55 protein-coding genes (1 of these 55 only partly in view) are annotated in these 57,450 nt (G+C 62.9%); 42 read left to right on the top strand and 13 right to left on the bottom strand.

What is annotated here, in order from left to right; all coding sequences use genetic code 11:
* The first annotated feature begins 664 nt into the window (after nt 1–664).
* The 27 genes from D9V32_RS05445 (at nt 665) to D9V32_RS05580 (ending at nt 24,732) form a co-directional block, all read left to right on the top strand.
* The gene (locus D9V32_RS05445; protein ID WP_121647897.1) at nt 665–985 is read left to right on the top strand and encodes a hypothetical protein; all 321 of its coding nucleotides are present in this window, start codon (nt 665–667) and stop codon (nt 983–985) included.
* Nucleotides 961–1,680 (top strand): hypothetical protein, encoded by a 720-nt coding sequence (locus D9V32_RS05450; protein WP_147440397.1) that lies wholly within the window; start codon nt 961–963, stop codon nt 1,678–1,680. Before D9V32_RS05445 ends, D9V32_RS05450 begins: the two co-directional genes overlap by 25 nt.
* 2 nt (nt 1,681–1,682) lie before the next feature.
* A complete protein-coding gene (locus D9V32_RS05455; protein WP_121647899.1) occupies nt 1,683–2,852 on the top strand; it encodes an RtcB family protein in 1,170 nt (389 codons plus the stop codon).
* Nucleotides 2,852–3,085, top strand: coding sequence for a helix-turn-helix domain-containing protein (locus tag D9V32_RS05460; protein WP_121647900.1), 234 nt, complete (start codon nt 2,852–2,854; stop codon nt 3,083–3,085). The genes D9V32_RS05455 and D9V32_RS05460 overlap by 1 nt, the downstream gene beginning before the upstream one ends.
* 627 nt (nt 3,086–3,712) lie before the next feature.
* Entirely contained in the window at nt 3,713–3,955 is a 243-nt protein-coding gene (locus tag D9V32_RS05465; RefSeq protein WP_121647901.1) for an Acb2/Tad1 domain-containing protein, read from the top strand.
* A 175-nt stretch (nt 3,956–4,130) separates the two neighbouring features.
* Complete coding sequence (locus D9V32_RS05470) at nt 4,131–4,499, top strand: hypothetical protein (RefSeq protein WP_183086193.1); 369 nt, start codon at nt 4,131–4,133, stop codon at nt 4,497–4,499.
* Nucleotides 4,486–4,686 (top strand): hypothetical protein, encoded by a 201-nt coding sequence (locus tag D9V32_RS05475; protein ID WP_121647903.1) that lies wholly within the window; start codon nt 4,486–4,488, stop codon nt 4,684–4,686. Before D9V32_RS05470 ends, D9V32_RS05475 begins: the two co-directional genes overlap by 14 nt.
* 1,250 nt (nt 4,687–5,936) lie before the next feature.
* The gene (locus D9V32_RS05485) at nt 5,937–7,583 is read left to right on the top strand and encodes a hypothetical protein (protein WP_147440399.1); all 1,647 of its coding nucleotides are present in this window, start codon (nt 5,937–5,939) and stop codon (nt 7,581–7,583) included.
* Between the two features lie 12 nt (nt 7,584–7,595).
* Complete coding sequence (locus D9V32_RS05490) at nt 7,596–9,101, top strand: phage portal protein (RefSeq protein WP_121647906.1); 1,506 nt, start codon at nt 7,596–7,598, stop codon at nt 9,099–9,101.
* Between the two features lie 19 nt (nt 9,102–9,120).
* On the top strand, nt 9,121–10,323 hold the full coding sequence (locus D9V32_RS05495) for a hypothetical protein (RefSeq protein ID WP_121647907.1): 1,203 nt from the start codon (nt 9,121–9,123) through the stop codon (nt 10,321–10,323).
* A 67-nt stretch (nt 10,324–10,390) separates the two neighbouring features.
* Complete coding sequence (locus tag D9V32_RS05500; RefSeq protein ID WP_121647908.1) at nt 10,391–11,056, top strand: hypothetical protein; 666 nt, start codon at nt 10,391–10,393, stop codon at nt 11,054–11,056.
* An 11-nt stretch (nt 11,057–11,067) separates the two neighbouring features.
* On the top strand, nt 11,068–11,991 hold the full coding sequence (locus D9V32_RS05505; RefSeq protein ID WP_121647909.1) for a coat protein: 924 nt from the start codon (nt 11,068–11,070) through the stop codon (nt 11,989–11,991).
* Nucleotides 11,992–12,001: 10 nt separating this feature from the next.
* Complete coding sequence (locus D9V32_RS05510; protein WP_121647910.1) at nt 12,002–12,562, top strand: hypothetical protein; 561 nt, start codon at nt 12,002–12,004, stop codon at nt 12,560–12,562.
* Between the two features lie 17 nt (nt 12,563–12,579).
* Nucleotides 12,580–12,951, top strand: a complete 372-nt coding sequence (locus D9V32_RS05515; protein WP_281272129.1) for a DUF6093 family protein — start codon at nt 12,580–12,582, stop codon at nt 12,949–12,951.
* Nucleotides 12,948–13,373, top strand: a complete 426-nt coding sequence (locus D9V32_RS05520; protein WP_147440401.1) for a hypothetical protein — start codon at nt 12,948–12,950, stop codon at nt 13,371–13,373. Before D9V32_RS05515 ends, D9V32_RS05520 begins: the two co-directional genes overlap by 4 nt.
* A complete protein-coding gene (locus tag D9V32_RS05525) occupies nt 13,370–13,798 on the top strand; it encodes a hypothetical protein (RefSeq protein WP_147440402.1) in 429 nt (142 codons plus the stop codon). Before D9V32_RS05520 ends, D9V32_RS05525 begins: the two co-directional genes overlap by 4 nt.
* Before the next feature lie 72 nt (nt 13,799–13,870).
* Entirely contained in the window at nt 13,871–14,383 is a 513-nt protein-coding gene (locus D9V32_RS05530) for a phage tail tube protein (protein ID WP_121647914.1), read from the top strand.
* Nucleotides 14,384–14,462: 79 nt separating this feature from the next.
* Complete coding sequence (locus tag D9V32_RS05535) at nt 14,463–15,008, top strand: hypothetical protein (RefSeq protein WP_121647915.1); 546 nt, start codon at nt 14,463–14,465, stop codon at nt 15,006–15,008.
* Between the two features lie 74 nt (nt 15,009–15,082).
* A complete protein-coding gene (locus D9V32_RS05540; protein ID WP_121647916.1) occupies nt 15,083–15,439 on the top strand; it encodes a hypothetical protein in 357 nt (118 codons plus the stop codon).
* Nucleotides 15,440–15,465: 26 nt separating this feature from the next.
* Entirely contained in the window at nt 15,466–19,821 is a 4,356-nt protein-coding gene (locus tag D9V32_RS05545) for a phage tail tape measure protein (RefSeq protein WP_121647917.1), read from the top strand.
* A 2-nt stretch (nt 19,822–19,823) separates the two neighbouring features.
* Nucleotides 19,824–20,651, top strand: a complete 828-nt coding sequence (locus tag D9V32_RS05550; RefSeq protein WP_147440403.1) for a hypothetical protein — start codon at nt 19,824–19,826, stop codon at nt 20,649–20,651.
* Between the two features lie 9 nt (nt 20,652–20,660).
* A complete protein-coding gene (locus tag D9V32_RS05555) occupies nt 20,661–21,764 on the top strand; it encodes a hypothetical protein (protein ID WP_147440404.1) in 1,104 nt (367 codons plus the stop codon).
* The gene (locus D9V32_RS05560) at nt 21,761–22,636 is read left to right on the top strand and encodes a hypothetical protein (RefSeq protein WP_147440405.1); all 876 of its coding nucleotides are present in this window, start codon (nt 21,761–21,763) and stop codon (nt 22,634–22,636) included. The genes D9V32_RS05555 and D9V32_RS05560 overlap by 4 nt, the downstream gene beginning before the upstream one ends.
* Before the next feature lie 16 nt (nt 22,637–22,652).
* On the top strand, nt 22,653–23,237 hold the full coding sequence (locus D9V32_RS05565; RefSeq protein WP_121647921.1) for a hypothetical protein: 585 nt from the start codon (nt 22,653–22,655) through the stop codon (nt 23,235–23,237).
* 65 nt (nt 23,238–23,302) lie between these two features.
* Nucleotides 23,303–24,097, top strand: a complete 795-nt coding sequence (locus tag D9V32_RS05570) for a peptidoglycan DD-metalloendopeptidase family protein (RefSeq protein WP_121647922.1) — start codon at nt 23,303–23,305, stop codon at nt 24,095–24,097.
* Nucleotides 24,094–24,435 carry a hypothetical protein gene (locus D9V32_RS05575; RefSeq protein ID WP_121647923.1) on the top strand — a complete coding sequence of 114 codons (342 nt, stop codon included), beginning with the start codon at nt 24,094–24,096 and terminating at the stop codon, nt 24,433–24,435. Before D9V32_RS05570 ends, D9V32_RS05575 begins: the two co-directional genes overlap by 4 nt.
* 12 nt (nt 24,436–24,447) lie before the next feature.
* Complete coding sequence (locus tag D9V32_RS05580) at nt 24,448–24,732, top strand: hypothetical protein (RefSeq protein ID WP_121647924.1); 285 nt, start codon at nt 24,448–24,450, stop codon at nt 24,730–24,732.
* A gap of 54 nt (nt 24,733–24,786) precedes the next feature.
* On the opposite strand, the gene D9V32_RS05585 is transcribed toward D9V32_RS05580, so the two are convergent.
* From D9V32_RS05585 to D9V32_RS05605, 5 genes are all read right to left on the bottom strand, one after another.
* Entirely contained in the window at nt 24,787–25,161 is a 375-nt protein-coding gene (locus tag D9V32_RS05585) for a helix-turn-helix domain-containing protein (RefSeq protein WP_121647925.1), read from the bottom strand.
* Nucleotides 25,158–25,562 (bottom strand): hypothetical protein, encoded by a 405-nt coding sequence (locus tag D9V32_RS05590; RefSeq protein ID WP_121647926.1) that lies wholly within the window; start codon nt 25,560–25,562, stop codon nt 25,158–25,160. Before D9V32_RS05590 ends, D9V32_RS05585 begins: the two co-directional genes overlap by 4 nt.
* Before the next feature lie 13 nt (nt 25,563–25,575).
* On the bottom strand, nt 25,576–25,953 hold the full coding sequence (locus D9V32_RS05595) for a hypothetical protein (RefSeq protein WP_121647927.1): 378 nt from the start codon (nt 25,951–25,953) through the stop codon (nt 25,576–25,578).
* A 154-nt stretch (nt 25,954–26,107) separates the two neighbouring features.
* Complete coding sequence (locus D9V32_RS05600; protein WP_121647928.1) at nt 26,108–26,344, bottom strand: hypothetical protein; 237 nt, start codon at nt 26,342–26,344, stop codon at nt 26,108–26,110.
* 315 nt (nt 26,345–26,659) lie between these two features.
* Nucleotides 26,660–27,193, bottom strand: coding sequence for a tyrosine-type recombinase/integrase (locus D9V32_RS05605; RefSeq protein ID WP_183086194.1), 534 nt, complete (start codon nt 27,191–27,193; stop codon nt 26,660–26,662).
* Nucleotides 27,194–27,296: 103 nt separating this feature from the next.
* Between D9V32_RS05605 and D9V32_RS05610 the strand changes: the two genes are divergently transcribed.
* The 4 genes from D9V32_RS05610 to D9V32_RS16640 all read left to right on the top strand — a co-directional run bounded on the left by D9V32_RS05610 (nt 27,297) and on the right by D9V32_RS16640 (nt 30,836).
* Nucleotides 27,297–27,710 carry a hypothetical protein gene (locus D9V32_RS05610; RefSeq protein WP_147440406.1) on the top strand — a complete coding sequence of 138 codons (414 nt, stop codon included), beginning with the start codon at nt 27,297–27,299 and terminating at the stop codon, nt 27,708–27,710.
* Between the two features lie 645 nt (nt 27,711–28,355).
* Nucleotides 28,356–28,859, top strand: a complete 504-nt coding sequence (locus tag D9V32_RS05615; RefSeq protein WP_220700660.1) for an ImmA/IrrE family metallo-endopeptidase — start codon at nt 28,356–28,358, stop codon at nt 28,857–28,859.
* Between the two features lie 10 nt (nt 28,860–28,869).
* Nucleotides 28,870–29,853 (top strand): hypothetical protein, encoded by a 984-nt coding sequence (locus tag D9V32_RS05620; RefSeq protein ID WP_121647932.1) that lies wholly within the window; start codon nt 28,870–28,872, stop codon nt 29,851–29,853.
* Nucleotides 29,854–30,437: 584 nt separating this feature from the next.
* The gene (locus D9V32_RS16640) at nt 30,438–30,836 is read left to right on the top strand and encodes a DUF2510 domain-containing protein (protein ID WP_121647933.1); all 399 of its coding nucleotides are present in this window, start codon (nt 30,438–30,440) and stop codon (nt 30,834–30,836) included.
* Between the two features lie 732 nt (nt 30,837–31,568).
* Here D9V32_RS16640 and D9V32_RS16020 read toward each other — a convergent pair.
* Nucleotides 31,569–32,114 carry an HNH endonuclease signature motif containing protein gene (locus D9V32_RS16020; protein WP_147440407.1) on the bottom strand — a complete coding sequence of 182 codons (546 nt, stop codon included), beginning with the start codon at nt 32,112–32,114 and terminating at the stop codon, nt 31,569–31,571.
* 1,262 nt (nt 32,115–33,376) lie between these two features.
* Between D9V32_RS16020 and D9V32_RS05630 the strand changes: the two genes are divergently transcribed.
* Together D9V32_RS05630 and D9V32_RS05635 are read left to right on the top strand one after the other, a co-directional pair.
* A complete protein-coding gene (locus D9V32_RS05630; protein ID WP_121647934.1) occupies nt 33,377–34,066 on the top strand; it encodes an Abi family protein in 690 nt (229 codons plus the stop codon).
* Nucleotides 34,067–34,117: 51 nt separating this feature from the next.
* The gene (locus D9V32_RS05635) at nt 34,118–34,876 is read left to right on the top strand and encodes an ankyrin repeat domain-containing protein (RefSeq protein ID WP_245982083.1); all 759 of its coding nucleotides are present in this window, start codon (nt 34,118–34,120) and stop codon (nt 34,874–34,876) included.
* A gap of 83 nt (nt 34,877–34,959) precedes the next feature.
* Here the strand turns inward: D9V32_RS05635 and D9V32_RS05640 are convergent, their stop codons facing one another.
* Complete coding sequence (locus D9V32_RS05640; protein ID WP_121647935.1) at nt 34,960–35,358, bottom strand: DUF5684 domain-containing protein; 399 nt, start codon at nt 35,356–35,358, stop codon at nt 34,960–34,962.
* Nucleotides 35,359–35,455: 97 nt separating this feature from the next.
* Here D9V32_RS05640 and D9V32_RS05645 point away from each other — a divergent pair, with 97 nt between their 5' ends.
* Both D9V32_RS05645 and D9V32_RS05650 read left to right on the top strand, forming a co-directional pair.
* Complete coding sequence (locus D9V32_RS05645) at nt 35,456–35,893, top strand: GNAT family N-acetyltransferase (protein ID WP_121647936.1); 438 nt, start codon at nt 35,456–35,458, stop codon at nt 35,891–35,893.
* Nucleotides 35,894–35,984: 91 nt separating this feature from the next.
* Nucleotides 35,985–36,848: an alpha/beta fold hydrolase gene (locus tag D9V32_RS05650; RefSeq protein WP_183086195.1), complete on the top strand. Its 864-nt coding sequence runs from the start codon at nt 35,985–35,987 to the stop codon at nt 36,846–36,848.
* 240 nt (nt 36,849–37,088) lie between these two features.
* Here D9V32_RS05650 and D9V32_RS05655 read toward each other — a convergent pair whose 3' ends face one another.
* Nucleotides 37,089–38,777 carry a bifunctional 3'-5' exonuclease/DNA polymerase gene (locus tag D9V32_RS05655; protein WP_121647938.1) on the bottom strand — a complete coding sequence of 563 codons (1,689 nt, stop codon included), beginning with the start codon at nt 38,775–38,777 and terminating at the stop codon, nt 37,089–37,091.
* 45 nt (nt 38,778–38,822) lie between these two features.
* Nucleotides 38,823–41,036 (bottom strand): hypothetical protein, encoded by a 2,214-nt coding sequence (locus D9V32_RS05660; protein ID WP_121647939.1) that lies wholly within the window; start codon nt 41,034–41,036, stop codon nt 38,823–38,825.
* 181 nt (nt 41,037–41,217) lie between these two features.
* Here D9V32_RS05660 and D9V32_RS05665 point away from each other — a divergent pair, with 181 nt between their 5' ends.
* From D9V32_RS05665 to relB, 5 genes are all read left to right on the top strand, one after another.
* Nucleotides 41,218–41,787 (top strand): LemA family protein, encoded by a 570-nt coding sequence (locus D9V32_RS05665; RefSeq protein WP_245982086.1) that lies wholly within the window; start codon nt 41,218–41,220, stop codon nt 41,785–41,787.
* Between the two features lie 15 nt (nt 41,788–41,802).
* The gene (locus D9V32_RS05670; RefSeq protein ID WP_121647941.1) at nt 41,803–42,702 is read left to right on the top strand and encodes a M48 family metalloprotease; all 900 of its coding nucleotides are present in this window, start codon (nt 41,803–41,805) and stop codon (nt 42,700–42,702) included.
* 181 nt (nt 42,703–42,883) lie between these two features.
* Nucleotides 42,884–49,741, top strand: coding sequence for a PA14 domain-containing protein (locus tag D9V32_RS05675; protein WP_147440408.1), 6,858 nt, complete (start codon nt 42,884–42,886; stop codon nt 49,739–49,741).
* Nucleotides 49,742–51,123: 1,382 nt separating this feature from the next.
* Nucleotides 51,124–51,933, top strand: coding sequence for a hypothetical protein (locus D9V32_RS05680; protein ID WP_147440409.1), 810 nt, complete (start codon nt 51,124–51,126; stop codon nt 51,931–51,933).
* A gap of 248 nt (nt 51,934–52,181) precedes the next feature.
* Nucleotides 52,182–52,415: a type II toxin-antitoxin system RelB family antitoxin gene (gene relB / locus D9V32_RS16645; protein WP_121647944.1), complete on the top strand. Its 234-nt coding sequence runs from the start codon at nt 52,182–52,184 to the stop codon at nt 52,413–52,415.
* A gap of 57 nt (nt 52,416–52,472) precedes the next feature.
* On the opposite strand, the gene D9V32_RS05690 is transcribed toward relB, so the two are convergent.
* Together D9V32_RS05690 and D9V32_RS05695 are read right to left on the bottom strand one after the other, a co-directional pair.
* Nucleotides 52,473–53,075 carry a hypothetical protein gene (locus D9V32_RS05690; protein WP_121647945.1) on the bottom strand — a complete coding sequence of 201 codons (603 nt, stop codon included), beginning with the start codon at nt 53,073–53,075 and terminating at the stop codon, nt 52,473–52,475.
* The gene (locus D9V32_RS05695; protein WP_121647946.1) at nt 53,038–53,709 is read right to left on the bottom strand and encodes a hypothetical protein; all 672 of its coding nucleotides are present in this window, start codon (nt 53,707–53,709) and stop codon (nt 53,038–53,040) included. Before D9V32_RS05695 ends, D9V32_RS05690 begins: the two co-directional genes overlap by 38 nt.
* A 203-nt stretch (nt 53,710–53,912) precedes the next feature.
* On the opposite strand from D9V32_RS05695, the gene D9V32_RS05700 reads away from it, so the two are divergent.
* Together D9V32_RS05700 and ilvA are read left to right on the top strand one after the other, a co-directional pair.
* On the top strand, nt 53,913–55,253 hold the full coding sequence (locus D9V32_RS05700) for an AI-2E family transporter (protein WP_121647947.1): 1,341 nt from the start codon (nt 53,913–53,915) through the stop codon (nt 55,251–55,253).
* A 52-nt stretch (nt 55,254–55,305) separates the two neighbouring features.
* Nucleotides 55,306–56,553, top strand: coding sequence for a threonine ammonia-lyase (ilvA, locus tag D9V32_RS05705; RefSeq protein WP_121647948.1), 1,248 nt, complete (start codon nt 55,306–55,308; stop codon nt 56,551–56,553).
* Nucleotides 56,554–56,619: 66 nt separating this feature from the next.
* Here the strand turns inward: ilvA and greA are convergent, their stop codons facing one another.
* Entirely contained in the window at nt 56,620–57,111 is a 492-nt protein-coding gene (gene greA / locus D9V32_RS05710) for a transcription elongation factor GreA (protein WP_121647949.1), read from the bottom strand.
* A gap of 134 nt (nt 57,112–57,245) precedes the next feature.
* A protein-coding gene (locus D9V32_RS05715) for a DUF4307 domain-containing protein (RefSeq protein WP_121647950.1) crosses the window boundary here: on the bottom strand, nt 57,246–57,450 show its 3' end. It continues 236 nt past the right edge of the window; only the last 205 of its 441 coding nucleotides appear in the window; its start codon lies off the right edge, out of view — the gene reads right to left on this strand; it ends in the stop codon at nt 57,246–57,248.

Below are 57,450 nucleotides of genomic sequence, written 5' to 3' on the forward strand. Positions count from 1 at the left end.
GAGGCATATGCCGCCCGAGTCAAAGACGAGCACATCGTCGTGAGGCGTCCGCGCGTGGCCTCTGTCGAATGGTCCCCTGTGTCTCCCGTGCAGGACGGGGAGCGTGTGCAGCGTGTGGCGGATGAGGGTCGTGTGCGGTCCACTCGTGATGTGATCCGCGCCGCCGGCAAGGATCCCGACTGCCAATGTGACGGTCCTCCGCACCGGTATGACCCGGCCTGGTGTGGGGCGAGCCCGAAGCGCCGCGGGGGAAAGGCATGAGCACCGAGAAGCGCCTGCGCAACGTATCGCCGCGGCCCCGGCCGAATCCGCATGGCGAGGTCCGCGAGAGGCAGGGCGCTCTATCTGACGTGCTCGGCGTCATTCTCAATCCGGGTTCTGACCCGGGCCAGGGGAAGGCATGGGTCAGGTTTACCGATAGACCGCGGCGGCGTCGTCGTGGCTAGTTGTTTGTTCGTTGTGCGTGCCTGTGTGGGTGCGCGAGCTAGGAGGTTGTGTTGTGAGTAGTCGTCCGCGTACGCGTGAGTTTTTCCCGAGGATGAAGGTTCGGGGTCGGGGTCGCCTGTTTCGGTTGCGTGCTGAGGTTGCGCGCAGGGGTTCTGGGCCGTCGTCGGCGGAGGCGTTTGGTTCTGTTGGGCGCGCTGCTGTCGTGGTTGGTGTTGACATGGCGGCGTTTGCTGACGCGATCTCCGCGGCGCTCATTGGGGTGGTGGCCGCGGCCATCCCCTCGCGCTTCGACTTCGGCGAGCGCGTGGAGGGTAGACCGGCTGCTGATGGGAGGTGGCGCTACATGACGGCGAATGCGTATTCTGTTGATTCTGTTGATGCGGTGGTTTACGCCTATGCGCCGCTGAGTGAGGCCGATGGTTTCTGGCTGGCCCCCGCCCCTGAGCCCGAACCTGCGCCCGCCCCTGAGCCCGAACCTGCGCCCGCCCCTGAGGTTGAGCCGGCGCGCTCGCCGTGGTGGAAGTTTTGGGCGCGATGAATGGCCGGCTGTGTGCTCGTGGGTGTGATCGGGAGGCGGTCTTCGGGTTGCTGATCTGTGAGCGTTGCTCTGGTCGGATTCGTCGCGCGCTCGACGAGGCGGCGGAGGTGGTGGAGCATCTGAGGTCGCTGAATTCGCCGGTGCAGGCTGTGCGGTATGGCCGTGAGGTTGTGTCGGGGTCTGGGCCGGGGTTTGGTCAGGCACCGATGGATCTGGGGCCGATTGATGCGGCGGACACGATTGTGTCGTGTCTCGTGCATTGGGCGCAGCACTTCGGCGATACCGAGAGCTATGGGCGGTACCGTGACGGTTTGGAATCGGGCACGACCTTGGATGAGGCGTGGGACGTGGCGAAGACCGCGGCGGACTATCTGGCCGATCAGTTTTCGGTCATCGCGGCCACGGTGGAAGTACTCGATTTTATGGACGCCCTGTTTACCCCGCCCGAAGGCACCTGGACCATCGGCAAAGCGATATCCGCCTACCCCACCAGTGAGATGCCATATCGACATGCCAATCCCTGTCCCGCGTGTAAGCGCAGGACTATTCAGGTCGCCCCACCCGGGAACTTCGGCCAAGACGCCAAATATCAGTGCCTCTGGGAAACCTGCGGCTGGACGCCACCGCTCACAAAGCTTGAGCAGTGGCGTTTGTACTTTGACGGACCCGTATTCGTACCTAAGGAGAAAAAATAACCATGGAACAGATCAGTAAGCGACTCATGAACTGGGCATCGATCCTCGAGCCAGGCACCCGCGCGCAGGCCGAGACGGCATCGAGTATGCCGTTCATCTTCCCGCACATCGCCCTGATGCCAGATGCGCACCTGGGGAAGGGCGCGACCGTGGGGAGCGTTATCCCGACCGTGGGGGCGATCATCCCGGCCGCGGTGGGGGTGGACATCGGCTGCGGCATGATCGCGGTACGGACCCAGTTCACGGAGAAGGACCTCGACCCACGGTCGCGGAGCCTGCTGCGGTGGGCGATTGAGTATGAGATCCCGCTCTCTGCCGGCAAGTACAACGCCACCGAGACTGCGTCTGCGAAAGACCGCAACAATGCGCTGCAGTTCGCTGCGCAGATCGGCGGGTTTGACCCTGCGGAGTATGCCAGCAACTGGCGTCTGCAGCTCGGCACCCTCGGCTCGGGAAACCACTTCATTGAGGTGTCCCTGGACGAAGAGGATCGAGTGTGGCTGTTCCTGCACTCCGGGTCCCGCGGTGTCGGCAACAAGATCGCCCAGCATCACATCAAGGTCGCCCAGGATTATGCACGCCGCAACTTCATCACGCTGCCTGATCCGGACCTCGCCTATCTCGTAGAGGGAACGCCGGAGTTTGACCAGTACCTCCTCGAACTGCGGTGGGCGCAGGACTTCGCCCTTGCCAACCGTGAGGAGATGATGGACCGGGTGATTGAGCAGTTCGCCGTCTGGTTCGGTGAATCGGTGATCGAGCACGAACGGATCAACTGCCACCACAACTACACCGAGCGCGAAAACCACTTCGGCCGTGACGTGTGGCTGTCCCGCAAGGGCGCAATCAACGCCGCCGCCGGCGTCCTCGGGCTCGTTCCCGGGTCGATGGGTACCCGCTCCTACGTGGTTGAGGGCCGCGGCAACGCACTGTCGCTGAACTCGTCGCCGCACGGCGCCGGTCGCGAGTACTCCCGAAGCGCCGCCCGCAAAACCTTCACCCACGACCAGCTGCGCGAGGCAATGGAGGGTATCGAGTACCGCGACACCGACGCGTTCGTGGACGAGATCCCCGCCGCGTACAAGGACATCGACGTAGTGATGGAAGACTCGCGCGACCTCGTGACGATCCGTCACACGCTGCGCCAGATCATCAACGTGAAGGGAGACTGATGCAGCCGGCCCCCGAGACTCCCGAACCTCCCGAGGGGCACTGGGTCACCATCGCGGACGGCGCAAAAATGGTGAACCGCTCAAAGCGCATGATCTACCGGTGGATCGAGCAGGACCGCATACAGGCTTACGGAGGCTGCGTGTGGACACCTGACCTGTTCGAGCTGGCAGACCGCATGAGCCGCCGCCGCGGCCGCCCTCGGCAACCCAAGGAACCGCCCGCGGAAAAATAATGGTGCAAAAGGTGCACAAACGTCTGTTACGCTAGACGTGTCGATGAACTGAACCCAGAAAAGGTTCAGTCAGCAGAAAGGCCACTCCCGCGCGGAGTGGCCTTTCTGCGTTTAAGACCAGGTGCCGGGGTTAGCCATTCCCCTCCTATCGGCGGTGGCGCGCGCCGAGAGCACCGACCGCGCCGGGGTAGCTCACCCCGTGTCTCCTCCACATGATCGAGCACGCGCGGCCGCCGGGATGACCACTCCCCGGCGGCCGCGCCCCAAGACCACAATCAAAAAAGTGCTGGTGGCCCCGCAGACGCATACGGGGCAGCAATCGGCTTCTAGCTCAACAGGGGCGGCCCTCACGCGCAGGGGTCCAGAGCGCCGCGTAAGCGAAGATGTGGTTCGAATCCACGAAGTCGACAATGCGAGCTGCCGCACATTTGGGGCCTGAAGGGCTGTCCAACACTGGCGGCATGGTTGATCACCCTCGCAGAAGACCAGGTATCGGGCGGGATGAGCACCCTCGACTAAGTCGGCACGATCCGCTCATGGAGCGTGCAGCCTGGCACCTATTCCGCAGCGCCCCATCTAGCCTCACCTTCACAGGTGGGGGTTTTCTCATTTAAGGAGCACCACGACATGGTCAGCCTCAACGAAGTAGACGCTCGTTTCATCTCATCGTCCACGAAGCCTGCGCCGTCGCTGGAGTCGATCAGTCTGTCAAAGGATCTGACCGAGCGCTTCCACAGCCTTGCCGAGTTCATCGCGGTCTGTGTACCCGATGGTCGTAATCAGTCGCTCGCGCTGACTGACCTTGAGTCGGCACTCATGTGGGCGAACAAGGCTGCGTTCAACGACGCGCCTGCGTCCGGCGGTGAGTGATCTCCATGCACCCCTGCCCTGAGTGCTCTGCCGAGTACCCGTCGCCACTGGCCGCCGCTGAGTGTGGCGAGGTTGACCGTGTACAGGACCGCCGTAACCGCGAATGGATGAAAGGGGCCGGACGATGAGCACACGACGACGTCTGAACCTGGCGGAGGCCCGAATCTCTCAGCTCATGGCCGAGAACAAGACCCTCGGCCGCGCGCTGTCTCGGAAGGCGGACAGGCCCGCACCTGAAACTGAGATCGAGAAACTGATATATGACGTCGAGACGCTTACGGGCGTTGACGCTGATAGCACCGACCTTTGGGAGATCCTGAACGTTCTCGGCCGCGCCGTGATCCACCTGCTGCGCCAAAAGCCCGAGCCCACGCGCCACAGCACCGGCTGCGTGCACAACTGGGATGTCGTCACTGAGGAAACCCAGGCCATGACCAAGGCCAAGCCCTTCCTGTACCAGTACCTGCGGTGCGTGGTCTGTGGCGAGCGCCGCGAGATCCCTGAGCAGACCGAGAACCGAGGAGAACAGCATGACCGAACCTAGCCCCACACCTCGCACTATCCTGCACGAGATCTACCGTGCCGCGGTCAAGCGTGCGGCAGTAGCTCAGGTGGTACACCGGAGCGCTACCGCCACCGCCGCCAGCCGAGCGGATGAGCTTGGCCTGACGGCGGCTGAGCAGGAAGCTGATTACCAAGCCGAGCTTGCCCGCGCCGAGCCCCGTAGCTAGCCACCCGCTGGAACCGGTGCCCCTGCAGCTATGCCCCGGCCCAGGTAGGCACGGGCAAGGCGTAGGGGTAGCGGCTTCCGTTGTCTCACCGCTTGTTCATCGTGAAACGCACTGTCGCGCCACGCAGGTCAGCACGGCACAGCCCCCGGCCGAGAGGAGGGTTGCATGCGAGTATGCGTCATCGCAGGCTGCCCAGCCCTGGTACCCCAGGGCGAAGGGGCCAGGTGCTACGCCCACCGACGCCAAGCCCGCGCTGAGCGATTCGGGAACGCGGTCTACAGCACCGCCGGTCACCGCCGGTTCCGCCGAGCCGTGCTGCACCGTGATCCGATCTGCGTGCTGTGCGGTGTAGCTGAGGCAACGGTCGCTGACCACTTCCCTGACACCCGCATCGTGCTCGTGGAAACCGGCCGCAACCCCAACGATCCCGAGGCCGGCCGCGGCCTGTGTGCGCCCTGCCACAACCGCCACACGGCACAGTCTTCGCCAGGTGGCTGGAACGCCCGAAACTGACGCGCTGTGCGGCGTTTTAAGGCCCTAGGAAATCCGGGGGCCAGCCCACTACGGCAAGCCGGGGCGCTAGAGCGCCACAGGGCCACCTCTGGCCGCTGAAAACACCCCTGGGGGGAGCCCCCCGAGACGCCTGCCGCCTCTAGTCGCCGGTGAGGTGAAAATAACCACAAGCGGGTTCAAAAGTTTTCCGTTTTTTCAGTGAGGGGGCGAAATGGGATCAGGTGGCCCTCGCGCCCGGTCCGGCCCGCCGCCGGATCCGGCCTCCAATCGGTCCGCGGATCGGGAGTGGCTCGCGCTTCCCCGAGGCGGATACCGAGGCCCGGTACCAGAGTTCCCGCTGCGCAATGTCGTCGTCCACACGGAGTACTTCGAAGACGGCAATAAGATCCGGACCCCTGACGATGACGCCTCCGAAAGCTACCGCGAATCAGAGCTGGCCCTCTGGCGCGACCTCTGGGCGAAGCCGCAGGGCTTCGCCTGGCATCAGCTTGGCTTGAAGTATCAGGTCGCGGCCTATGTGCGGGCGTTCATCGAGTCTGTCTCTGCAGGGGCGTCCGCCGGTCTGAAAACCGCGGTGCTTCGGATGGAAACAGAGCTCGGAATCTCAATCGCCGGGATGAGACAAAACGGCTGGAACATCTCAGAGCCTGAACCGGAAGCACCCACGAAACCTGCGCCGCGGTCGAGGGGAGGGACGAAGAAACAGACCAGCTCAGGATCTTGGCTGACGGGAGTAAATGTTGACGCTTCCTAAGACGCCGGTCTACACAGTGCCCCCTCGCACCCGCTCGCTGGGATACCTGCTGATGTGGTGGATGGAAACGCACTGCGTGATCCCCGATGGTGACAACGCCGGCGAACCGTTCGTGCCCACGCTGGACCACCGCGTGTACCTCGCGAACTGGTACGAGGTGAAAGACACGGCGAAGCGCGGAGACAAGAACCAGGCGTTCCGATACCGAACCGGGCTGTGGATGGCCGCGCAGAAGGTGGGCAAATCCCCGGGCGTAGCAGCCGAAACAATCCTCGAATTTGTGGGGCCAGCGCTGTTCGCCGGCCGTGCCGAAGAGGGCGACTACTACTCGTGCGCCGAGCACGGCTGCCCGTGCGGCGGGGTCTACCTGTACGAGTCAGGCGAGCCCATGGGGAAGGCCTGGTCCACTCCTCGGATCCAGCTTGCCGCAGTCGTGGAAGACCAGGTAGAAAACACCTGGGGCGCGCTCATCCCCATGATTGAGAACGGCCCCGTTGCCAACATCATCCCCCGCACCGGTGAAGCGTTCATCCGGCACCCCAACGGCAACCGTGACAGCCGAATTGAAGTGGTCACCTCAAAGGCCGACGGCAAGCTAGGCGCGCGAATCTCGGCAGGCAAATGCGACGAGACCGGCCTGTGGACAGAGTCCAACTCGATGAAGAAATTCATCCGCACTCTCATGCGAGGCGCGGGCGGTATGGGTGGCCGAGTCTCTCAGTCCACGAACCCGTTCGACCCTGCCGAGAACAGCGTCGCGCAGGACACCTACGAGTCCACCCGACCCGACGTGTACAAGCACTACTTCCCGCCGCCGGAAGAGCTCAAATTCACCCGCAAAACAGACCGCCGAAAAATCTTCGTGTGGAACTACGCCTCGGCCCCGTGGGTGGATCTCCGCTCAATCGAGGCCGAGGCTGCATCGCTCATGGAAGCCACCCCGGCCGAAGCTGAACGGTTCTACGGCAACCGGATCGTGGCCGGGTCTGGTCACTGGGTGAAAGAGGGCGACTGGAAGAAGAAGGCCGAGCCCATCTTCGTCAAGCCGCGTACCCGGATCTGCCTCGGCTTTGATGGGTCCGACAACAACGACTGGACCGGGATCAGGGCCGAGACTCTGGATTTGTATCAGTTCACGCCCACGTATCTGGACGGCCGCCCGACTCTCTGGCGACCGACCGACTGGGGCGGCCGGATCCCCCGCGCCGAGGTCATGGCCGCGATGGACCATCTAGCCAGCGAGTTTGAGATCGTGCGTGCATACTGCGACCCCATGTTTTGGGAGTCGGAGATTGACGAGTGGTCACAGAAGTACGGCTCCGACGGAAAGGTGTTCGTGAAGTGGCCCACCAACAGCATCGGCCGCGCATATGCCTCGCTCGAGCGATTCCGCACCGACATCACAAACCCTGACTCGAAGTTCCGTCACGACGGCGACCAGGTGACCCGCTTCCACATTCGTAACGCGATTGTGCGAGCGCGCCCGGGCCAGAAATACATCATCGGCAAGCCTGCCGAACACCAAAAAATCGACCAAGCCATGTCCTCAATGCTCGCCCACGAAGCCGCCAGCGACGCGCTCGCCGCCGGTGCCGCGGCCCCGGCCGAAGAGAACTATGTGTACTTCTAGAGAGGAGTGCTTGTGGATGCAAATGAAGCCCTCCGCCTGGTCAACCGCTGCTATGCCCGCCTGAACGGGCGTCGCGGAGAAATGCGCGTGCGCGAAGAATATTACGAGGGGAAGCAGCCACTCAACTTCGCGACCGCGGAGTGGAAAAAGGCCAACTCGGCACGATACGCAAACTTCGCTGACAACTGGTGCCAGCCCGTCGCTGACGCAGAAGCGGAGCGTATCGCCCACACCGGGATCAAGATCGCCGGCACTAACGGCAAGGCTGCAGCGCAGAAACTGTGGGAAGCCTGGCTGCGCAACGAGATGCAGTCGCAGTCATCCCAGGGATTCCTGACAAGCCTGGTCACGTCGCGATCCTTCGTGACGGTCTGGGGCGATGAGAACGACGAACCGTTGATCTCATGGGAGCACCCTGACTCGGTGGAGATTGAGTACGACTGGGAGCGTCCCGGCCGTCGCACCGCAGCACTAAAAACCTGGGTGGATGAATCCAAGGAGTACGCCACTCTCTACGAGAGCGAGTGCGTGTGGAAGTTTGAGCGCGCGCTGCCGAAGACCACGAACGACAGAGAATCGCAGGCGACGCAGGCCAAGGTCGGTGTCGCTCATGAGGGTGGATGGGTCCCGCGGATCCCCCGAGGTGATGACGTGTGGCCGATCTGGAACCCGATGGGTACCGTGCCGGTCGTAGAAGTCCCCAACCGGCCCATGCTCGGCGGCGATCCGCGCTCTGAAATCAGTGGCGTAATCGCGATGCAGGACACCATCAACCTGCTGTGGGCATACCTGCTCCTCGCCGCTGATTACGCGTCGATGGATGCCCGCGTAGTGCTCGGCCAAGGCCCGCCCATGATGCCAATCCTCGACAAAAACGGCGTCAAGATCGGCGAGAAGCCGGTCGATATTGGAGAGATGCGCGAAAAACGCATGCTGTACCTCACCAATCCCGACGCAAAGATCGATTCGTGGAACGCGGCCGCGCTCGACACCTTCACGGAAACCATCGAAATCGCGGTGGGACACATCGCCGCACAGACTCGCACGCCGCCGACGTACCTCGTCACCAGGACCGGCATGTCAAACGTCAACGGCGAGGGCCTGAAAGCCTCCGAAATCGGCCTGGTCAAAAAGGTCATCGAGTTCACCACGTTTGCCACCCCGGCTATGCGTGAGGTTCACCGCCTCGTCGCCCTGGCTATGGGGGACACCGCGCTCGCGGAGCAGGTGCGCCTCGCGACGATGACGTGGATGAATCCCGAGATTCGGTCCGAGGCGCAGCTTGCAGACTCTCTCACAAAGAAGAAAGCAATCGGGTATCCGCTGCGGTACCTGATGGAGCTTGACGGGCTCGACCCGCTCGAAATTGACCGCGTCATGGAGATGCACGACGACGAGCAGCGAGATGTGCAGCTCGAGGAAGCACGGAAGGGGTTGAGAGATATTGTCGATCCCTACCGAGACGAGCAGCTATTACTCAACGCAGCAGACGATAGCGGCGGCAACAGCGAGGAGTAGCGCCCGTGTGTGGCGGCGTATGGGAGATGATTTCGATCTCTCGTACGCCGCCCTCTCCGGTGAGCTCACCGACGTTGTGCGCGAGGGCATGGCGGCGGTTGTCACCACGACGATTGATTACACGCCCTCGCTGCTCTCGGCGATGAGTCTTGAGGCTCCGCCCGTCGGGAACATCAACCCGGTCGCGTTCCTCGATCAGGCTCCCAACGGGATGAGTGTCGAGCGGTCCCTGAGCGGTGCGACCCGCGTCGCTAAGACCGCAATCGGCCGCGGCGCTTCCACTCGCGTCGCCCTCGGCCAGGCGCAGGTGTGGCTCACCGGCGTCATCCTCACCATGCTGGCCGATACCGGCCGCGGCGTGATGGGCGCCGACATCACCCAGCGTCCCAGTCTCGCCGGATACGTGAGGGTCGTGAACGGGTCCGCCTGCCGTGACTGCATGATCCTCGCCGCCCGCTTCTACCGGTGGAACAGCGGGTTTCTCCGTCACCCGCGCTGCCACTGCCGCCACGTCCCGGCACCGTCCCGCGAGTACGCGGAAGAGGCCGGCCTCATCACCGACCCATACGAAGGGTTCAACAGCCTCAGTACCACCGAGCAAAACCGTGTCTTCGGTGAGACAGAGGCCCAGGCGATCCGCGATGGAGCCGACATCTACCGTGTCGTAAACATCAGCAACCGCGGCCTCGGCACTGCTGCAAGCCACGCCAAATACGGAACCCCGCACCGACTCACCCTCGACCAGATCTACGAGCGCACCGCCGCCCACGGCGCTGCCGCCGGCCGGTCTGCAGAACAGATCCGCGCTGCTGCAATCAGGATCATGGGCGACCAGGGCTACATCACCGGAGCACAAACCGTCGGCGGCAACATCCTCGGCGGCCGTGCCGGATATGGCGCACTCGGCAAGGGCGGCAAAGCCCGCGCCGCTGCCGACTCCGTAACCGCTGCACAACGCACCGGCACCCGCGACCCCCTCAACCGATACACCATGACCGCCGCCGAACGCCGACTCTTCGACGCAAAAACCCGCGTGGACATGGCCCGCGCCGGATACCGGCCCCGCAGCATCGGCCAGAACACAGCCGACAAATACACCCCCCTCTCACCCATCACACCGAGCGCGCTCGCCACCTACGAACGCGCGCTCGCCGCGGAGCTCGCAAAGCTGCCAAACCAGGCAGCCTCCGTCCGCGACCTAGCCCGATTACTGGGCCTCTAGCCTTCCCAGCACCCCGCTGGGGCAGGCCGTGAAAGCGGCCATTTCACCTAACAAGGAGCGATTCCTCATGCCCGAAGACACCAACACTACCGACCACGAAGAGCTGGGCGCGGACACCGCCGCGGGTGCGAACGCATCCGATGCCACGGAGCAGGACGGAGCCCCAGCGACTGGCGCTCCCATCGATGAGCCCGACCTTGGCGACGCCGGCAAGAAGGCGCTGGTGGCCGAACGTGCTGCCCGCCGGGCCGCAGAAAAGGCCGCCAAGACTTCCGCCGAAGCGCTGACCGCTCTGCGGGCAGAGATCGCGCTCAACAGCAAGCCCGAGTCCGAGCAGGCGGAAGCTCGCATCCGCGCCGCGGCAAAGGCCGAGTCTGATGCCACGGCCAACAAGCGAATCCTCCGCTCTGAGCTGCGCGCTGCAGCCAAGGGCAAGCTCGCTGACCCCTCTGATGCAGGCCTGTTCATCAACGTGGACGACTTCGAAGTTGGTGCCGACGGAGAGGTGGACGCGGCCGAGCTTGATGCCGCTATCACCAACCTCATCACCGCAAAGCCGCACCTTGCGGCACCCCCCACCCGTCGATTCGGCGGGTCCGGAGATCAGGGCGCACACCGCGGACATTCCGTTCCGCCGCAGCTCACCCGATCCGACCTCTCAAAGATGACCCACGCAGAGGTGTTGGCCGCTGATCGCAATGGTCAGCTCGACACCCTCAAGGGCACAAAGTAAGGAAATAGCACATGTCAGTTGAAAAGTTTATTCCGGAGCTGTGGTCCGCAAAGCTCCTCGAAAAGTACCTCGGTGCACTGGTGTTCGGCCAGGGTACCGTCGCGAACCGCGACTACGAGGGCGAGATCAAGGACAAGGGCGACACCGTCCACATCAACTCCATCGGTGACCCTGGGGTTCGAAAGTACGAGCGAGGCAAGGAACTCACATTCGACGAACTCGCGACCTCGTCGCAGGAGCTTCTCATCGACCAGGCCGACTACTTCGCGTTCCTGGTGAACGACGTTGACAAGGTGCAGGCCGCCGGCGACTTCGGTGGCGCTGCCCTCGCCCGCGCGGCATACAAGCTCAAGGCAACGGCCGACAGCTTCGCAGCCGGCGTGCTGTCGAAGGGTGCGCGCACCGAAAACCAGCTCGGCCGAGTGAAGATCGTGTCGGGCGGCACCCAGCTGGCCGGCGCAGATCAGATCACCGCCTACGACGTGCTTGTTGAGCTCGGCCTCAAGCTCAGCCTCAGCGACGTGCCGCTCGAGGGCCGCTACGTGGTGGTGGACCCCAACTTCATCGCCGCCACCCAGAAGGACGACCGCTTCGCCAAGGTAGACGCCTCGGGCAGCAGCGAAACCCTGCGCAACGGAATCGTCGCGCGCGCCGCCGGCTTCGACATCCTCGTGTCGAACAACCTCGCCAAGGTGGGCGGCACCGGCGCGGCGAAGGACGACAAGATCATTGTGGCCGGAACTCCGGGAGCATTCACCTTCGCCGACCAGATCCTCAAGACCGAGGCCGGCCGCCGCGAGAAGGGCTTTGACGACTTCGTCAAGGGGCTGAACGTGTACGGCGCTAAGGTCACGATCCCCGAGGGCCTTGCGACCGCCTCGGTGCAGGAGTACGCCCCGGGCACCGGCGCGACCACTGTCGTAGTCGGTTCGTAGGACGGCCCTCGTGGACGCATTCGCAACTCCCGAGGAGCTCGGGAAACGGCTCAAACGCACCTTCACCAAAACGGAGACAGAGTGGGTTCAGACGCTGCTTGAGGATGCGTCCACGTACCTCCGGGAAGACGTAATCGGTTCGCACGTCTTCCCGGAAGTGCAGAGCACCTTCACCGCGTACCCGAACGCAGGGGAGATCGAGGTCCCCTCGCTGCCGCTGCGCTCCGTCGATTCTGTGACCAGGGACGGACAGTCCGTCCCGTTCACGCTCCGAGATAACGTCGTCACTGTTTCTGGTGACGACGCTGTGGAAGTCACCTTCACCCATGGGTACCCGAAGGCTCCCGCGGGGCTGGCCCGGTGGGCGATGGTTCTCGCCTCCCAGGCCATGGTCCCCGTGGAGCTTGAACTGGGCCTGACCGTCGGCGGACTGTCGTCTCTGCAGCTTGATGACTTCAAGGTGGCATTCGCGGCCGGCGGCGAGGGCACCGGAATGAGCCTGAGCGATTCCAACATTCGCAGGATCCGCGAGAGCTACGGCGTCAGCCTGTACGTCGGCGGTACGCGATGATCCGCGGTGTCTTGGCGATGGGCCGCCGCCGGGCTAACTCTCGGATGACCGAGGTGGTTCGCGTCGGTGTCGTAACCGAGGGTCCGCCGGACCCGCTGACGTTTGAACCGACTCGAACGTGGGCGAAGCATTATGAGGGTGCCGGCCGGGTGAAGTTCCCGAACCTCGCGAGCTTTGACCGCACCGCCGGCGGGCAGCAGTTCACTGAGCAAACTCTCATGCTTCACATCCCGGCGACCGACGGCCACGAGATCCAGACGGACGACATCGCGGAAGTCTTCTCGTCCACGGCGGACCCGTCACTGGTTGGCCGCACCTTCCGCATCACCGGCCGTCCACAGGGCGGCCAAACCACGGCACATCGCTACCCAGTAGAGGAGTTGTCATGAGCGCAGATTTCGATTTCATCGAACTCGTAGGACTTGAAAAGGAACTCGGAGAGGTACCTGAAAAAACAATTCCGAACATCCGAAAATCGGTAGAAGTGTCCGCCCGATTGGGCAAGGACACCTGGTCCGCGCTCGCCGCTGGCGCTCACAAGCGCCGCAACCGGAAGGTCGGCAGTAAGGCCAAGGGGCGAGGACTTCACGCCTACCACCGCTCCATTGACTATGACTTGGTGCTCGGCGTTGATGGAACCATCGGTGCCGAGATTGGCCCAAACCTTGGCCGTCCTCAGGGATCCTTCGGATTCGTGGAAGGCGGTGCCGGCATTCGCAGTGCGCCTCGTGATCATGACCGGATGACCGAGCGGATCGTGGAAGAGGACTTCCTGAAAGGGTTGTCCAAAGCAGTCGAGGACTCGTTTTGAGTAGCCAGCTCGAAATGCATCGGGTGGCCACCGAAGAGCGTATGCTCGCCGGCGAAGGTCTTGCGGGCCGGGTCTTTGATGCCGCACGACTTGACGCAAAAGGTGGGCTCGTACGCGATAACTATCTCATCATCAGGATCACACGAGATTCGTTGGGTGATGATCGTCTGGCCGCTCCTCAACTCCCGGATTCCGATGCAGAGTACTACATCGATGTGCGCGCAGTTGCGACGACTCCCGCAGGCGCACGGCTGTTACTGACCAGCGCCGACGCGCAGCTATTGGAAGGGCCCCTCCTCGTTCGCCAGAGGAAATGCACCCGGCCCGTGTGTGACGTGATCAGGCCTATGGACACCGACATGTCAGTAACTCCGCCCCTGTTCTATGTGGATGCAGGCTACTCATTTGGCTCGCGTCGCGCATAGCGCTCTCTCATCCCAGCCTCGCCCACACGGGCGGGGCTTTTTCTATGCCCAAACGGGCAGAAAGGGGCAACCATGCCCGACATCATCGAACTCGCGCCGCCCGCCGTGGACCAGACCGGTAACACGACGCTGTACACCGCCAAGCCGGCCGATGTGAACGACCCGCTCAAGCCCAAGGTAACCGAGGCCAAGAAGTGGGACCGGTGCACCTACAACTTCACCCCGGACGGCTACAACCGTACGGGCTCGCAGGAGATCCTCAAGGACGAACGCCTCTCGCTGCAGCAGGCGCTCGAGTCTCCGGGGAAGAGCGAAATGTCGCTCGAGATCAAGTATGTGGATTCCATCGACCCGAAGTCGCTCAAGGTGCGACTCAAGGAGGGTGACGAGATCTACTTCGTGGAGCGTGAGGGAATCCCGAACGCCACCGAGGAACTCGCCGGTCAGCTCGTCACCCTGGTGCACGGCCGTGTCGGCAAGGAATTCAAGGGCCCGCGCGACGGAACCGGCGTCTTCACCTACACCCGCAAGATCGCGATCCTCTCCCCTGTGGGAGACGCTGTGCCGCTCGTAACGGGCGCATAACCCGTCTCCCCTCATCGTGTGCGGCGCGCACGCTCGCGCGCCGCACACTCTCGTTTCACCGCACAGACAGAAGGAAAAAATGTCCAAGATTGACGACTCCCTCGCGGAGGACTTCGTGCCCGAGTTTGAGGACGTATCTGTGATCCTCAACACTGACCTGGCCAAGGAACGTGACCGCCTGCAGGCTGCGCTCATCGCAGCGAAAAGCGTCACGGATCTCCGTCTCGGCCAGGCTGACCCCGTCGCCGAGGCGCAGGCCGAGCTTGACTCGCTTGCAGACAAGGTCGCAGAGCATCAGCACATCATCCGTGTCCGCGCCCTGGAAGGGTTCGAGTGGACGCTGATCACCGACCGTCACCCCGCACGTAAGGGCGTTGCACTCGACCAGCACTACGGGTACAACCTGACGTCCGCCACGGCCGCGGCTCTCATCCAGGCCGGTTCCATCATTGAGGATGACGCCGAGGTTGAGATCACCCCTGAGCGGTGGGCGCGCATCACTCCGCGTCTTTCTGGGTGGGATGCCCAGAAGCTGGTTGACGTGGTGTTCCGGCTGCACGTTTACGACGCGCAGCAGCGCGAGGACGCGCTGGAAAAACACTTCGGAGCGACAGCGAGCTCCTAGACGAAGTAAAGCTCGCGCTGACCCTCGGAGTCTCGGTAAAGAGGCTCCGAGGGTGGGAGCCGACGGTCACGACTGTGCACGAGTACGACGAGCAGGGGAACCTGCTGCGCACCGTGGCCACGTCCTCCCCCGAGTTTGATTCACAGGAACGCCGTCTCCTCATTGTCGGCAGTCGAGTACTCGCGAAGATCGGCCCGCACGGGCACTTCATGGATGAGGCGACCGACCCGCGTGCGGCTGCGTCGAACTACTTCGGCGGTTACGGCTACGTCCCGAACGAACCGATTTTTGATCACGCGGAGATCGCCGTCAGGGCGGCTGAAAAGGCTTGGCGCGATCAGAACCCCGAGGGCGACCCCACCGGAATGATCTTCACCGTTCGCCGGCAGAACTTCGCGGTGCCTACTGAGGGGTCAATCCTCAGCGGCTAGCCGCACAACTGAACATTGGAGGCCTCATGGCGGATAACAACCGTACCGTCCGCGTGACTCTCGCGGCCACGGTGAACAACTACCTCGCCGGCATGGAGCAGGCCCGACGTGTGACCGAGAAGACGGCCACGGAGGCAGAAAAGGCTGCGGCGAAGTACGAGGCCCAGTCCAAGGCTCTCGATATGGGCGGCAAGGCGGCGATGCTCGCCGGCGGCGCGATGCTCGCTGGTACTGCGCTCTCGGTCAAGGCAGCGATCGATTGGGAGTCCGCCTGGACGGGCGTGCTCAAGACCGTGGACGGCACACCGAAGCAGCTCAAGGGTGTTGAGGACGGTCTCCGTTCGCTCGCCGGCGAACTGCCCGCCGCCCACGACGAGATCGCTAGCGTGGCAGAGGCAGCCGGTCAGCTGGGTGTGCGCACTCAGGATGTCGTGGGTTTCTCTAAGGTCATGCTGGACCTCGGCGAGTCCACAAACATGGTGGCCACCGAGGCCGCTACCGAGCTCGCCCGGTTCATGAACGTGATGGGCACCGCCCCGGACAAGGTTTCTAACCTCGGTGCCGCAGTGGTGGGCCTCGGCAACAACTACGCCACCACTGAGTCTGAGATCGTATCCATGGCCCAGCGTCTCTCCGGCGCCGGCCGTCAGATCGGCCTCACCGAGGGTGAAGTACTCGGCCTCGCAACCTCCCTCTCGTCCGTTGGTATCGAGGCAGAGGCCGGCGGTTCGGCCGTGTCCAAGGTCATGATCAACATCGCATCCGCAGTAGACTCCGGCGGCAAAAAGCTGGATCAGTTCTCCTCGGTCGCCGGCCAGTCCGCCCAGGACTTCGCAGCAAAGTGGAAGACCGCCCCCGGCGAAGCGCTCGCCGATTTCGTCAAGGGCCTCGCCAATGCTGAGGACCAGGGTAAGACCACCCTCGGCATGCTCTCGGATCTCGGCATCACCGAGGTTCGCATGCGAGATGCGCTGCTGCGCTCGGCCGCCGCTGCGGAGAACTTCTCCGGCGCAATGGCCATGGGAAACAGCGAGTTCGAAGCCAACACCGCCCTCCTGGACGAAGCTTCCAAGCGCTACGCAACCGTCGAATCACGTATCAAGATCATGGGAAACCGGGTCAACGATGCCGCGATCAGCTTCGGGCAGGGACTCACCCCCGCAATCGCCGGCGCTACCGACTTCGTAGGCTCATTCGCAGACGGCCTCGGCGCACTCCCCGGACCGCTGCAAGCAACCATCGCAATCGCGGGCGCGCTCGCCGGCGGGGTCGCCCTCATCGGCGGCGCGACTATGGTTGCGCTGCCAAAGGTCGCGGCATTCAACGCTCAGCTCGGTGCGATGGGCGTAAAGGGGCAAGTGAGCGCGCGCGGCTTGGCGATTGCCGGCGGGGCCATTGGTGGCGCGTTCACCCTGGCCGCAACCGCGATCACGATCTTCGGTGCCGCGCAGGCGGATGCCCGAGCCCGTGCCGACTCTTTCGGTAAGACTCTCGACAGTGTGACCGGGCAGCTCACAGAGCAGACGCGGCAGCTCGCAATCGAGAATCTAAACGCAAAAGACTCTTTCCTCTGGCTGGAATCCGACTCCGCATTCGATGCGGCGAAGAAGCTCGGGCTGTCCCTCGAGACCGTCACCCAAGCCGCAATGGGCAGCAAGGGCGCGATGAGCGATCTGCATAATGCCCTCAATGTCGGCGCGGTGGGATCGGAATCGTACCGCGCGGCCCTAGAGGCCAGCGGCCTGAGTGGCTCGGAGTTTGCCATTGCGACGGCAACTGTACGAACGAAAGTCGATGAAAGCTCCGCCGCGGTTAGCCGTGCGAGGGAGCAGCAGGACCTCGCAACCGAAGCTACAGGCGCGGGGTCGGATGCCGCAGATAGTCATGCCGAGTCGCTCAAAAAGGTGCAGGCCGAGGCCGAAGCGACAGCGGCGGACATCGACAAGCTCGCAAAGGCTATCAAGGGCTTTGGTGCCACTGAGCTTGACGCTCGCGCGGCCACCCGCGATCTGCACGATGCCTACGCGACCCTGACGGAGACGCTCAAGAAGAACGGGAAGACGCTCGACATCACCACGGCCGCCGGCCGCGCGAATGAGTCGGCGATTGATGCTGTAGCGAAGCGCACTCTGGATCTGGCGTCGGCGACGCTGCAGCAGACCGGGGACCAGGCTAAGGCCACGGCCACACTGGAAGCCGGACGCGAGAAGCTGATTCAGATGCTCGGCGCTTTCGGTATCACGGGCGACGCGGCCAAAGCCTATGCGGACAAACTGGGACTGATCCCATCGAACATTCAGACCACGGCCACCGTAGTGGGGGTGTCTGAGGCAGAGGCACGTCTGCAGGAGCTTTCACGCACTCGGATCGCTCGGATTCAGGCGATCTACGACAAGGGCAGCACCCCGACCTTTGGGCACGTTCCTCTCGCTGATGGTGCAGTTGTTCATCAGTACAAGGACGGGGGCGTGCGCGAGAATCACGTCGCTCAGATTGCCCCGGCTGGTGCGTGGAGGGTCTGGGCGGAGGACGAAACCGGCGGGGAAGCCTACATCCCGCTGGCTGAGTCCAAGCGCGGCCGTTCCCTTGAGATTTGGAAGGAAACCGGCCGACTTCTGGGTGTGCGCGGACCTCAGTTCTTCGCGAGCGGGGGGATGATCGGCCCAGGTATGAAGTCCACCTCGGGAGGCTATTCGGTAGTCGTGCAGGCTACGAAGACCGCGGCCGCCGAGCGTGAGCGCGAGATTCGTAAGGCTGAAACGGAGCGCGCCACCGCCGAGCGCAAGGCCCGGCAGGCTCGGGAGAAGTCCGAGCGAGAAGCTGCAGATCGGCGCCGCAAGGCTGAGAAAGAATCGGCCGATCAGCGTCGCCGGGCCGAGCGTACCGCGAATGAAGCGTACGCTCGAGCGCCGAAAAGAACGCGAAAGCAGCGTGCGTCAGCCGCGAATGCTCGGGACCGTGCGATGCGTAACGCGCGCGAGGCCGAGGCCCGTGCGAATGGCAAGGCGCGCGACACCGAGGCTCGAGCCGCCTCCAAGGCGCGCACCACCGAGTCCGCCGCAGTCAAGAAGGCCGGCCAGGAACGCGCCAAGGATGCCCAGGCCGCGCTCAAACGTGAGCGCGAGACGGTCGCGGCCGCCCGGAAGAAGGAGCAGGAGGCAAACCAGAAGTTCCTCGCCGATCAGGCTAAGGGACGCGACGACTGGTACCGCCAGGGCCGCCGGGGTACCCGCGCTACCGGACTCGGTTTGGTGGATCAGCTGCTCGATATCAGCGAGCGGATGGGCGGCGACACCAAGAAGCGTTTGGTCAACGCTGCGAACTCGAGCGAGAAACAGTTCATCAAGCTCGAAAAGGCCAGCTCGCGCGCAGCACAGCTGCTCGAGAAGGCTAAGGACAAGCTCGACGGGCTCAAGGAATCGGCCGCCAATCTGGCGCGTTCGGTGTCTGAAAAGTTCCGGGGTGCGTTCCAGATCGGTGACTCGCTCAAGTCTGAAACCGTGTCCGAGACCCGCCGGGTCAAGGCCGGCAAGGAGTACTACGACGAGACGCGGCAGGTCACGAAGACTGGCGCGTCCCTGTCAGGTATTAAGAGCGATCTGAGTACAAAGGCCAAGGACATCACCCGGGTGGCCGGCAAGCTCAAAAAGCTCGCTGGCAAGGGCTTCAAACCTGAATTCCTGGCGGATATCGCCGGGCTCGGGGTTGAAGGTGAGCCGGTCATCGACGCGCTGCTTACCGCGACCAAATCGGACGTGTCCAAGATCAACCGCGATTATGTCGCGATTGGTAAGGGCGCGGACGCGGCCGGCAAGACCGTGGCTGACGCGAATTTCAAGGCGCTGATCACTCAGGCCGAGAAGCAGGTGAAGGCCGCGGACGCCAACGCGAAGTCCATCGAGAAGCAGATGAAGTACGAGACGGACCGGATCATAAAGGCCATTGACGGGGCGCTGAAAGTCGGGTCCGGTAGCCGGGCACCCATCAAGGCGTACGCGAACGGCGGCGTGCGTGAAAACCACGCTGCGCAGATCGCGAGCGCGGGCGAGTACCGGGTCTGGGCGGAGGACGAAACCGGCGGTGAAGGCTACATCCCGCTGGCGCAGTCCAAGCGTGGCCGGTCGCTGCAGGTCTGGCAGGACATTGGGCGCCGGTTTGGCATGACGAGCTTTGCCGCCGGTGGCGTCTCTCAGCCTCGGTATGCACAGCCTATGGCGTCGTCGAGCGCACCAGTGTATGTCGCACCGGAGGTGTCCCTGCACGGCGCGAAGATCGCGCTCGAAATCGACGGTCGCGAGATCGTCGGCGTCATCAAGAAACAGATCGTCGCTCATGACACGCAGTCCGCCAGCCAGGTGGACCTCGGATACCAGAGGAGATAGCTATGCCGTACAAGCCGACGATTACGGCGTACACGGATGCTGCACCGTGCCCGCATGTGGAGGTCTTTTTCCCGTCCTTCGCCCCGGGCACGGTCACCGTGACCGTGCGCCGCACCGCGGGGAAAGACACCCATGATCTACGCGGTGCGGTGCGTGCACGGGTCGCGGGCGCACTCACCAAGATCGACTTCGAGGTGCCCTTCGGGGTGGCCACACAGTACCGGGCGCAGATGTTCAACGCCGCCGGGGCCAGCCTCGGCTGGACCGACCCCGGGTGGGTCACGGTCCGGGAAACCGCGACGTGGCTCCACAACCCTCTCAACCCGCAAGGTGCCGTCAAGGTTCAGTTCCGAGGGTCCGCGCTGCAGGGTATCTCGCGGCCGCTGCAGGGCGAGATCGTGCAGCCGATCGGACGCCCCAAGGGGATGCTCATCACCTCCGGCCGGTCCGGCGTGACAAGCGCGGTACTCGATGTCATCACCGACGACCTCGACAGCGCCGACAAGGTGCAAGCACTCCTCGGGAGCGCCGCGCAGCCCCTCGGCGGCGTGCTGTGCTTCCGTACTGGTGCGACGGACCGGGTGCGCATTCCGCAGCCCTTCTACGCGGCGGTAATGGACATCGAGGAAGTCGATTTTGATTACGCGCTCGGCGGCACGAAGATTGCGCACCACATGACCGGCACGGAGGCCTCGCCGCCCGCTGCTGGCATTTTCGTGCCGCTGCTGACTCGCCGCCACCTCAACGCGTTTTTCTCGACCAGGGCGGCGTTCAACGCCGCATACCCGTCGAGGATTGCCGCGAACCGCGACTACCGGAAGGCACAGTAGATGCGACCTATGTCTGACCAGCTCGCCGAGATCCTGACCGGATCTTTCGATGTGAAAACCCGGGTGTCGATTTTCCACGGCACCAACCGCATCACGAAGGACCCGCTCTACCCGTCGTCGTGGTCCCTCAACGCAGATTTGGAAGCCGAGGTGAAAACCTCCGGCGCGCTCACGATCCCGTATCAGGACCCCGACGGCCGCTCGATGCTGCCCGACGGCACCGACGGCGACTTCTCCGCCTTCCGCGCACGGACCTTCATGGAGATGGAGGTCACTGCCGGCGGGAAGCCGGAGCTCATCAAGCTCGGGTGGGGGCGCGTGGTCGCGAACCCGCCCGGCACGGAAGAGGAAGGGATCGTCAACGGGCTACCTGCGATCACATCGTCCGTCATCCCGCTCACCTGGGTGGGGACTGAAGAGACTGTCCGGCGCAAGGGGTTCCGGGTGCCCGCGGTGCCGCAGTCTCAGTCCGCGTGGGCGGAGGTGCGGCGGCTCTGGGGAGGCACGGTAATCTCGTCGGTCCCAGATGTGGCGATCCCTCCGGGCACGGTGTGGGAGACCTCGCCCGGCGGCCGCCTGCGCGCGATTCAGACGCTCGGCGGCTGGCTCGGCGGTCGCTTCCGCGTGAATCCCAGTGACTACTTGGTACTCGTGCCGGACAAGCTTGGCCCGGTCGTGGCCACGCTGCGACTCGGTGAGCGTGGCACCGTCACCGACATCGATACCGCCGTGGACACCCGCGAGGTGTACAACGTCGTTGCTGGCGTGTACGAAGGCGCAGACGGTGCGCCGATATTCGCGGAAGCCGAGATCCGAGAAGGCCCGCTCGACGTCAAGGGGGCGTATGGGGAAAACGTCCTGTACGACAGCGACCCCGCGGTGAAAACCCAGGCTCAGGCGGATGTCCGTGTGCGCCGGCTACTTGATGAAGCGGTCGGCGCACAGCTGTATCGGGTGGACGTCCAGTGTGTGGTTCACCCGTGCATTGAGATCGGCGATCATGTCGCGATCTCTGGGTGGAAGCGGCCGCTCTCGGGCCGCGTGATGACGGTGGGGATGTCAGATTCACCGCTCATGAATCTCACCCTTGAAGTCACGCGGAGGATCACATGAGTATGGCCCGTCAGGTCGCGGCGCTCGCCGCGTCCATCCCGGAGGTGTCCACGCAAACCGGGGAGTTTGTCACCATGCGTGACGGCCTCGCCGTGGTGAATGTCGGCCCGGTGTCGGTGCCGGTGCGGATGGTGGGCGCGGCCCCGCCTCCGTCCGGCACGATCGTGCGGTTGCAGCGCATCGGGTCGGATCTCATCATGACCGGCCCGGCCACGTCCCGCAGCCCCTGGGGCGTGGTCAAGGCCACCGGCGCGCAGGTCACCGTAACCGTGGACGGCCGGGACGAACTGCTCCCCGCCCGGGCAGGACTCACGCTCACGGCCGGGCAGACGGTGGAGATCGACTGGGCCACCCGGGTGATTCAGGGCGGCGTAACCGCGCCCCCCTCCACCGCGCTGGTCCCGGAGATGCCCTCAGCATCCGCGAACTCTCAGCCTGTCGAGCTACTGATCCTCGCTGAAGACTCAGACCGGTGGAATCGGGACGCTGCAGCCTGGGAAGGAAATGACCCCTGGGGTCAGCGCCCATACTACGGTGCCTGGTTCTACGGCGACACTCTCAAGCCGATCCTCGACACGGTAACTGTCGAAAAGATCGAGATCTACCTGCCCACGGAAGTGGTTTCGGACGTGGTGGATCTACTTCGCCACCAGTATGCGAGCCGCCCAGCGGTTTTCGATCCGAGCTCTGAAGTGACAATCGGGGCTCCCGCTTCTGGGTGGGCAACCCTCTCCACGTACATGGCGGAGAGCCTCGTCCGCGAAGGCGGCGGCATCTGGACCTCCGGCTGGGGCGCGCTACCAACCCAGTGGCTTGGCACACAAACCGATTCAATGTCTGGCGCGCTGCGCGTGACCGGCACCCGACTTTAGTAGAGATTGGAGCCTTATGGCTTTTCAGAGTCGCGACCCGGTAACGGGCGCATACCGTTTCACGGAGGATGGTGCCCCCGAGCTGGGCGCTGATTTGACCCTCGTGGCCGAGCAAGCCGCAGCAGCCGGCACCCGCCCAATCGGCACTACCGCCGAGATGAACGCCTACGCGTTTAAGCGAAAAGGCCTCGCCTGGGGGAACACCAGCACGGGCACGGACTGGGTTTATGACGGCAGTAAATGGGTCAACACCATGGAGCTTGCCAACATCCCCCTAGCTCTCACCGGCGACGGAAACTTCACCCTCACCGGGACCGCGGTTCGCCGCCGGGGGCAGGTCGTCGCGCTGAGTGGCGCGGCGACGAACGCCCGACTGGTCACGTTCGGTGATACCTACGTCACGGTCGGACGCGTTCCGCTCGAGCTTGCGCCGCTGTCGATCGTGTCGATCACCGCACAGTCGAACAATTGGCGGCCCACCGAGACTCTCGTGGGCGAGATCCGCACGACAGGTGATGTCAACTTGCGTGCGGCATCCGGCACGGTCACCGGTGCCATCGGTAAGGCCTGGTCCTTCAACAGCCCGGCTTGGATGATTTAGCCCCACACCCCACCATCACGCTCCGCATTCGCGGGGCGTTTCGTTTTTACCCGAAAGGCCTCATCATGGCTGAGCTTCGACTTACCAAGGTCACCCCCACCCAGCGGTACGGCAACCGCATCCTGAACGGCAAGCCCGACTTCCACCGCGGCGTTGACTTCGCCTTCGGCCGCGGCGTGCCCGTGTCCGTCATGGGTGACGGAGTCATCATCGAATCCGGCTTCCATCGCGTGTACGGCCACTACGTCAAGGCCGAGCACGAGCCCGGGGTGTGCACCTCGTACCATGCGCTCGACGCGGCCGGCCTCCCCGTGGGAACCCGCGTGAAGATGGGTGACACCATCGGTGTTGCCGGGTCCAGCGCGCTCGGGTCCACGGGACCGCACTCGCATCAGGGCCTGTGGCTCCACGGCGAGACGCGCGACCTGCTGGCCTACCTCAAGCCCGGGGTGATCGTGACGGTGGGGGCTCCTGCCGTCCGTCCGCCGGCGGGGAGCACCACGGTGCCCGCTCGCGCCGTTCAGATCGCCCTCGTGGCCCGAGGGTACAACGTGGTCGTGGACGGCGTGTACGGCCCGCAGACGGCCGCGGTCGTGCGCCTGTTCCAGCGCACCCTCGGCCTGGTCGTGGACGGCGTGGTCGGGCCCCAGACGTGGGCCAAGCTGCGCGTTGTGGAAGACCGTCTCCGCGGCCGTCAGACGATCCGTGCCGTACAGGCCGGCCTCGGCACCAAGGTGGACGAGAACCCCGGCCCCGTCACCGACGCGCTCGCGCTCAAGAAGTACGGTTTCGCGCTGTCCAAGGCCACGCCCGCGCAGATCCTCGACCTGCAGCGTCGCGCCAACGCCGGCACCCTGTGAGCCTGGACCCGGACGAGCCGGCCGTGCGCGTCACGCTCACATCCATCTACGCCGAGCTCGGCGGCCTCAAATCCGAGGTCGCCGCGCTCGTCGCGCAGCTCGGCCCGCATGTCATCCTCACCAAGGAAAAGCAGGCCGAGTACGAAAAGCGCCTCGAGAACCACGGCGACCGGCTGGGCAGCCTCGAAGGCCGGATTACCCGGCTTGAGGCTGCCCAGCGCCCCCGAGCTCCGTGGTACGCCGTCACCGGCGCAATCGTCGGAATCCTCACCGGTGCCGGAGCGCTCATCGCGCTCATCGGCATGCTCGGCCGTATCGCTGAAATCACCACCCCGTAGAAAGGACACGTTATGAAGTGGCTTCGTAAGATCTTCACCGCCGAAACCCCCGAGGTTCAGGCGGCAGCCGCCCGGGCAGCGCGCCGCACCGCGCAGCAGGCCACGCGCGGCGTGGCCGCCACCCTCGCGCTCGCGACCGCGGGCACCGCCCTCGCGAGCGCAGACTGGGGCGCTGTGGCGCTCACCGCTGCCGGCGGCGTGGTAACCGTCGTGTGGGCAAGCCTGGACGCGTACCTCGGTATCGTGTCTGCAGACGGGGTTCCCGCGGAGTACGTGGCGGCAGGCAGCACCGAATAGAAAAGCGGGGCGATCCGGTAAAGGATCGCCCCGCTATTCTGTGTTTCTGTGGGCCTACAGCGCAGCCATTGGGTCGTGTGCCGGGGCTGCGGCTACGTCCGGGCGGTAGCTGATGGTGGCGTGAGTCGTAGCGCGGGCCTGTGCAGCCGCTTGCGAATGCCACCGCGCAGGGAGCCCGGTGTCTGCCCAGGACTCGAGATCACGGCGGTACACCAGTATCTCCGGCGCGCTCTCGTCCAGCAGCTTTTCCACCTGGTCGTAGAAGCGAGATTCCAAGACGGTCAGAGCATCAGCCACTCCTGCCGGGATGGGCGAAGCACCCGCTTCCCACTTCTGCACGATGGAGCGCGACACCGACAAAAGGCGGGTGATCGCTTCAATGGACAGCCCGATGGACTCACGCACCGCGCGGAACTCCGCGGGGGTCACAGCGAGCTCCGCATCTGGGTGAGGTTCAGCGCGCCGATTTCGTGAAGATCGACCATTGCCGCGACCTGGTCGCTGTCGAGGCGCGCGGGCATGATGAGGGTGTCCAGAGTGACATCGCCCTCCCCGCCGCTCAGGTATGAGCGCATAATCTGGATGATTGTGAGGTCAAAGCCGTATACGGGCCCAGGCCAGTGTGCGGTCACTGCGGCTACATCGGTGGCGACGGTGCTCGTGAAGCCGAGCGTGGTCCGCCTGGGGGGAGGCGTGGCGATCACAGACAGTGTCTCGGGATCGCCGAAGCCGCTGTACTTGAGTTGGCGGTTTTCGTCAAACTCGGTGACGAGCTGGGCGAAGTCGGCGAGTGCGGGTAGCTGGCCGGCGGTGAGGATCGGTGTTGGCATGGCGATTTCTTTCTTAGAGGCTGCCTACGCGGGCGAGGGTGATGCCGTTCTTGGTGGCGATGATCTGGCCGACGATTTCTTCGGAGGTGGTGCCGTTGCGGCGTGAGACGGTCACGATGTCGCCTTCGGTCAGGCCGGTGCCGGCGAGGACCCACACGCCGCTGATCATGCGCCATTCTGCGTGTCCGGCGGTGGCGAGCTGTGCGGCGCGGGCGTTGGAGTCGCGGAGGTCTAGAAGATGCCGAGTGATGAAGGCTTCGTCGGCGCGGTTCCATACGAGCCAGTCGCTTCCGTCACGGTCGAGCCGGAACCGGGTCTTTGCTTCGTCTTCAGTGAGCCCGGAGGTGGCAAGGATCTCGGTGATTTCGGTGGTGACGTTGTGGCGGGACATTGGATCTCCTTGATCTAGTGGAGCGTGCCCTTTCGGCTTCTCCCATATCCAGATTATTACACACTATGTGTAATCGTGCAAGGATTTCATCCGGCGGCAAAAAGCGGGGCGACTCTTTCGAGAGTCGCCCCGCCTTTTCGTTTAAGTGGCCGGCTTAGTCGTTGGGGGTCCAGCGGACAGCGGCGACGGCGAGCAGCGCAATGGCCGCGATGACGCCGATTCCGAACAGACTTGACCCGAACCCGCCCACCGAGGCCGCCGCGAGAGACGTTGCTCCCTGTCCGACGAAGAACAGGATTGCGCCGAGCACCAAGGCGCCGATGGTGATGGTCCACAGCGCGGTCACGAACGGGTTTACTCTCACCTTGGCGGTGGTCGGGGTTTGCGTCATGCCCACAGTGTATCGGCGTGGGCTCGCTACTAAAACCCCTCGATCAGGCGCGTCAGTCATGGTTTAGTCATGGTTTTGCGCGGTTACTAGCGGTAGGTCAATCTACATCAATCGGTGCCAGTTTTGTCCGTTTGCGCTGATGAGGGCGTGTATCTGACCTAGTCGCTGGCGGGTTTTTATCTACCGGTAGCTTCGACTTAACACCGCTCCAGTGTCGGTTCGAGTCCGACTGGGGGTACCGCGAAGGCCCGGGATCATCACGATCCCGGGCCCTCTTTAACTTATTCGCATGCTCGAAACTGGATTAGGTATTCATTAACTATCCATTTTGCCGAATGCATTGTCCAGGATGCTTGTGGCGTTTGGCCCCATGTGAAGGATCTCGATGTAATGCTTGCGAGTTACCGTGTCTGAAGAATGTCCGAGCTGGTCGCGTGCCGCCTCTGTGCCGCTCTGGCGCTTCAGAATTGTCGCGACCGCCTTCCTGAAGTCTCGAGGAGAAACGTCCTTGTATTCAGTCCCCGCCAGCGCCCCACGCCATTGCCGGCGCATGTTGTGAGGCCACCGGATCGTACCTGTCCCAGAGGGAAACACCAGGACTCCCGTAGATTCGACTCGTCGTTTTTCGAGCAACTTCGTGGTAAACACTGGGAGAAGCAGTGTCCGGTGGGAGGAAACGGTCTTTCCGTGTTCCTGAATGAAGATCTTTCCATGTGCATCAAGGGATACCGTGGCTCGAGCGGTGACGGTGGCGGGCGAGGCGACAAGATCAATGTCCGACCATTGAAGCGCAAGGATTTCACCAAGTCGCATCCCGGTTCCCGCCAGCATGTCCAGTACGTCCGCCATATCCGTCTGCCGAGGATGCACACCCCGCTCCGCAACGACAAGATGGGTTTGTCCGTCGTGCTTAGCACTGGTGCGCGGGGCAATCCAAGAATCAGAGCAGTACATGACCGTGTGGGCAAAGTTTGACCGGCTCATTCAGGAGGAAGACGCAGGTGGCAGTTCGGCCGAGAGCCAAGTGTCGTTGTCTCCTGTCGCGTTGCTCATGGATGACCTCAACAGGCTTCTAGTATCGTTTCAGGGCAACACCGAAGCATGGGTGTCCACTGAAGGGGGCGCGCGAGAAGCGGTGATGTTCGCCCGCGCATTCAACGCAGGGAAGCGCGCTCACCCGATCCGGGATGAATCGCGGCGCGTGCTTCTGACTCGCTGCCCAGAGTGCTCTCTGAAAGCGTTGATGTGGATGCCTCCTGACACCCCACGGGGGAGGGCAATCATCGTGTGCAAGAACCCGGCCTGCGGGCATCATATCAATGAGGAGCAGTTTGAGGAGCAGTTTGAGGAGGTGTTGAATGGGTGAGATGTGGATCACGGTAGCCGAGGCCGCCACGCTCGTGGGGAGATTCCCGCATCGGATCTACTGTTGGATTCGTGACGGTGACCTGGCCGAAGGTATTGACAGCGACGGAGTGAAACGAGTGAAGCCTTCGGAATTGTTGCGAGTCGAGGCAGCGAAGAAGCGGGGACGTAAATCTGGCATCGCGGTAATTCGTTAAAGTGGTTAAAGTATCTATTGAGGGTGGTTCACTCCGCCTAACACGCTCCACTTAGGTGGAGCGTTCGTGTTTAGCAGGGGCATCGGCTTCGGCCGGTGCCCTGTTTGCGTTAAGGTACGGCGATGGTGACCGCGGATCTCACCGAACGCTCCGCGCCTGGGCGAGGCACAATCGTCTTGACGGGCTTGACAATAGTACTCGAGCGACAAGTTTCGAGTGCCGTCGTATGTGCGCAGCGGCTCCGCCGCGAGTCCGCAAGCTTTTGCGCAATTGAGCGCTTTGGAGAGGCCAGACGCGCATAGCGTGAACGCGCGAGATGCCTGAAATCGCGGGGCGATACTAGGCAAGGTTCGAAGCACCAGCTAGAATTAACTTGCGCAACGATTCGGAAAGCCGCCGCCAGCTTTCGAATACCCTGTGTTCATGCCAGACACCAAAGGAGAGCGATCTTGGCCAGCATCACACCCTCACCGCTTTCCAGAGCGGCGATTGCAGACTACGCCGAGCGCGTTGCTGAGAAGCATCACATATTCGTAAACGGTGAAAGTGCAGACATCGAAAGCCTCGTAGATTCCCTAGGCGGAACCATCGAGGTCTCAGAGTCATTCGTCTCTCCCGAAGCTCTCACCGTGCGCGACCGACGCGATTTTACTGTTCACCTCCCAGCGCTAACCTCGCACCGCCGCGATAGATTCACGATTGCACACGAGATAGGGCACTACTTCCTTCACTATCTGCAGCCGAAAGTCACTGGCCCGAAGGATTTCGGACGAGGGAGCAGGAACACGGCAGAGACACAAGCGAACTACTTCGCTGGTGCGTTACTTATGCCAGAGAAACGCTTTCGCGAGGCCTGGGAAAAATGTGGTGGAGACAGCTGGTCGGTTGCCGATCTTTTCGGCGTATCTAAGAGTGCCGCTTCTGTGCGAGCCCAGACGCTCAGACTGAGATAGCGTACGATTGATGGCGTCGCAGAATGCGCGGGCAAAGTCCATACTCTTTCTCTCAGCAGACCTCGTCGGTTCGACGAGTTACAAGCAGGAGAAAGACGGATGGCAACTGATATTTCTTGGCTTCTACCGGGAATTCCCACAGATGCTCGGCAACGTGTATCGGGAGCACCAGAAGCTTCACGAAGGGAAGCTTGAGTTCACCCTCTGGAAGGCAATCGGAGATGAACTAATCTTCGAAGTTCCCGTAACCTCAGAAGCTGACATCAGCGACGCGGTGCGAGTGTGGCTGAAAGCGATGGAGGACTACGAATCGGACAGCCTGAGAGAATCAAAACTCGCTCTCAAAGGCGGTGCATTCATTGCCACTTTCCCCGGACCGGATAGTGAATCGTCAATCCCTCGCGCCCCTGACGTCGAAGTTTCTGATAATCCAGTTGTTATTTTGAACGACGAGGCACTCAAGGGAAAGAAAAGTCACACAAGATTCTTGTACGACTATTTCGGTCCCAGCGTCGATACTGGATTTCGCATTGCAGGGCACGCGTCCCGCCGCTACTTCACGATGACCGTGGAGGTTATTTGGGCGATTGCAAAGATCGCGCACTCCAGCGAGTCGTCTACGGAGCTTGATACTCGCCACCATGTTCGAGACGTCGTGTTCCGGGGGCGGGAGTTCCTCAAGGGCGTGTGGCGCGGCCAAGAGTACCCGATCTTCGCGATTGACCGAGAGTGTGAGACCACTCTGAACAAGGCATTTGCGACCCTGAACGGTAAAGAAATCAGCTCCAAAGATATCGCGCATGTCTGCGAAGCGTGCTCTGAGACGGATGGTTGGCCCTCAAAGGTTTATTTGCCGAACGCTCAAACTGAGATTTTCCGTACGCCGCCGCAGGATGCGATGAAGAAGCTCCGTGAGACTGCGACAGATGTAACTCCCAAAACACAACCTTCCGAGGATGGCGAAGCGCTGGAAGAGGACGCACCCTTGGGATAACTCCCCTCAGTGAAAAGACTGAAATCCAACGTCGGATACACGGTGATCTGGTCACCGTCGGTCTAGCGTGGAACTCGTGGAGACGCGAGACCGCAGAGGAGACAAAAGAAGCGGTCGACCGTGCGAAAGCGCTGGCAGAGGATCGTCTTCGAAGACATCGCACACCTCGCGCGCACGCGCGAGGCGCAGCGTCGAGAAGCCAAGGCGCGAGCGGCTCGTGTTGAGGCGTTCCGAATAGGGGCGTTGGAGGCCGATCGGGAACGTTTTCGTGTTGCGAACGAGGACCGCGACGAACGCGAACGCCGTCGCTGTCGAGGTGAGCGCGAGGCCGAAGTGAAAGGCTGGACCCTCCGACTCTCACTCATATTGAATTCTTCGAGCTGATTCGCTCAACCGACTACCCCCGACTCGGCCTCCCGCGGAGCTGGGGTAGCTCACTCCGTGTCTCCTTCACATGATCGAGCACGCGCGGCAGCCGGGACGACCGCTCCCCGGCGGTCGCGCCCCAATGGGCAGCATTGGCCCAACAATTGCCCCCGTTTGCGGGGTTCAGTGGCCATCGGGCTTGCCTCTATAGTTCGGGGATGAATAAAAATCCTCCGCCCAACTTATTACCTGGCTGGTACGGCGACCCTGATGGAACTCGGAGGAAGCGATGGTGGAATGGTGAGTTTTGGACCGAAGACTACCAAGATTTGGTCGAACCACCTCCATCTCCAGACGAGACATCGTCAGAACTTGGGCGTTTGCCTGCCCAGAGTGCGGTAGTTGAGGAGTCACCGCGTATGGCCAAAAAACCAAGCGGAACTGGTTGTCTTGTCGTAATCGTGATAGTCATTGGGCTCATCTTCACCTTGTTCGTCTGGGTAGGTGCGACTGGAAGCAGCACTGACGCTCCGCATGGCTGCTCGAAGCTATTACCAAATGCCGATTTCAAACATTGCATTAACAGGACCGGAGTTTGGTCCGGCATCTCAAAATAGTCTGAGAGTAGCTCTATCTGTGAAGGTGGGGCTTTTCTCATCTAATTAGCACCCCGCCACGGCCGTCACCGTCCACCTCTCAGCCGCAGGCCCCGGCGAAGAACCCAAGAGCATCACGTACTTCACCGCGACTTCGGTCATGCTCACTGACTCGGGCGATCTGGTCATCAGCGCCGGTCGCCTCGGCGTCGTTGGCGTAGTGAACGGTGAGTTCCTGGTGTGCGCGATCGTGACGGTGTGACCATGCACCCCTGCTCTGGGTGCTCCGCCGAATACCTGTCGCCTCTGGCTGCTGCTGAGTGTGGCGAGGCTGACCGGGTGCAGGACCGCCACAACCACGAATGGATGAAAAGTGCCCGCAATGGCTGACCACGAGGTTGAAGCCGCTCTCCGCAGCCGGGCCCGCATCCTCCACGCTGCCCTTGTTGAGCGCGAGGTTCCGCTGCCGCCCTGCACTCACCTGTGAGTCTTAGCCTGTTAAGGATCATTCTGTCAAATTCGTTCCGGCCATCCATGTATCAGTCGCGGTTGGTTGTGGTGCTGTAGCGAGAGCAGGTTGCAAGGGCTGCGTTGCGGTAATTCGTTAAAGCAGATAACGCTGAAAACGAGGGTGGATTGCTTCGCCTAAATCGCCACGCTCCGGCAGAGCTTCTGGTTTTGAGAAAGGCCCCGTTACATCCTTATTGGGGCCTCGCTGTTAAAACTTCCGTCCGCATTTGAGGAAATACGACTTCAATCTAGATAGGGAGCTTCGTCAATGGCTAGCGCTCCTCGCAGACGCTCTACGACTTCGATTCCAGCCTCGGTCAAACTGACATGCTCCTGCAGTGGCACAGAACCTAGCGTCACTGAAAGGTTCGGTGTAATTTCAACCAACCCATCTTTCTCAAGATACAAGAGCGTGTAAGATCCCCCTCCAGGAATGATAAGTGAATGCTGCGTTGTTAGCGGCGGCTCAGTGAATGCAAAAGCTTCGAGAACGCGGCGCTCAGCATCCGAGTACCGACCCCTGAGCAGCCCTAAATTAGCTTTGAATACTTCAATTGATTTCCGGGGTATTTTTCCCTGATCATATCGATAATGGTCAAGTGCGCATAGCACGATCATGTTGTGAAAAGAGTGCTCTTTGACCGAAGACCATTCGACAATGTGAGCGAGTTCGAGCGCATCTGTTCCTCTGCAAGTTGGCACGGCGCAGCGGTAGCCAGCTTCTTCCATTAATTGACGCTTGAGAGCAGCCGGTACTGCAGGTCGGCCCGCGGGCATCTTGTTCTCCATGGAGTGATTTTGTTGATGTGGATCAGATCAATACGTTTACGCAAGATCGGGAAAGTCTATGTTTATGCAGACTGGTCGGGCTGGCACCCTGGATATACACGCACCAAATTCGGTGCAGTTTTCCGTCTAGTGCGAGCACGTTACCGATCCTGATTTTCAAACTTGGATTTGTCTTTTGTGATTAATGCTTTTTCAAGACTAGTGTCAGGTTTCGCATCCGTAAACGTAGACATCAGTTGATTTATCGCTTGCGGCCAGTATCCATCGAGATACCGTGCCCAGACTCCCGTCAGCTCGCAAGGGTAAAGATGGAGAGCGGGCGACCAGCATTACACGAGTGTGGAGCTGGCCGTAATCAACTACCAGGGCAGGGGTGTCCGGTCATGGTGCGTGGCACGCACTGGAAGAAAACGCCCGGATGGCCCACGTAAAGGGCGGGGTCGGGATCACTGGGGATGTCCCGACCCCACACAACTTTGAAGGGGTCACATTGGCGCTCATGGATAATGCCGCATATCGGGCGGACCTTGCAGGTGACCTGTCGAACGTGACGCTCGGTGCCAAGTACGGTGTGAATGAATCCACCGTGCGCCGCCACCGAGCAAAGCTCACTGAGACGCCCACGGTAGATGCGCCTGCTGGTGAATCCGAATCGCACGGTCCGGGCGGGTCCAGCTATGTGCGGTTCAGTGAACGCGCCTGGGGCATGTCGACTACCGCGAGTTCATTCGCTCGTGCGGGCAGGACCCCGACCAGGTCACGTTCACCTGGGGGTGGACATCCAATCCGGCGGGCGGGTTCTGGAACAAGCTCAACAACGTACGCCCTATTCAAGGCGCAGACGCTGCCGATGCGATCGACTTTGATGCATTCCGGGAAACGCTTTGGGCCCGGGAGCGTGCGACACCAAAGCTGCATGACGGTGTGCCCGTTGCTGCCGTCCTGAACCTCGCAGACATGCAGCTCCACAAAGGCGACCCCACAGCGCTCCAGTGTCGGTTCGAGTCCGACTGGGGGTACCGCGAAGGCCCGGGATCATCACGATCCCGGGCCTTTTTCGATTGTGGCAGGTGAGCAGAAGTCCTCAACTCGTCCTTAACTAACCGTTTTGGCTCGTCCGGTTTGGCTAACCGACCGAACCGTGGGCCTACGGTTTAGAGACAGGAGGTTGCAATCGGAACGATTTCAACCTACGGTTGGTCATGTAACGCCCTGGGGCTCGCCGTAACCGGACCCCCAGGGCATTAGTTGTGAGGGCGACGATGGACCCCGATTCACTGCAGAATTTCACCCGCCTCTTTAGTACGCCGCGCCTCGATACCTACGTTCGGCACATCGGACCAGTGTTCCCTCACCGGAGTCGTCGCCTCTACCTCTGGAACGTTGAACTCAGCACCGCCGTTTGGGGGCCCCTCGCCCTCATCGAGGTTGCTACCCGCAACGCCATTCACGATGCAATGCGAGTGGGACGTCGCGAGGACTGGTGGAACGATCCGACCGTTGTGCTGCTTGACCGGCACCGTCAGCTGATTGATCGCTCGTATCGGAGTTTTGCCGGGAAGGGCAACCGGGATCCGACTCCGAACGACATCGTCGCGGATCTTAACTTCGGTTTCTGGGTCAGGCTACTCGACGTCGGGATTGCGCGTGATCGTGAGCTTGATTACGACACGCGGTTGTGGCGGCCGAGGCTCATTCATGCGTTTCCAGGGCGGACGTCTGACCGGCGACGAGGCGTCCACCGCGTGTATAACGAGGTGAGACTCCTCAGAAATCGAGTTGCGCATCACGAGCCCATATTCCAGCGAAATCCCCGGCACACCGTTCACTCCCTCATCGAGGCTGCCGCACTGGTTGATGCGGATCTTGCCTCGTTCATCCGTCTCAACGAGCGGTACACCGCTGCCGCGAGGAGGAAGCAGGAGGCGGTCTCACAGGGGATTGTCCGGTGATGAACGTACGATACCGGTAGGTATTCTGCGTTTCATCAGGGGGTTGTCATCATGGTACGGAACGGGCTGGTTGGCGGCGGGCTGCTGGGGGTCGGCGTCACCGCGCTGCTCCTTCTCTCCGGCTGTGCGGCCGAAAGTGAGGATTCAATGAGCGCTCAACCCAGTTCCACTGCCGGAGCGGGGCAGCCCGGTGGTGCGGCATCGACGAACCCGCGTGCGGACGTGGCACTCTTGGAGGCCGCGGCCGCTAACGATGCCGACGCAGTGGCGCGGGCACTCCGCGAGGGGGCCGACATCGAGGTGCGCGGGTCCGGTGAACGAACGCCGCTGATCGTCGCGACAAAATCGAATAGCGTGGATGCGGCGCGGGCGCTGATCCTCGCGGGTGCCGATGTCAACGCGAAGGACGCCATGCAGGACAGCGCGTACCTCTACGCCGGGGCCGAGGGCCTCAACGAGATACTTGAGCTCACCCTGGCGCACGGGGCCGATCTCACGAGCACCAACCGCTACGGGGGTACAGCGCTGATTCCCGCGGGGGAGCACGGGCACGTCGAGACCATCAGCCTGCTGCTCGATGCCGGGGTAGACCCCGATCACATCAATAACCTGGGCTGGACGGCGCTGCAGGAGGCCGTGCTGCTCGGCACCGATGGCCCGGCTCATCAGGAGAGCGTACGCCTCCTCATCGCCGGCGGTGCGGACGTGAACCTGAAGGATTCGAAGGGGAACACCCCGCTCAAAAACGCCGAGGATCGTGGATCAGACCGGCTGGCGGAACTCATTCGTGCAGCTGGCGGGCACCGCTAGCGCGTGCACGCGGAACGGCCCGGATTCGAGGGAATCCGGGCCGTTCTTCGCACGGCGAGAGCCGCGGCGAGCTATACCGTGACCTATGCCGCGCGGTTGTAGCGGGCGTCGCCGAAGGCGATGATGAGCGGTCCGATGAAGGGGATCAGGAACAGCAGGAAGAAGCCGAAGGCCCCGCCCTTACCGAACTTACGAGCCACATCGAGGGCCACGATGATCGCGAGCACGAGGTTGACGATCGGGATGATGTAGAGCAGGACGAGCCAGCCGCTCCGGCCGGCCACGCGCAGGAGTACCACGGCGTTGACGATGGGGATGATCGCGAGCCAGCCGGGGTAGTCGGCCTTGCGGAACACACCCCACAGGCCGATGACGGTGAGAACGTAGATGAAGAAACCGCCGGGCGCGACCGTGGAGGTTGCGGCGTTGAGATTCTCGGAGAAGTCCACGTCGGTGGGGAGCGCTGAGATCAGGGAAAACATGGAGACCTTTCGGATACGGAAGCGCCACCGGTTGGGGCGAGGTCCACACTAGCGCCCGCCGGGAAAAATCGGTGTGGGACACCACTAGGATCGAAAGATGACCTGGATTCTTCGCCCGAGTACCCCCGAAGATGCCGCATGGATTGCCGAGCTGCGTGCCGAGGTCCTGCGTCCCGACCTCGAGCGGCTGGGCCGTTACGATCCGGTACGGGTGCGCGAGCGCTTCACCTCCGCGTTTCGTCCCGAGCTCACGCGCGTGATCGTCGTGGATGGCGAGAGCGTCGGGTCGGTCAGTGTGCGGCCGGAACCTGATGCCCGCTGGATCGAGCACCTCTATCTTTCGACGCGCCTCCAGGGGCGAGGGATCGGTGGGGCGGTGCTCGCCGAGGTGCTGGCGGAGGCGGATTCACGTCCATTCAAGCTCAACGTTTTGCAGGGCTCGCGGGCGCGTGACCTGTATGTTCGGCTCGGGTTTGTCACCGACTCCGAGGACCCGGTGGACGTCTTCATGAGCCGCCCGAAAGCTAGCGCATAGCCTTTACACAGCTGGTACCCAGCCGGTGCTGGATAACGGATATATGCTACTTCTCGAGTGGCGCCATGGATCGACGCCGGAAGGAGTCACCATGTCCGCGTCTCGCCATCTCCCGGCGTCCCAAATTCTGGACACCGCAGCCGGCCCCATCGAGTACGCCGAGCGCGGTAGCGGTACCCCGCTGATCGTGCTGCACGGCACCCCGGGCGGGTTCGATCAGGGGCTCACGCTCTCCGAAACCATCGGTACCACCGCGGGTATCCGCCTGATCTCGATCTCCCGGCCCGGATATCTGCGAACCCCGCTCGAGATTGCTCCGGGTCCGCGTCGTCAGGGGGCACTGATCGGCCCACTGCTCGATGCCCTGGGCCTGGATACCGCCGCGGTAGCGGGTGTTTCCGGTGGTGGTATGGCCGCGCTCTGGGCCGCTGCCACGCTCCCGGATCGCATTTCCTCGCTGATCCTGCTGGAGGCGCTGGTCGAGGCCCAGGACATCTCGTTGCCCGCCGGTGCCCGCTATCTCCTGACCCGGCGCGGCATCGCCCGCGCCGCGGTCACGGCACCCGTGCAGCGCGTGCTCGCACGCGGGGTGCCCGGGCCCGATGCCGAGGGCTGGGATGCGCGCGCGGTGGTGCGTTCGATCACGGCATCCGGTTTCCCGTTTGCCCCGCGCCTCCGCGGAACCGAGAGCGATACCCACTATGCGGCAGAGTTTGTGGCCCCGCGGCCCGAGCTCGTGACGGTGCCGACCCTGATCGTGCACGGTGAGCGTGACCGTACGGTTCCGATCGGCCCGGCCCGAAACCTCGCCGGGGTGCTTCCGCGTGCAAAGTTTGTGCCCATCGCCGGGGCGGATCACACCGGTACGGTGCCCTCGCTGACCGTGCGCCGTGAGGTGCCCGCGTTTGTGCGTGCCCATGCGGGAGAACCGGTCACGGTGCCGCGTTCCGAGTAGGAGCGAATCCGGAGCGCGCGTTTACCGAGTGTTCAGGAACGGCATAGCGCGAGTTCAGACTCGCTCACTACCGTAGGGGTCATGGTCGGTGGGTGAAAGCCTGCTGATCATCACCACTAGGCTCCGGTCGGGTTTCCCGGGCGCGAGCCGTCCACGTCACAAACCGGATGGGCAGGGCCGCCCATCCGGTTTGTTTTTGCCCGGAAACGCTGCCCCGGAAACGTCGGCCCGAAAACCGGGCTATTTCGCCTCAGAGTAGCGATCAACGATGGCCACGCTCAGCGGGAAATCAACCGGGAACGTGCCAAACAGCAGCCGACCGGCCTCCGCCGCCGCATCGCGAATGGCCGCGGCGGTGGCCTCGGCATCGGCCGCGGGGGCGTGCACCACGACCTCATCGTGGAGGAAGTACACCAGGTGCGGGCGGTCTCCGGGAGTGCCGAGCGGTGCCAGGCGCTGGCGCAGCCCGGCGAGCCAGCACAGTGCCCACTCGGCGGCGGTGCCCTGGGCGATGAAGTTACGGCTGAAGCGACCCCAGTCGCGGGCGACGGTGCCCGCGCGGCGGCGCATCGCATCGGTGGCGTCTACCTGGCCGGCGGCGCGCTGAAACTCGAACCAGCCGGCGTCAGGGACGGGAGAGCTGCGGCCGAGCCAGGTGCTCACCGAGCGGCCCTTCTCGCCCTCGCGGGCGGCGTGCTCGACCAGTGCGATGGCCTGGGGGAACGCCCGCTTGAGCCGGGGCATGAGCGCACCGCTCTCGCCGCTGGTTGCCCCGTAGAGGGCTCCGAGCATTGCGAGTTTCGCCTCCTTGCGCCCGGGCACCACACCGGCGTCGGCGAGGCCCTGGTAGAGGTCTTTCCCGGCGCCGGCCGCGGCCATCGCGGTGTCCCGCGACATTGCGGCGATGATGCGGGGTTCCAGCTGCGCGGCATCGGCGACCACGAGGACGTGCCCGGGATCGGCCCGCACGGCCGCGCGAATCTGGGCGGGGAGCTGCATGGCACCGCCGCCGTTGGTGGCCCAGCGGCCGGTGGCGGTGCCGCCGACCACGTATTCCGGGCGGTAGCGATCCTCCGGTACCCAGGTGTCGAGCCACACCCAGCCGTTTGCGCTCTGCAGGCGCGAGAGCGATTTGAATCGCAGGAGCGGCTCGATCACCGGGTGCTCGATTTCGCGCAGCACCCACTTACTCGTGCTCGGCACCGAGATGCCGGCGCGGGCCAGGGCACGCAGCAGCTCGGGCGGGGAATCCGGGTTGAGGTCGGGGGCGTTTAGGAGCCCCTGGATTTCGGTCGCGAGCTCGGCCAGGATCGCCGGCCGCCCGCCAAAGCGTGGGCGCTCCCCGAGCGCCTCGGTGAGGATGCGGTTGTGCTCCTCCCGGCTCCAGGGCAGGCCAAAGTGGTGGATCTCGGCGGCCACGAGCGCCCCCGAAGACTCCGCGGCGAGGAGAAGGCGCAGCTTTCCCGCGCCCACCGGGTTGTCGGTGGCCACGGCGGCGACCGCAGCCCGCTGCCGGGTGAACTCGGCGATCACCTCGGTGGCGGCCACAGTGTCGACCCGATCAACCTCGTCAAACAGCGTGGGCCCGGCTTCGGGAATGCCGCCGAGGGCGGGTTCGTGCCGCCAGGGGCTCTGCGGGTCGCTCGGGAAGGCGCCGGGGGCCAGGGTGGTGGAGAGGCGCAGTACGGCGTGGCCGAGGCGGAGATCGGTGCAGCGTTCGATCCGGATGCCGTGTTCGAGGAGCCAGGGGTACCAGCTTCCGGCGTCTGACCAGACCCAGCGCGGGTGTTCGGCCTCGAGCGCGGAAATGGTGGCGAGGATCTCGGCGGTGCCACGCAGCTCGCGCGCGGCCGCGGACGGGGTGCCGTCCTCCTCGACCGGGGTGATCACCACGAGACCGTGGGGGGAACCGGAGAGAACGAGGGGCATACCCCTATTGTGAACCGTGCCACCGACTCTCGTGTGGGCCTCGCGCTAGCGAGAGGAAACAAACACCCCGCGCAGCGTGGTGCGCCAGAGGTACGAGCCGAGGCCGATCCCGCCAAACAGCAGGGCGAGGATGAGGGCGGCGGGCACGATCTCCGGCGAGTGCAGGTGCCCAAACGCGGGCCAGAGCAGTGCGAACAGGGTCGTGTAGACGGGCAGCGCGGCGCCGAGCCAGCGCCAGGGGCCGTAGGCGAGGATCGCACGGCCGCTGGTCTGGCCGAGCGGGATCAGCAGGATTGCGGCGGTGCCGATCCCGGCCATCGCGGTGACGTTAGCGACCTCGGCAAGGAATGCTCCGGCGACGCCGTTGGCCGAGCCGAGCAGGCTCGAGGCGATCCAGCCGAGAACACCGAGGCCGAACACGCTGAACACGCGGATTCCGGCGGCCCCCGCACGCTGACGGCGGCTGGCCTCGGGCACCAGAGTGACGGCGAGCACGATGCCGAACACCAGTGCGGGCTCGAGCCCCAGGAACCGGGAGATGACGGAGGCGGCGATCGCGGCCCCCAGATAGCGCGGTGCGACGGTGACGGACGCGCGGCCCGCGAAGCGTCGCGTGCTGAGGAGCGCGGGCAGCACGGTGCCGGCGGTGTTCACAAATACCAGGCCGACGAGGGCGGCACCGAAGAGCCTGAGCTGGGCGGCATCCTGACGCAGCGGCATCGCAAACACCACGACGAGCGCGAGTACGAGGATGAGGGCGGTTCCGACCAAAACGGGGTGGCGCACGCTCAGCTCATCCGCGGGGTCTTCGGGCTCGGGCTGGGAGCGGTTGCGGCCGGTAAAGCGCAGGGGGCCGCGACGGCGCATCCCTCCGGCGAGGAAGCGCGCGGGGACGAGTACGAGCGCGATGGTGGCGAGGGCGAGCAGGAACGCGCCCAGCCAGCCGTCGGCGGCGGTGGGGCCGAGAACGGGGGCGACCGCGTGGGTGAACGCCGAGCGGGCGTCCCAGTTCCAGGGGTGCGCGGCGGCGGGCGGGTTCACTCCGCCGTCGGCACTCGGAGGGCCGGGCTGTGCGGTGCTTGGCGGCTCCTCGGGAGAGCTCGGGGTGGGGCTCGGCTCCTCGGGCTGCGCGGGCGCGCTCGGGCTAGCACTTGCGCCGGGCGGAGGCGGGGGCGGCGGAATCTTGCCGCCGGGGTTCGGCCCGTAGACGATGCGAATGGGCGGGGTGGTATCACCGGGGTTGCCCGAGGAGTCGGTCTGGTAGGCGATCAGGCTCGCGGCTCCGGTGGAGGGCATATCGGCGCTGCACGACCAGCGACCCGCGCTGACCTCGGCCGAGCAGAGCACCGCGTCGCCGCCGCTGTCGGGTACCGCGTAGATCGTCACGGTCGCACCGGTTTCACCGGCGCCGCCGTACTGGGTGCGCCCGGTCAGCGAGCTGCCCGCGGCGGGGGAGGTGATCGTCGGAGCGGGCGGGGGAAGGGTGTCCACCCTGAGGGTCACGGTGGGGCTCGGATCGGAGGACACCGAACCGCTAAATGATGTGCGCTGAATCGCGCTCATGCGGAAGTCGCCGCTGATTCGCAGCGGGAGGGACTGCGCCCAGCGGCCGGACTCGGCCACCGTGGTGTCCCAGGTGCCCACGCCCTCGGCGCGGAGGGTGACGGTGGCTCCCGGGTATCCGGTGCCGCGAATGAGCCCGGCCTGCGCGGCACCCGCGGTGGAGTCGATGGTGGGCGGGGTGACCGCGGCGAAGACCACGGCCTGGGCGTCGGTGCCCGCGCCGCTACCGTAGCGTGCCACCAGGGTGATGTTCGGCGTCGTGGTGAGCCCGCTGATGGTACAGGAGAAGGTGCCATCGCCGCCGGTTTTCGCCGTGCAGGCCTGCGATCCGTCCCGAAGGACGGTGATGGCCTGGCCGGGTTCGGCCGTGCCGCGAACCGTTGTGGAGGTTTTCGAGACCACGGTTTTGGCCGCAGGGGCGGTGATGACGGGGCGGGGGAGCGGATCGGGGCTCGTGGAACCGCTCGGACTGGGATTGGGCGAGGGGGTCGCGGTGCCGCCGGGGGCCGCGCCACCCACACCTCCGCCGCTTCCTCCACCGCTTCCGGATTCGGTCTCCTCGGGGGCGATCGTGGACGGGGCGGCCGGCAGGGATTGCGCCGCGGCGGCTTCGATTCCGAGTGCGCTTGTGAGCGTCGCGGCGGCGAGGAACACGGCCACAACGGGGAGGGAGAACTTCCTAAAAAACGGACGCACGGTATCCCTATTCCATGCGTTGGCGCCCGATTTGTCAAAGTTTTCTGAATTCTCACGGCCGGAAACTGCGAATAGCGTGCCAGCCCGGCGCATATCGATGCCGAAGATTCCGCGGACGCGTACACTGGGTTATCAGTACAAACATGTTTCGAACCTCAAATTACCCTGGAGGGTTCTCACCGTGGGCCAGTGGCTTATTCCCGTCTTAATCGTTGTGGCGCTGATCGTCGTGATCGGCATCTACCTGTGGGCTACCTACAACTCCCTCGTGGCGCTGAAGGTGCGCGTTGACGAGGCCTGGAGCGACATCACCGTTCAGCTCAAGCGCCGTGCGGACCTCATCCCGAACCTCATTGAGACGGTCAAGGGCTATGCCGCCCACGAGAAGAGCGTGTTTGAGGCCGTGACTCGTGCCCGCGCCGAGACGCTCAGCGCGCAGGGCCCGGCCGAGGCCTCGGTGGCCGAGAACCACCTGCAGTCCGCCCTGAAGTCGGTGTTTGCGGTGGCCGAGGCGTACCCGCAGCTGCAGGCCAGCCAGAACTTCCTCCAGCTCCAGTCTGAGCTGGTAGACACCGAGAACAAGGTGCAGGCTTCGCGTCGTTTCTACAACGGTGGTGTGCGTGAGCTCAACACCAAGATTCAGGTGTTCCCGAACAACCTGTTTGCGCGCAACCTCGGTTTCACCGAGCGTGAGTTCTTTGAGGTGGCGGATGCGGCAGCCATTGCCGAGCCGCCGCGCATTCAGTTCTAGCTTTTAGCGCAACACATGTATCGAGCTATACGCGAAAACAAGATCAATACCGTCATCATCATCACGCTGTTTGTGCTGATCATTGGCGCGATTGGCTGGCTTATCGGCTACATGAACAACAGCCCGTCGATCACGATTTCGATCCTGATCGGTGGCGCGGTGTTCGCGATTTTCCAGTACTTTATGGGGTCGCGTCAGGCGCTGTCGATCAGCGGCGGGCAGCAGATTTCCGAGGCGGATAACCCGCGGCTGTACCGCATCGTCGAGAACCTGGCGATCACCACGGGCACCCCGATGCCCGCGGTGTATCTGATCAACGATCCGGCGCCGAACGCGTTTGCGACGGGTCGCGATCCGCAGCATGCGTCGGTGGCCGCGACCACCGGTCTGCTCGAGATCATGACGGATGCCGAGCTGGAGGGCGTGATGGCTCATGAGTTGGGCCACGTGCGCAACTATGACATTCGGGTGTCGATGATCGTCTTTTCGCTCGTCGTGGTGATCGGTTTTATCTCGGATATCTTCATGCGAATGGCGTTCTGGGGTGGCTTGAGCGGCGGCCGCGACAACAATAATAACGGCGGTGGTGGCAACCCCATCGTCATGATTATTGGTCTGGTTGCAATGCTCATTGCCCCGCTGCTGGCGAGCCTGATTCAGCTGAGCGTGTCGCGTCAGCGTGAGTATCTGGCGGATGCCACCGGCGCGATGACCACCCGCCATCCGGACGCCCTCGCGAGTGCCCTCGCCAAGCTCGATGCTTACGGCCGCCCGATGCAGCGTCAGAACTCCTCGATGGCGCACCTGTGGATTTCCAACCCGCTGAAGTCCGGCGGTGCCGCGAAGCTCTTCAGCACGCACCCTCCGATCCCCGACCGCATTGCCCGTCTGCAGAAGATGGGCGGGGAGTTCTAGAACCTCCCCGGTGTGACGCAGCCCCGCGGCTTTTGCCGCGGGGCTGCGTTGCATTTGTGAGGAATGGGAGCCCTTATATTGGGGGTCACTCCATGCGCGTGTGAAGTTGTTGCCGATTCCCCTTTTCGGCTAGGTTCAGCTGTGCCCATTTTCTGGGTGTCTTAATCGGGGGGATTCTGACGTGTTGTTTCGCGTTGACCGGCATTGGTTCCGGGCTCTAATTGCCGTTGTTTCGTTCGCAGTCGTTGCGGGGGTGCTGGTGCCTTTTGACGTGCCGGCGGCTTCGGCCACGGCCTCACATGGTGAGAGACGTGAAGTTTCAGACCTTCCGGTTCCGGTGCCGCAGGTTGAGGAGATTACTCGCGGGACGATGCCGGAGGGTGACTTTAGCGATGCCCCCGAGGAGACGGTTGAGCTCCCAGCTCAGGTTCCGGATGTTGCACCGGTCGAGCCGATTAGTGAGCCGTTTGTTCCGGACGATGCAAAGCTCCTCGAGCGTTCCGAATTCGAAAACGTCTATGAGACTCGGGACGGCACCAAGGTGTCTGAAGTTTCTCTCTCGCCCCTAAACGTCGAGGTTGAGCCCGGTGAATTTGAGCCTGTGACAACCGACATCACGGGTCAGGGACTTGCCGGAGCGTTCGGTATCGGCACAGCGGAAGCTTCGAAGCATCCCCTCACCCCCCGATTCGCGGAGCACGCGGATGACCCTGACGCGTACACGGTCAGCAAAGACGGGCACACCGTATCGTTCACTTTGCTTGGCGCTCAGCATGCCCGAGCCAGCCGCAACCTAGCCCCCTGGGGCGACAAGAACGTCATTTCCTACCCTGACGTGATGAGTGGCACAGAGCTTCGTTACGAGGTAAGCGACGGGGTCGTAAAGGAGCTACTTCTCCTTGATTCGAAAAGCGCTGTAGGCAACGGCACGTGGTCGTGGAAGGTCAATAGCGACGGGTTGAATCTCGAACGTGACGACGCGGGTTCGATTACGTTTTCCGATAAGAGTGGTCGCACGGTGTTCTATGTGCCCACTCCGATGATGTGGGATTCATCTGGGGAGGAGGGCGTCCGGGAACCGGCGGATCATCCTCTTGATGTTTCCGTCGTGGGAAGTGGCTCAGAGTGGGAAATCCGTCTCACTGGGGATCTCAATTGGCTGCGCTCTTCGGAACGTGTTTTCCCGATAACCATTGATCCGACTGCTCAGGCTGGCAATGAAGATGCAAATGCCTTCCGTTCGGACGGTATTCGTATTCAAGGCCAGGTTTACGTCGGAAATGCGCGCGCCGACAACAAGGACACCTATTGGCGAACGGTTCTGCACTATGACATGTCGCCCTGGTTTGGACGACAAATTGTCGATGTGCAGCTCGCTGCTTCTCGAACCGCAGGAACAGCGAATATTTACCCGGGACTTGTCCGCCATGCAAGCTCCTTCGCCTACGGAGGCGTTGGACCAGTGCTTGCGGGTCTGCAGATGGGGAATTCTGTCACTACTACCGACCCGCGTCTGAGCGAAGCGGTTGCGGGTTGGGTGCGATCCTCGAACAATGCACCGTATCTCATGCTCTCTGGCCACGAGCTAGCTGGAACTTACACGTACAAAGCGTTGAGCTCCACGATGTATGTGTACTGGAAGGATTTCCCAACCCCCGGAAATCTTGCCGCACCGTCGCCGTCGAACGGTGGAAACGGATCGGTGACGCCCACACTCAAGGTGAGCGGATATACCGATCCGGAGAAGACTGGTCTTGATTGGTACTTCCGTCTGTCTGAGAACTCGAACCCCGAGGTGAACCCCCTGTGGGAGTCGGGTTGGATTAGACAGGACAGCGTCAAGGTTCCGCAGTTTAAGCTCGTGGCCGGCAAGAAATACTATTGGAAGGCCTACGTCAGAGACGGGTATGACGGGCACCTGGGAACCTCGACTTCCCGCGGAAGTGCGACCTGGTCTTTTACCGCGAATGCGGCACCGATTCCGGCCCGGGAAACAGCCACGCCCGCGGATGGCGCGGTACTGACGACGACGACGCCCACGTTTACCGCGGTCAAGCATGCCGCAGCACCGTCGGATACCAAGTACTGGTTCCGCGTATCGACCGGATCTGACGGCGTCAGCGGTCAGGTTTTGAACTCGGGCTGGCTTGGTACCCCCACCTGGACTGCTCCAGCGGGAAGTCTTCAGGACGGCGATCGCTATTTCTGGTCGGTCCTGGTCAAGACCGGTCCCGATGAGTATCCGGCATTCTGGACTAATTCACTCATCGTTAACCAGCGGATTGGTGATGGCGGGCCGTCCCCGTCGCAGTCTGTCGGGCCGGTTTCGCTTAACCTTGCCAATGGAAACGTCAGCATCGGCTTTGATTCGCCGACGGTGGACACCCTGGGTGGCCCGATGGGGATGACGTTCACGTACAACTCGCTCAAGGCCAGCAACCGCGGGCTGAAGGGCGAGTATTACGATCTTTCGGGCGTGTGGAAGAGTAATCCGTTCCCGAAGGTCACCGAGGGTGAACGTGTCCTGGTGCGTACTGATTCCCAGGTCTCATTCAACTGGGGTTTGGGGTCCCCTGGGCCGGCCGTACCCGTGGATATGTGGGGCGCGCGGTGGACCGGATTCATTACACCGCCCAGCGCCGGTAGTTACCAGTTTGGAGTCACTCGCGATGATGGCGTGACCCTGTCGGTGGGTGGCCAGTCGATGCTTAACATGTGGACCGGCTATCCCGGTCCCGATGTGCAGTGGTCGGGTGCGAAAACACTTGAGGCAAAACCGACATCGTTTGACATGAGTTACTTCGACGCTACCGCTGGTGCACGCGTCGCCCTGTGGGCGAAGAAAGACGGCGGTACCGCCTTCATCGTTCCGCCGGATTGGTTTACTACGTCGCTCGCAACCCTCCCTGCGGGCTGGGGCTCATCTGCTCCGCTCGCCGGGGATGCCAGCGGTTTGTCTTCTGCGCGGGTCACGGAAAGCGCGATTATTCTGACGGATGTGTCCGGGGCGACGCATAGCTATGCAAAAACCTCCGCTGGTGGATACTCACCGCCCGAAGGGGAGTACGGCGTCGTAGCACTGGATGCCTCAGGAAACGTGAGTTTTACCGATGATTCTGGAACGGTGACGCTGTTCGATGCATCGGGATCCGTCTCGAACACGACCGCGCCGGGCGACGCTCTCAAGCCTGCGACTCCCGTGGTGCAAAATCGCGCCGGAAGTGGGCTGGTGAGTCGTATTTCCGATCCTCTCTCAAAGAACGGTGCGGCCTTTAGCCGTTCGGTTGTCTTTGCCTATGCCGGAGATAAGGCCACCGACGTGGGCCTGACCACGGCGGATACCGGTGGTTCGGCAAACGCGTGTGTGGTTCCCTCTGGTTTTGCGGCACCGCCGGCGGGCATGCTGTGCCGGATCGTGTATCCGGGGCATGTGGCTGGGGCGGCCGATACCACCCAGCTGTTCTACGATTCGGCGGGTCGTCTGGCCCGGATCGTTGATCCGGGGAACGAGGTGGCATCGTTTGAGTACGATGCGAGCTCCCGCCTGACCGTAGTGCGGGGGTCGGATCTCAATGACTGGCTGCTGGCTGATTCCAGCAGGCAGCCGACCGTGCAGAACCGTGTGTCCATCGCGTATGACGCACAGGGACGTGGAACGAGTGTCACCCTGCCCGCACCGGATGGTGTGACCGCGGCGAAGCAGCCGAAGACAACCGTGACGTACGCGGCGAACAGTACAACGTATGTTGATCAGTCTGGGCTGAGTGTTCCCAACGTGGCTCCTTCCAACGGGCACGCGCGCACGGTGAGATTTGATGCCTCGTGGCGTGCGATTAGTGATGTGTCGGCGATGGGTCTCGGTGGTAAGCAGGAGTGGAACCAGCGGGATCAGATTCTGTCGTCTACGGATTCTCGTGGGCGCAAGTCCACGACGCTGTATGACTCACAAAACCGGCCCGTTGACGCGTATGGTCCGGCACCCGAGTCCTGTTTTGGGGCGGATCGGAAGCCTCTGGCGAACTGTGCGATTCTTGCGGCGCATTCGAGTACGCGGTACGACGAGGGACTTCGTGGCCTCAACGTCACCTATTACAACAACCGTTTCCTTGCCGGGCAGCCGGTGGCTTTCGGCCTGGGAATTGGCGATGCCACCGGTGTGATGAAGCGCAACTGGAGTACGAACGCGCCCATCAGTGGCGTGGGTGCTGAAAACTGGTCGGCGCGGATGAGCGGTATCCTGACGTTCCCGAGCGCCGGTAACTATGGTCTGCGTACGGTGGCGGATGATGGCACCCGGATCTTCATTGATGATCTGTTGGTGGACTCGAACTGGGTGGGGCAGAGCCCGAAGCCGTCTCCCGGCGGAGTGATTTCTGTTCCCACATCGGGGACACCCAAGCGAATCCGGGTGGAATATTTCCAGGGAACGAGTACGGCGAGTTTTGACCTGCAGTGGAAGCCGCCGGGGGCCGCTGATTTCGTGACGATTCCGGGGGCGCAGCTGACTCCGGATTATGGTTTGGTGACCGGTACCACCACGGATGAGGCATTGCCGAAGGCAAGCACCATCTCGGGACTGGTTGCTCCGAAGAAGATGGAGACCTCGTCAAAGTACGCCGAGCCCTGGCTGGGCGGTGAGACGAGCTCGACGGTTGATCCGGGAGGGTTGAGCCTCACCACGACCACCGGGTTTGAGGCTACGGGAGCGGGATATCAGCGTCGTACGCTGAAGACGCTTCCCGCGGCAACGGCGGCGAATAAGCCGGCGTCCACCAGTGGCGCGACGTTTAGCTACTTTGGTCCGTTGGAAACCCTGTCGCAGGCCTATGGCGGTGCCGTGTGTGGTGCCGCGGCATCCACCGCGCAGTTTGGTGCGTTGAAGTCGTCCACCGGCCCGACCCCGGCAGTGGGATCTGCCGTGGTGACGCAGTATGCGTATGACCTGTTTGGTCGTACCGTCGGGACGAAGCGTTCGGGCGATGCCGGGTGGTCCTGCACCAACTATGACGCTCGCGGGCGAGTGGCGACGGTTCAGTATCCGGCCTATGCGGATGCTCCGGCCCGTACGGTGAAGAACACGTATGCGGCGGATGGCAACCCGTTGAAGAGCTGGTCCGAGGACTCAATCGGTCGTATTACGACCACGACGGATCTCCTGGGACGTGTGCTGAGCTATGTGGATGTGTGGGGAACCACCACCACGACCGAGTACAACCTTTTGGGGCAGGTCAGTAAGACCACCGTTGCTCCGCCCTCGGGCGCGGTCTCGGTGGAGCAGATGACGTATGACCTGGATGGTAAGCCGCTGTCGTTGCGGGTTGATGGCAAACTGATCGCCACGGCCGAGTACGATCGGGGAGAGCTGACGCGGGTGACGTTCCCCGCGGGCCCGGATCAGGCGGGTAACGGCGCTGTACTGTCGAATATTGTGCGAGATCCGGCCGGTGCGGCGCTGTCTCAGGACTGGAGCTTCGCGGATGGCAGTGTGATTCGTGAGTCGGTAGTGCGCTCGCAGTCCGGGCGGATTCTGGGGACGACCCTGGTGGATGGTGCGGAGACCCTGGTGTCGAAGTACCGTTACGACGGTGCCGGGCGTCTGGTACGCGCGGATCTGGGTGCGTCGGTGTTTGAGTACGGGTTTGGGACGGTCACGGGCGGCCCGGCCGGTGCGGTCACGAACGCGGGATTGAACGGTAACCGGACGACGGCGTCGATTACGGTGCCGGGGGCGGGAACGCAGTCCACGACCTACTTCCACGATGCCGCGGATCGTCTGCTGTCCTCGAGCGTGACGGGGCTGTTCGCAGACTCGAACCCGGTGAACGCGGGCCTATCCTCGGTGGAGTATGACGCTCACGGGAATGTCACCACGCTTGCGGATCAGACGCTGTCGTATGACTCGGAGGATCGGCACACCCGCAAGGTTCTCGCGGATGGCACGCAGGTGATCTATAAGCGTGATGTGACAAATCGCATTGTGCAGCGTTCGGAGATCAAGCCCGGTGGTGTGCCCGAGGTGCAGCGGTACGGGTTCTCGGGTGATGGTGATTCGCCGGACTTCGTGTATGACGGTAACTCTGATGTGCTGAATAAGACGGTGTCGACCTTCGGCAGTGTGATCGTGAATACGCGTGCGGATGGGTCTGCGTCGTGGTCGTTCTCGAACCAGCATGGTGATGTGATGGTGACCACGGATGCGGCCGGCGCTCGTGAGGGTGCGCGGCGTGCGTATGATCCGTTTGGTCAGTCGATTGATCCGGTGACCGGTGTGCCGGGGACCCTCGCGGCGGCTGCCGCGCTGCCGGATAACCTGCCGGGTAACGCGGATTATGGCTGGGTCGGTGGCAACCAGAAGCTCACTGAGCACGCGGGTTCGATCGAGACCGTGGAGATGGGTGCGCGTCAGTATGTGCCGGCGTTGGGGCGCTTCCTGTCGGTGGATCCGGTTGAGGGTGGTGTGGATAACGATTATGTGTATCCGAATGACCCGATCAACAATGAGGATCTGGATGGGCAGAAGAAGAAGGCCAAGGGGTCGAACGGCTGGAATGACTTTTGGGGTGGGGTCGGTAAAGCGATCCACCGAGGAGCAATGCAGGTTTCCAAGACCATGGTTGAGAGCCCACTTGTCAAGGGCGCAATGACGATGTGCGGATTTGTGCCTGGAGTTGTTGGAGCTGCTTGCGGACTTGCCATGGCAGGAGCGTATGCATTGCAAGGGAGGAAGAACGAGGCCATCGGCGCGCTCATCGGGAGTGTAGTTGGAGGTGGGGTCGGCGCAGCAGTGGTGGGGATATCGGCGAGAGTCAGCGCTAAACTCTTAGGAACCACGGCGAAGACTGGCGGGCGAACTTCGATCAAACACCTCGTGAGAAAGAAGGCTAGATACAGCGTCCGCTCACTTACTCGATTTAGATCAAATGAAATCGCTAAGTTCAAGAGTGGAAGCCACTGGGCAGGGTCGATTTATGGTAATGGATCGGGTGCCATCGCCGGTTACTATGCGCAGAGAGCCTCAGCGAAGTATAGGAAACGATGAAGCAAGTCAGAGGAACGGGGCCCGTAAACCGATGGCCAATGATTCTTTTTTATGGAGTTCTTGGAACATGGACGGCTTTTGGCGGTCTTGATGACAACGGGGACTTTGCCCTGAGAATCGCAGATGGGTTCAACCCCGATCTTCTTTTCCTATCCGTTCCGTTTTTTTATCTTTGCATCGCCAGATTATTTTCAGGTACATATATTTCTGAATCTCACGTATTTGTGATTGGCGCGTTGGGATATCGGAAGTTTTCTCGAGCTGATCTGAGTGGGCTTAAGATCCAAAAATACAACCCATTCTTCCGGTTTACATGGTGGATGGACAAACTGGTATTCATATGCGGCGAGGGAGACGAACAGCGTCGCATGTCGGGTTATGGCACTCATGTTCCCACACGAAGTTCGCGACGCATTGTGATCCAGCTCGGCGAGGAACTAGCGCTTACTGAGAAGTATCCGGTCCGAGTTGGCGTTCTGATGGATTCAAAAACTGATCTGCCTCGATTTATCCTGGGGGCGAACCTGGAACGATTTCTTTCTGGGCAGAGCGACGTCCTTCCGTGGATTCGATTTGATTGTGTTCACGGATACGTGTCTTCTGAACAAATAGATGGAGCGTACCTGCGTGAAGAAATTCGACAGAGCTCTGTTGGAGGGACGCCCTATTCTGTGCTTCCTTCAATATCGCAACCTTCGATAACGAACTTGGCTTTTGAGCCCGACCCGCTGTCTTGGTTACCTGTTCGCGGCATCGCACGTTTTGCTATCCGAGGAAGACGACTTTTGGAGCGTGACCATCTGCCCTTTTCGCTCAAATCTGCAACTCCGATTGCACACCGTTCCTTTGCAGTACGAGTTTTGAGCACTGTAGGTGGCGACCTGTTCCATGGGCGCAGCCGTCGTTCCTCACGATTCCTCTTCGCACATGAAGGTGCGCTTCTGGACACTCTGAATGCACTAAACGACCTAGACTTTGAGCTGGGGATAGTTCGTACGGTGGGACCCTTGCGAATTCAGACACTTAGTGATTTGTCGGAGATAGCGCGACTTCAGAGCCGAATGTTTCGAATACTACACGCGACTTCGGCGCGACGTGACCCGCACGTTCGCCACCTGCGACGTGAACCGAGTTCGCGAAAAGCACCTGGGCTCATTACCTTTACCCACTTGCTCACAACCTATTTGGGGCATATGCTTGTAATTGTTCCTCGAGGGTCCGACGCTCTCGACTCGTGGTTTGTTGGCGAGAACGTCGTAAACCAATGGTCAGGGACTCTGGACTCTACCAGTCCTTTGGGCTGGGGCTTTCAGGAGGACGAGTGGAATGAGAGACCAACTGGAACCTAGCAAGTCCAGTAGTGTCTTCAGATACTTATCACTGTGTCGGGGCTGAAGATAGACCTGGTGCACAGCGATATCGATCATCTGGGCGACCCGATGCTCTCCCTCGCTGATCTTGCAGCTCTCGCGCACACGGGGGAGGGGAACGTTCGTGGTGTTGCCCCTGCGGTGTTGAACTCCGGACACGGTGGTTGGCAGCGGCTCGTTCTCCGGGTGAGTGGCGTCGAATCCGTGGAAATCTCTGATCCCGACCGGATCGCGGCGGGCTGGCTGATCGCCGAGGACCTTGTGCGCAGCGCGGGGATGGTCTCGCTGAGCGGCGTCTACCCGATTGACGCCGTCCTGCACGGCACACACGTCGGGATTGAGTTTCTGATTTCGGCCGATGAGGGCGTCTACTCTGCCACCGACGTTCGAGACATCCTGCACCAGGCTGAGCTCGAAGATGGAGGGTCCGCCGAGACCGTTCGATGGAGAGCCGGGGAGGTACAGACCGCGGGGGACGTGCTGGTCGCCGCACTCGATGTGCCACCGTCCCGTGAACAGTTCGTCCTCTTTGTCCGAGATGAGCGGTTCTTTTGGGTTCAGGGGTCTTTGGACGGTCGAACCGTATCCGTGCGCGTGGATGGTGCCCTCGGCCAGGCGTCGCTGATCGCCGCGCTGGGGGCGGTCACGGAACGCGACCCCGAGCCGGGTGAAATCTCGGCCACGTATGGGCGCGCAGAAACGATGGACCGCTCGATGAAACCGGCCGTGAACGAGGTCGCATCAGCCCTCCGCGCGCGTCGGTTCTCAATTCGGGCCGCGATACGGCGGGCCACACGCGCGCTGAACGATGAGCCTCGCTAGTCTGCTGAGGACATGGCTCGAATGACGAGCTGCACATCAGGCTGCGAGCGCGGTGTTGAGTGGGGTGTGGATCACCGATTCAGAACTCGTGTCGTGATTTCAGAGGGGAACACCGCTCTCCGCACGCACACCGCACATCGATCTCCGTCATTGGTGATACCGGGACGTGGCATTGCGCAGTCGATATCGCGGTGACCAATTGGCCCCACAACGCTGTGGAATCCTGCCTCTCGTGAGACGCTCAATACATGTCTACAGATGTACTCAGTGTTTGCCTCCCCGGGGAGACCAGGGCACGACTCGATGCGCTGGCTGTCGCCACCGGTCGTCCCGTAACGTTTCACGTGCGGGAGGCCGTCATGGAGTATCTGGAAAGTCTCGAGTACGCGCATACGCTTCGTGCTGAAGCCGAAGTAATTCGCCGAGGAGAGACTCGTACGCGCACCCTAAACGCGGTCAAAGCGGACCTCAACCTGGACTAGCGCCAGCACACTGCGGATTGCGACGGTGCCTCTGGAGAAGCGGATGCGGCTGCCCCGCTAGAGCCCGGGCCGCACCGCTACCGAGCGGAGGATGAGCCCCTGATCCCGCGCACGCACCGCGAACGGCACCTCGAAGGTTGAGGTGACGTCGCCCGTGAGACGATCCTGAATCGTCACGGTGGCCTTGTCCCGTTCGTCCCAGATGGTGGCCGAGACGAACGAGGTGTCGGTGAAGGTTGGCGCGCGGAGGTCCGCGGCGACGTCGATGTCGCCCGGGACGGTGAAGAGTTCGCGGGTGACCCCGGTGCTCAGCTCGGTCGTGTTCACCGAGTTGAAGACGCCCATCCAGTCGAGGTTGCCGTCGCGAAGAGAATGGCTGTTCATCCCATCAACCATGAAACCGTAGCTCGGGTGCGTGACCGGTGCGGGCGTGCCGCGTTCGTCCACGAGAAGGTGCTCGGTGAAGGACTGATCGTTGACGTTCCAGCTGCGCAGAACGGGTGGGCGCAGCTCTGAGGAGGGAGGATACGCCGTGGCCAGGAAGTGGACGGTGTCGTTTTTGCAGGGGGCGTCCATCGCGAGCTGATCCGAATCCGAGACCGCGCGCAGATCGGCGAGCCGTTCACCGGGTTTCGGTGCACCTGACAGCTGCTGCAGCATGAGTGCCGTGTAGCCCATCTCCCCCTGAATCTCGAGTCCACTCTCCGGCAAGACCCTCGTATTTCCCGGTTGGTGCGGAGACCCCGTACAGCGTCCCATCGCAGTTTGCCGTTACCGAATACGATCCCTCAACCGTTGAGTGAACGCTCCGAGCGCCGTCGGATTCCACCACCACCTCGGCATAGCCATCGTCCGTGTACCCCTCATTGAAGAGGCCCACGAAGGATCCTCCACCCAGGGCGAAGAGCGCCTGCTGAAGGTCCGGCTTCTTGCTGGGGATGACCGTAACGCGCTCGTTCACGAGGTAGTCGTTGTCCCGATCGGAGAAGAAGAGCCCGGAGTCATCCCAGGCGAGGCGTGCCACATCCATTCCGGCCGTGCGAAACACGCGCTCGCTTTTGCCGTTGGAGAGCACCACATAGCCGATGCCGCGCCCCTTGGCATGATCACGCGTCTGAGTCGAGAGGTAGAGCGCCGTGGCGGCGTCCTCCAGCGCGAACGAATCGCGGTTCTGCACTGTCCAGGTCTTGCCGTTTCGTTCGAGTGCCGCCGAGCCGCCGGTGCAGCTCGTCAGGGTACCGAGTGCCAGCACACTCGCGACCACGGCGGCCAGGGCAGAGATTTTTACACGCATTCGCCGAGCGTATCCAGTGGTCGTTGCCGTATCTTGGCAGGACGCGACCCCACTTCCGGGCGGCAGAGTTCCACCGAGACGGCCCACATCCGCCCTCCGCGAAACCGCCGAAAAACGCGGCGAGTCTGAGCGTGGAATATGAATTTCGGCATTCGTTGGCTTAGGTGCTGGGAACAGCATATGTACGGTCTTAGACTGATCCTGTGTCGAACCTTGGAGAAAACCGCAAGCCGGCGGTAAAGCCGGACGGTGTATCGCGCGCGGAGACTCCTCCCTCACGCGACGATGTCGTCGAATCGCTGCCGCGCGGAATCCGCATTGCGGGCGCTTGGTCCTGGCGGGTGCTTGCACTCGTCGCCGTGATCGTGGTGGCCGTGCTCGCGATCGTCGAGCTGCGCCTGATCGTCATCCCGATCCTCATCGCGATTCTGATCGCCTCGCTCGTGATGCCGCTGCAGAACCTACTGCGCAGGTGGAACGTGCCGCGCGTGCTGGCCACGATCATCACCCTGCTCGCCACGATAGCCGTGGTGGTCGGCCTGTTCTATCTCGCGATTACGCAGATCTCCGCGCAGTCTGGCGAAGTCAAGGATCGTGCGGTCGAGGGCTATCAGGCGCTGCGCGAGTGGCTGAAAATCTCGCCGCTGCACCTCGACGACACCCAGATCAACGAGTATCTCGGCCAGCTCTGGAACATCATCAAGGAGAACAACAAGGCAATCTGGACCGGCGCGCTGTCGGTCGGATCCACCGTCGGCCACGTCGCCGCCGGCGCCCTGCTCACCATCTTCTCCCTCCTCTTCTTCCTGCTCGATGGCCCCGGCATCTGGCGCTGGGTTGTGCGCCTCATGCCGCGCAACGCCCGCGCTGCGATCGACGGAGCCGGACAGGACGGCTGGCGGGCACTCGCCAGCTATTCCCGCACGCAGATCATGGTGGCCGCCATCGACGCGATCGGTATCGCGCTCGGTGCGTTCTTCCTGGGCGTCCCGATGGCGGTCCCGATCGGTGTGCTGGTGTTCCTCGGCGCGTTCATCCCGTTCGTCGGTGCGATCCTGACCGGAACCATCGCCGTGTTCCTCGCGCTCGTATACAACGGACCGTGGCAGGCCCTGGGCATGCTGATCGTGATCCTGCTGGTGCAGCAGGTCGAGGGCCACATCCTGCAGCCCGTGCTCATGGGGAACGCCGTGAAGCTGCACCCGCTGGCCGTGGTCCTCGTGGTGACCGCGGGCGCGCTGGTCGCCGGAATCCCGGGTGCACTGTTTGCCGTGCCGCTGGCCGCCGTGATCAACGAAATGACCCGATTCATCGCCGGCGGACGCTGGCGCACACCACCCGCGGGAGACCGATCCGCGGGCGGCGACGACGGTGAGGACCCCGCCATTACCGGCGGGGCCACCGAAGACTCCTCTGAGGGCACGGCCGATGGCGATCCCATCGCGGCCACGGCGGACAGCACCGAGACCGCCGCGCTCACCAAGCCGCTTTCCACTCCGCCGAGCAACACGGATGACGCTCCGAGCCCCGACACCGAGCGCTAACCCACACACTTTTTACAGAAGCAGGTGCGATATCGCACCGGGAGATACACCTATGAGCACCATCCCCGGCCCCACCCCGGCCGAACTCGAAGCCGCCCGCGAGGTCGTGAGCCGCGTGGCCGAGATCACCCCGATGGAGTCGTCTCGATTCCTCGCGGAACTCCTCGGCTTCCCCGTTCACATGAAGTGCGAGAACCTGCAGCGCACCGGGTCGTACAAGATCCGCGGCGCCTACAATCGCATTTCGGCGCTGACCGAGGAGGAACGTACCCGCGGCGTGGTAGCGGCATCCGCCGGAAACCACGCCCAGGGTGTGGCCCTCGCCGCCCGCGAGCTCGGCATCGGTGCCACGATCTTCATGCCCAAGGGCGTGCCGCTGCCCAAGCTCCAGGCCACCCGCAACTACGGCGCCCAGGTGCGTCTCGACGGCCACAGCGTGGAGGAACTCCTCCGCGCCGCCGCCGAGTATGCCGAGCAGACCGGCGCGATCTTCATCCCGCCGTTTGATCACCCCGACGTCATCGCCGGACAGGGCACCCTGGGTCTCGAAATCCTCGAGCAGGTGCCCGAGGTCGAAACCATCATCGTGCCCATCGGTGGCGGTGGCCTCATCTCCGGCGTGGCCGCGGCGGCGAAGCACCGTGCGGAAGCCGAGGGTCGCGAGATCCGGGTAATCGGTGTGCAGGCCGCCAACTCGGCACCGTATCCGGTGTCCCTCGCTGCGGGCGAGGTCACCACCATCAAGACCACCCCCACCATCGCCGACGGTATTGCCGTGGCCCGCCCCGGCACCCTGAACTTTGAGATCATCCGCGAGCTCGTGGACGAGGTTGTGACCGTCACCGAGGACGACATCGCCCGCGCTCTCGTGGTGCTGCTCGAGCGTGCAAAGCTCGTGGTAGAGCCCGCGGGCGCCGTGGGCGTCGCGGCAATCCTCGCCGGCCACATCCACGCCACCGGTCCGGTCGTGGTGATCCTCTCCGGCGGCAACATCGACCCGCTGCTCATGCAGACCGTCGTGAGCCACGGCCTCATCGCGTCGGACCGCTACCTCACCCTCAGCATCCCGCTGCCCGACCGCCCCGGCCAGCTCGCCCGCATCTCCGAGCTCATCGCCCACGCCAACGCCAACGTCATCGAGGTGCTGCACACGCGCCACGGCAGCGGACTGCAGATCGGCCAGGTCGAGCTCAAGATCTCGGTCGAAACCCGTGGCTCCGAACACCGCGACCTCGTGATCGACACCCTGCGCGAGGCCGGCTACGACCCGCGCGTCGGAGACGCCGAGACGCGTCGCTAGCGCGCACCGCATACGGCAAAGGCGGGGCACCCCCTCAGGGGTGCCCCGCCTTTGTGCTGCCAGAATCTACTCGCCGGAGTAGGTCTCCACGGCGGTGATCTCCACGGCGATGTCGCGGCCGTTGGGGGCCTGGTAGGTGGTCTTCTCGCCGATCTTCAGGCCGAGAATGGCGGCACCCAGCGGGCTGGACTCGCTGTAGACGTCGAGCTCGGAGTTGCCCGCGATCTCGCGGTTGCCCAGCAGGAAGCGCTCCTCATCGCCGGCGACGATCGCCGAAATGATGGTGCCCGGCTCGACCACACCGTTGCTCTTCGGAGCCTCGCCCACCACGGCCTCGCGCAGCAGCGCGGTCAGGGTGCGGATGCGGGCTTCCTGCTTGCCCTGCTCATCCTTTGCCGCGTGGTAGCCGCCGTTCTCCTTCAGGTCGCCCTCCTCGCGGGCGGCCTCGATACGCTTCGCGATTTCCTCGCGGCCGGTGGTGGAGAGCGCTTCCAATTCAGCGGTCAGTCGATCGAAGGTTTCCTGGGTCAGGAACGAGACCTGAGCGTCGTCAGCCATCGTGAACTCCTCATTACATAAACGGGCGCCCCGACAGGTGTCGAGGCGCCAAGTGCAAACCCGCAAATTGGCGAGTTTTCAACGAGCCTAGGGGAGCCCCAGGGTAAACGCAAGCCGTACGTGGGTCGTGTTTGCTAGCGTGACGCCTCGGGAATCCAGCAGTTCTTCACGATGCCCGTGGTGGCCAGCTGGGTGGTCTTCAGCGGCTGCGTGAAGTTGCGCACGGGGGCCGAACCCGGTTCGAGCTCGATGACCTTCCATCCCACCACGGTGAACTGCGGATCCATCGCCTGAATCACACACTGCACGCGGCTGTTGCTGGGTGCCGAGACCTGGAAT

The organism is Mycetocola tolaasinivorans (assembly GCF_003667565.1).
In the GTDB taxonomy this organism is placed as follows: domain Bacteria; phylum Actinomycetota; class Actinomycetes; order Actinomycetales; family Microbacteriaceae; genus Mycetocola; species Mycetocola tolaasinivorans.

Excerpts from the sequence above, each read along its gene's own strand:
- D9V32_RS05655 (WP_121647938.1), bottom strand. The coding sequence starts at position 38,777 with ATGCCCCTCGTTCTCTCCGGTTCCCCCCACGGTCTCGTGGTGATCACC.
- D9V32_RS05545 (WP_121647917.1), top strand. The coding sequence starts at position 15,466 with ATGGCGGATAACAACCGTACCGTCCGCGTGACTCTCGCGGCCACGGTG.
- D9V32_RS05595 (WP_121647927.1), bottom strand. The coding sequence starts at position 25,953 with ATGTCCCGCCACAACGTCACCACCGAAATCACCGAGATCCTTGCCACC.
- D9V32_RS05605 (WP_183086194.1), bottom strand. The coding sequence starts at position 27,193 with ATGGCGGACGTACTGGACATGCTGGCGGGAACCGGGATGCGACTTGGT.
- D9V32_RS05485 (WP_147440399.1), top strand. The coding sequence starts at position 5,937 with ATGTTGACGCTTCCTAAGACGCCGGTCTACACAGTGCCCCCTCGCACC.
- D9V32_RS05600 (WP_121647928.1), bottom strand. The coding sequence starts at position 26,344 with ATGACGCAAACCCCGACCACCGCCAAGGTGAGAGTAAACCCGTTCGTG.
- D9V32_RS05560 (WP_147440405.1), top strand. The coding sequence starts at position 21,761 with ATGAGTATGGCCCGTCAGGTCGCGGCGCTCGCCGCGTCCATCCCGGAG.
- D9V32_RS05670 (WP_121647941.1), top strand. The coding sequence starts at position 41,803 with ATGTATCGAGCTATACGCGAAAACAAGATCAATACCGTCATCATCATC.
- D9V32_RS05645 (WP_121647936.1), top strand. The coding sequence starts at position 35,456 with ATGACCTGGATTCTTCGCCCGAGTACCCCCGAAGATGCCGCATGGATT.
- D9V32_RS05695 (WP_121647946.1), bottom strand. The coding sequence starts at position 53,709 with ATGCGTGTAAAAATCTCTGCCCTGGCCGCCGTGGTCGCGAGTGTGCTG.
- D9V32_RS16640 (WP_121647933.1), top strand. The coding sequence starts at position 30,438 with ATGAATAAAAATCCTCCGCCCAACTTATTACCTGGCTGGTACGGCGAC.
- D9V32_RS05500 (WP_121647908.1), top strand. The coding sequence starts at position 10,391 with ATGCCCGAAGACACCAACACTACCGACCACGAAGAGCTGGGCGCGGAC.
- D9V32_RS05530 (WP_121647914.1), top strand. The coding sequence starts at position 13,871 with ATGCCCGACATCATCGAACTCGCGCCGCCCGCCGTGGACCAGACCGGT.
- D9V32_RS05610 (WP_147440406.1), top strand. The coding sequence starts at position 27,297 with ATGACCGTGTGGGCAAAGTTTGACCGGCTCATTCAGGAGGAAGACGCA.
- D9V32_RS05630 (WP_121647934.1), top strand. The coding sequence starts at position 33,377 with ATGGACCCCGATTCACTGCAGAATTTCACCCGCCTCTTTAGTACGCCG.
- D9V32_RS05590 (WP_121647926.1), bottom strand. The coding sequence starts at position 25,562 with ATGCCAACACCGATCCTCACCGCCGGCCAGCTACCCGCACTCGCCGAC.
- D9V32_RS05535 (WP_121647915.1), top strand. The coding sequence starts at position 14,463 with ATGTCCAAGATTGACGACTCCCTCGCGGAGGACTTCGTGCCCGAGTTT.
- D9V32_RS05515 (WP_281272129.1), top strand. The coding sequence starts at position 12,580 with ATGGGCCGCCGCCGGGCTAACTCTCGGATGACCGAGGTGGTTCGCGTC.
- D9V32_RS05620 (WP_121647932.1), top strand. The coding sequence starts at position 28,870 with ATGGCGTCGCAGAATGCGCGGGCAAAGTCCATACTCTTTCTCTCAGCA.
- D9V32_RS05445 (WP_121647897.1), top strand. The coding sequence starts at position 665 with ATGGCGGCGTTTGCTGACGCGATCTCCGCGGCGCTCATTGGGGTGGTG.
- greA (WP_121647949.1), bottom strand. The coding sequence starts at position 57,111 with ATGGCTGACGACGCTCAGGTCTCGTTCCTGACCCAGGAAACCTTCGAT.
- relB (WP_121647944.1), top strand. The coding sequence starts at position 52,182 with ATGTCTACAGATGTACTCAGTGTTTGCCTCCCCGGGGAGACCAGGGCA.
- D9V32_RS05640 (WP_121647935.1), bottom strand. The coding sequence starts at position 35,358 with ATGTTTTCCCTGATCTCAGCGCTCCCCACCGACGTGGACTTCTCCGAG.
- D9V32_RS05455 (WP_121647899.1), top strand. The coding sequence starts at position 1,683 with ATGGAACAGATCAGTAAGCGACTCATGAACTGGGCATCGATCCTCGAG.
- D9V32_RS05570 (WP_121647922.1), top strand. The coding sequence starts at position 23,303 with ATGGCTGAGCTTCGACTTACCAAGGTCACCCCCACCCAGCGGTACGGC.
- D9V32_RS05555 (WP_147440404.1), top strand. The coding sequence starts at position 20,661 with ATGTCTGACCAGCTCGCCGAGATCCTGACCGGATCTTTCGATGTGAAA.
- D9V32_RS05690 (WP_121647945.1), bottom strand. The coding sequence starts at position 53,075 with ATGCTGCAGCAGCTGTCAGGTGCACCGAAACCCGGTGAACGGCTCGCC.
- D9V32_RS16020 (WP_147440407.1), bottom strand. The coding sequence starts at position 32,114 with ATGGAGAACAAGATGCCCGCGGGCCGACCTGCAGTACCGGCTGCTCTC.
- D9V32_RS05470 (WP_183086193.1), top strand. The coding sequence starts at position 4,131 with ATGGCCGAGAACAAGACCCTCGGCCGCGCGCTGTCTCGGAAGGCGGAC.
- D9V32_RS05650 (WP_183086195.1), top strand. The coding sequence starts at position 35,985 with ATGTCCGCGTCTCGCCATCTCCCGGCGTCCCAAATTCTGGACACCGCA.
- D9V32_RS05460 (WP_121647900.1), top strand. The coding sequence starts at position 2,852 with ATGCAGCCGGCCCCCGAGACTCCCGAACCTCCCGAGGGGCACTGGGTC.
- D9V32_RS05565 (WP_121647921.1), top strand. The coding sequence starts at position 22,653 with ATGGCTTTTCAGAGTCGCGACCCGGTAACGGGCGCATACCGTTTCACG.
- D9V32_RS05495 (WP_121647907.1), top strand. The coding sequence starts at position 9,121 with ATGGGAGATGATTTCGATCTCTCGTACGCCGCCCTCTCCGGTGAGCTC.
- D9V32_RS05635 (WP_245982083.1), top strand. The coding sequence starts at position 34,118 with ATGGTACGGAACGGGCTGGTTGGCGGCGGGCTGCTGGGGGTCGGCGTC.
- D9V32_RS05550 (WP_147440403.1), top strand. The coding sequence starts at position 19,824 with ATGCCGTACAAGCCGACGATTACGGCGTACACGGATGCTGCACCGTGC.
- D9V32_RS05505 (WP_121647909.1), top strand. The coding sequence starts at position 11,068 with ATGTCAGTTGAAAAGTTTATTCCGGAGCTGTGGTCCGCAAAGCTCCTC.
- ilvA (WP_121647948.1), top strand. The coding sequence starts at position 55,306 with ATGAGCACCATCCCCGGCCCCACCCCGGCCGAACTCGAAGCCGCCCGC.
- D9V32_RS05475 (WP_121647903.1), top strand. The coding sequence starts at position 4,486 with ATGACCGAACCTAGCCCCACACCTCGCACTATCCTGCACGAGATCTAC.
- D9V32_RS05520 (WP_147440401.1), top strand. The coding sequence starts at position 12,948 with ATGAGCGCAGATTTCGATTTCATCGAACTCGTAGGACTTGAAAAGGAA.
- D9V32_RS05465 (WP_121647901.1), top strand. The coding sequence starts at position 3,713 with ATGGTCAGCCTCAACGAAGTAGACGCTCGTTTCATCTCATCGTCCACG.
- D9V32_RS05580 (WP_121647924.1), top strand. The coding sequence starts at position 24,448 with ATGAAGTGGCTTCGTAAGATCTTCACCGCCGAAACCCCCGAGGTTCAG.